Genomic DNA, 56179 nt, shown 5'->3' on the forward strand with positions numbered 1-56179 from the left:
GATCGAGGAGGCGGGCTTCAAGCGCGTCACCTATCGCCAGCTCACGGCAGGCGTCGTCGCCATTCACTCGGGCTGGAAGATCTAAGACGTGATCGGCAGCATCGTCCATCTCGCGCGCAACCTGCGCGCCGGCTTCATCCTCGCCCGAGAAGGCGCGCTCGGTCTTTTCGATCCGAGCGGTCTGCCGCCATCCGCGCGGTTGGGTTTGCGCATGGCGCGCATCATCGAGCGGCGACAGAGCGAGGACGGCGCGGCGCGTCTTTCGAAGGCGTTGACGCGGCTCGGTCCGTCCTATGTGAAGTTCGGACAGTTTCTTGCCACCCGTCCCGATATCGTGGGCGTCGCTGCGGCGCGCGATCTCGAGCGCCTGCAGGACCGCATGCCTCCGTTCCCGCGTGCCCAGGCCGTCGCCACCATCGAGGCGGCGTTGGGCCGTCCCATCGACGACCTCTTCATCGAGTTCAGCGAGCCCTTGGCCGCCGCCTCCATCGCGCAGGTGCACAAGGCACGCATCCGCACACCTGAAGGCGAGGAAATCGTCGCCGTGAAGGTGGTGCGCCCCGGCGTGCGCGAGGGCTTTGCCCGCGACCTGCAGGCGATGCGTGCGGCAGCCCGTCTCTTCGAGCGCATGGTGCCGGACTTGCGTCGCCTGAAGCCGATGGAGGTTGTGGAAACGCTTGCGCGTTCCGTCGCCGTCGAGATGGATCTGCGCTTGGAAGCAGCGGCTGTCTCGGAATTGGCCGAGAACACCAAGGACGATCCCGATTTCCGCGTGCCGAAGCCTGAATGGGATCTCACCGCCCGCGATGTGCTCACCACCACCTGGATCGACGGCATTCGCCTCAACGATGTCGAGGCCATCGAGCACGCGGGCTTCGACCGGGCTGCCTTGGGCCGTACGGTGATCCAGTCCTTCCTGCGCCATGCGATCCGCGACGGCTATTTCCACGCGGACATGCATCCCGGCAATCTGTTTATCGATGCCGAAGGTCGCCTGGTTGCCGTCGATTTCGGCATCATGGGCCGTCTCGGCATGAAGGAGCGCCGCTTCCTCGCCGAAATCCTTCTGGGCTTCATCCGCCGCGATTATCTGCGTGTGGCGCAGGTGCATTTCGAGGCGGGCTACGTGCCGCCGCATCATTCGGTGGAGGATTTTGCGCAGGCCATCCGCGCCATCGGCGAGCCGATCCATGACCGGCGCGCAGACGAAATCTCGATGGCGAAACTGCTTACGCTTCTCTTCGAGATCACATCGCTCTTCGACATGGCGACGCGCACCGAACTGGTGATGCTGCAGAAGACCATGGTCGTTGTGGAGGGCGTAGCTCGTAACCTCGACCCCAAGCTCGACATGTGGACCACCTCCGAGCCCGTGGTGCGCGAATGGATCGAGCGCAATCTCGGGCCTCTCGGCCGCGTCGAGCAGGCGGGCCGAGGGCTTTGGACGCTTGCAGGCGTGATTGGCGACCTGCCGGAGCTGGCGCTGCGCGCCGAGCGCGTGCTCAACCAGATGGAGGAGGTGACGGCGAAAGGTGTCTCCCTCAACCAGGAGAGCGTCGCCGCCATCGGACGCGCCGAGGCTCGCGGCAACCGCTGGGGCGTGGCGGCCTTGTGGATCATCGCCGTCTCGTTGATGATCATGCTGCTGAGAGGTTTTGCATGACGCTTTCGGGAAAACGCATCCTCCTCGTCATCGGCGGCGGGATCGCGGCCTACAAGTCCCTCGACCTGATCCGGCGCCTGCGCGAGCGCGGCGCCTCGGTGCGCTGCATCCTCACCAATGGGGCGCAGCAATTCATTACACCGCTTGCAGCGTCCGCTCTTACCGGACAGCGTACTCATACCGATCTCTTCGACCGCGAGGACGAGGCGGATATCGGCCATATCAAGCTCGCGCGTGATGCTGATCTCGTCGTGGTTGCACCTGCTACCGCCAATCTGATGGCGAAGATGGCGGGCGGTCATGCGGACGATCTCGCATCGACCGTGCTTCTCGCCACCACGCTTCCCATTCTGATCGCACCGGCAATGAATGTGCGCATGTGGCTGCATCCGGCAACCCAGCGCAATCTGAAGATGCTGCAGGATGCCGGCGTCCACACCGTGGGCCCCAACGACGGTGCGATGGCAGAGGCCGAGTTCGGCCCCGGCCGCATGTCCGAGCCGTTGGAGATCGCAGCCGCCGTCGAGCACTTGATCGCGCCGTCCGGCCCGCTCGTGGGCAAGCATGTGATCGTGACCTCGGGGCCGACCCATGAGCCCATCGATCCGGTGCGCTACATCGCCAACCGTTCTTCCGGCAAACAAGGACATGCCATCGCGAAAGCCGCTGCCGCGGCAGGCGCGCGTGTCACGCTGATCTCCGGTCCCGTCGATCTGCCCGATCCTCAGGGCGTCACGACTGTACGTGTCGAGAGCGCGCGAGAGATGCTCGAAGCAACCGAGAAGGCGCTGCCTGCCGATATCGGCATCTTCGCCGCCGCCGTCGCCGATTGGCGCGTGGCCAATGCGGGCGAGCAGAAGATCAAGAAGAAGGATGGCGCATTGCCGAACCTTTCCTTGACCGAGAATCCCGATATCCTCGCCACGATCTCGAAAGCGGCGCAGAACCGTCCCGCGCTCATGGTGGGCTTTGCCGCCGAGACTGAGAACGTGATCGAGCATGCCAAGCAGAAGCTCGTGAAAAAGGGCTGCGATCTCATTGTCGCCAACGATGTGTCGCCCGCAACGGGTGTGATGGGCGGTGAGAGCAACACGGTGCATCTCGTCACTAAGACAGGCGTCGAAACCTGGCCAACGCTCTCCAAGGCGGAAGTCGCGCAAAAGCTGATTGCCCATGTGGGCGCGCTGATCGGAGGCGCAAAGCCATGACGCATGTGTTGCGCGTCCAGCGCCTTCCCCACAATGCGGATCTACCGTTGCCGCGCTACGAGACAGCGGGCGCTGCGGGCATGGATCTTCTTGCCGCCAATCCGGTCGATGCGCCCGTGGTGCTCGCACCCATGGAGCGCAAGCTCGTGCCCACGGGCCTCGTCATTCAGCTGGAACAGGGATACGAGGCGCAGGTGCGGCCCCGTTCGGGCCTTGCCTTCAAGAATGGTGTGACGGTGCTCAACGCACCGGGCACCATCGATGCGGATTATCGCGGCGAGGTGCAGGTGCTGCTGGTCAATTTGGGAACGGAGTCTTTCACGATCACACGCGGCATGCGCATCGCGCAGATGATCGTCGCACCCGTGACCACGGTCTCGCTGGTGGAAGTGAACGTCGTCGATGAGACGGCACGCGCCGCAGGCGGCTTCGGATCGACAGGTTTGGGGTAGAGAAGACGATGAACTTTCTCTCGCGCCGCTCGCTGCTCGCCATCGCCGCCGTCACCGACATCGCGCTCCATGCGCGCCCCATGCCGGTTTCGGCCAAGGCTCTCGCCTCGCGCCACAACCTGCCCCCGCGCTACCTGGAGCCGGTGCTGCAGGCGCTGGTGCGCCAGGGCGTTTTGAAGGGCGTGCGCGGTCCGCGCGGGGGCTATGAACTCGCCCGCGAACGGCGGCGCATCACGGCAGGCGATATCGTGCGCATTGCCATGTCGGCCCAGGACGATGAGAGCGCATCGCCCGTGCCTGAATCGCGCCTTGCGGAAGTGGTGGTGGCGCCGCTTGTCCTGAGAGGAACCGAGGCCTTCCTGTCCGAGCTCGACAAGGTGACGGTGGAGGAGCTGTGCAACAAGGCGCAGGCAGCGGCCGTTATCGAGACAGCCAATCCCGTCGATTTCACGATTTGAATTTGTGAAATAAGGCAATTATCGACAATTCTTGCGAAAAGGATTAAGGTCCTCCCATCTTCACGGAGGATCTTATGGCTGACACCATCAATGCCCAGGGCGCCCAGACAAAGCCCGGCCGCGGCCGCATCTACGGTTCGATCACGGAAACCATCGGCAACACCCCGCTCGTGCGCCTCAACCGGCTGCCGAAGGAGCACGGGGTGGATGCGGAAATCCTCCTCAAGCTCGAATTCTTCAACCCGATTTCCAGCGTAAAGGACCGTATCGGCGTCAACATGGTCGATGCCATGGAAGCGGCTGGCCACATCAAGCCGGGTGCCACGCTGATCGAGCCGACCTCCGGCAATACCGGCATCGCGCTCGCCTTCGTCGCGGCTGCGCGTGGCTACCGGCTGATCCTCGTGATGCCTGAGACCATGTCCGTTGAGCGCCGCAAGATGCTGGCCTTCCTCGGAGCTGAACTCGAACTCACGCCCGGTCCTCAGGGCATGAAGGGCGCGATTGCACGCGCGGAGGAATTGCTCAACGAGATCCCGAATTCGGTGATCCCGCAGCAATTCAAGAATCCGGCGAATCCCGAGATCCACCGCAAGACCACGGCGGAGGAGATCTGGAACGACACCAACGGACAGTTCGATGCCTTCGTGGCTGGCGTCGGCACCGGCGGCACGATCACGGGCGTGGCCCAGGTCATCAAGCCGCGCCTGCCCAACATGAAGGTCTTCGCCGTGGAGCCGGAAGATTCCCCGGTTCTCTCCGGTGGCCAGCCCGGCCCGCACAAGATCCAGGGCATCGGCGCAGGCTTCGTGCCGGATGTGCTCGACCGCTCGCTCATCGACGGTGTCGTGACCATCGGCAACCAGACGGCCTTCGACACGTCGCGCAGGCTTGCCAAGCTCGAGGGCATTCCGGGCGGTATCTCCACCGGCGCGAATGTGGCCGCAGCGCTGGAAATCGCCTCGCGTCCCGAATTCAAGGGCAAGCGCATCATCACCGTCGCGCCGTCCTTCGCCGAGCGCTATCTGTCGACAGCCCTGTTCGAAGGTCTCTGAGACCGCCACCATCAATCATTCAAAGGGCGGCTTTCGAGCCGCCCTTTTTGTTTGCCTCTCGTCCAAGCTTAACCAGAACTTCCCCTCAGCCCTTGGGTTCTCCTTGCAAGCAACGATACCTGTTTCTTGTTTCAAGGAGTTCATCATGGCGGAGCGCAAAGCGCCTCATTCATTGAAAGATCAAGATGCCGCCCAAATCCGCAATGAGCAGCGTGGCGGCATTGATAGCCCCATCGATCCGAACCGCGACGGCGGCCCCGAGGGCAATGCCACCATGCGCAAGGTGTGGGATGAACCCGGCGGTGAGGCTTATGCCTATCGCCAATCGAGAGGCGGCGCCGGCAACCGCGACGAAGACCATTCCGATCTCACCGCCGCCGAAACGCCCGAAGCCACCAAGCACTTAAGCGACGCGACTCTCTCGCCGGACGACAAGGATGCGACGGCGGAAGCCATCGAGCGGGCGACTGCGGTCAACGGTAAAGACAAGCGCTGACAGGAGAGCCTCATGGGTAATGCAGGTTACGGCAATCACACCGAAGACACGAAGCAGCATGTGGACTCCAAGCGGGCGGATCAAAATGCCGGTCGTAAGGATGCGGCGAAGAACAAGTTCGGCGATGCGCCTCCCGCAGCCGGTCCGCACAGCAAGCCGTCACTGACGAATCCTGATGCAACACCCGGCACGGGTGCCTTGCCAGATGTCGGTGATCGTGACGCAACCGATTCCACCAGCTCGTAAAAGGAAACTCATCATGGCGCAGAACCAGAATTCCGGGCCTCGCGCTTCGAACGAGCGGCCCGTTCCGAAAGACGCAGCGCGCAATCCGCGATCCGGATCTCAGGATCGTCCGGGTCCCAGCAGCCCGCTTTCTCAAGGCAATGAAGGCGATACCGGTCCCAAGACCGGTGGTGTCACGGACGGCACCAATGGTCCCGCGTGAATTCAAGCAAGGTGACAACGATGGCTCAATCCGACAAGAAATCGAACCAGGCGACCGAAGCCGATATCGACGCCCCGCGTCTCACGCCTCAGGGCCGTGAAAATCCTGACGCTTCCGGCGAGGATTCCACCAACCCCATGGGTGAGGGTGCGAAGAAAGGCCAGAGCAGCAAGGCTGAAGGCTGACACGTGGTCATCCCGGACGAAGCGTAGCGGAGATCCGGGATCGTGTTCAGGATGAAGCGCTAATCTCGTCTTGCGATCCCGGATCGGCTACGCCGTCCGGGATGACGCTTTGCACATAGAAAAAGCGGCCTTTTTCCATCACACGCCGCCGTCGCGGCCATACACTCGAAAACCTTCGCGCTCGCAGAGGCGTTCGTAATAGCGCTCGACGGATGCAAAACTGCGCCGCTCCAGTGGAATGCTCTTCCAACGATGGATCGACAGGCCGATCACGATATCGGCGCAGGTGAAGGCCGAGCCGGTGATATAGGCGCCGGTGCGCGACAGCTCTTTATCGATCACGCCGACCGCGGCGCAGAATTTGTCCCACGACGCTGCAATCTGTTGCTCGTCCTGAAAGTTCGTATTCTTGCGCACGGTACCCATGAACACATAGCGCCACGTGTTGTTGAAGTCGGAGACCTGCCAGTCCATCCACTTCTCGACATGCGCACGCTCGGCGGGCGTGTTCGGCAACAAATCATGGCGGCCTTCACGCGCCGCGAGATAGCGCACGATGCTGTTCGATTCCCAGAAGATCTGGCCCGCATCCTCCAGCACCGGAATCATGCCGACGGGGGTGAGCTTTTGAAATTCGGGGTCGGTGACAGGACGGGTATCGCCACCCCAATCGATTCTTTCGAAGGGCAGGTCGAGCTCCGCGCAGGTCCAGAGTACCTTCCTCACATTTATGGATTTCGGCTGGCCGTAGATCTTCAGCATCGTGATCCCCATATGAAAGAGGCCGCCCATTGGGCGGCCTTTTGATTGGCTTAAGCGCTCAGCGCTTCCTTCTGCTTCTCGGCGCGCTTGCGATCGTTCGGGTCGAGGATCGCCTTGCGGATGCGGATCGACTTCGGCGTCACTTCCACGAGCTCGTCGTCCTCGATCCAGGCGAGCGAGCGCTCGAGGGTCATGCGGATCGGCGGCGTGAGGCGCACCGCTTCGTCCTTCGAGGTCGTGCGGATGTTGGTGAGCTTCTTGCCCTTCAGCACGTTCACTTCGAGATCGTTCTCGCGGTTATGCTCGCCGATGATCATACCCTGATAGACCTTCCAGCCGGGCTCGATCATCATCGGGCCGCGATCTTCGAGGTTCCACAGCGCGTAAGCGACAGCCTCGCCTGCGTCGTTCGAGATCAGCACGCCGTTGCGGCGACCGGCGATCTCGCCCTTGTAGGGCTCATAGGCGTGGAACAGGCGGTTCATGATCGCCGTGCCGCGCGTGTCGGTCAGAAGCTCGCTCTGGTAGCCGATGAGGCCACGGGTCGGAGCGTAGAACACGAGGCGCTGGCGGTTGCCGCCCGACGGCTTCATCTCGACCATCTCGGCGCGGCGCTCGGACATCTTCTGGACGACGACGCCGGAATGCTCCTCGTCCACGTCGATCACCACTTCCTCGATGGGCTCGAGGAGGTTGCCGGCCTCGTCCTTCTCGAAGACGACGCGCGGACGCGACACGGCGAGTTCGAAGCCCTCGCGGCGCATGGTCTCGATCAGGATCGCGAGCTGCAATTCGCCACGGCCGGACACGAAGAACGAATCCTTGTCGGAGGCTTCCTCGATCTTCAGCGTCACGTTGCCTTCCGCTTCCTTGAACAGGCGGTCGCGGATCATGCGGCTCGTCACCTTGTCGCCTTCGGTGCCCGCGAGCGGGCTGTCGTTGACGATGAAGGACATGGTCACGGTCGGCGGATCGATGGGCTGGGCCTGGATCGGAATGTCGTTCTCGGGCGCGCAGAAGGTATCGGCCACCGAGCCCTTCACGAGGCCTGCGATGGAGACGATGTCGCCGGCCTCACCCACGTCGATGGGCTGGCGCTCAAGGCCACGGAAAGCGAGGATCTTGGACACGCGGCCGGTCTCGACCACGTTGCCCTCACGGTCGAGAACCTTGATCGACTGGTTTGGCTTCACCGAGCCCGAGGCGATGCGGCCCGTGACGATGCGGCCCAGGAAGGGGTTGGACTCGAGGAGCGTGCCGAGCATGCGGAACGGGCCTTCCTCGGTCTTGGCCGGGGGCACGTGCTCGAGCACGAGATCGAACAGGGGCGCAAGACCCTGGTCCTGCGGACCTTCCGGGGACTTCGCCATCCAGCCGTTACGGCCCGAACCGTAGAGGATCGGGAAGTCGAGCTGCTCGTCGGTGGCGTCGAGCGCCGCGAAGAGGTCGAACACCTCGTTGATCACTTCCTGATGGCGGCCATCGGGACGGTCGATTTTGTTGATGGCCACGATGGGGCGCAGGCCGATCTTGAGGGCCTTGGACACCACGAACTTGGTCTGGGGCATCGGGCCCTCGGCGGCGTCCACGAGAACGATGGCACCGTCCACCATGCTCAGGATACGCTCCACCTCGCCGCCGAAATCGGCGTGGCCGGGGGTGTCCACGATGTTGATGCGGGTGTCCTTCCAGACGACCGAGGTCGCCTTGGCCAGGATGGTGATGCCGCGTTCCTTTTCCAGGTCGTTGGAATCCATGGCGCGCTCTTCCACGCGCTGGTTCTCGCGGAAGGCACCGGATTGCTGGAGCAGCTTGTCGACGAGGGTGGTCTTGCCATGGTCGACGTGCGCGATGATGGCGATATTGCGTAGTTTCATTGGGGTCTTTCAAAGCAAAGCAGCCCGGCACGCGGCAAGCGTGGCCGCGCCCCTGGCTCGTACCGGGCGGAAATCTGATGCGCTGCAATATAATGATTACTCTGCGGCGGCAATAGGGCGGGGCAACTCTTCTGCCCGGCTTAGCGCACGAGATGCTCCATTGGGACGGTCATCTGCATGACCAGCCCCTCGCGGAGCCATTGATATTCTATGGTCCCGTAGAACTGGTTCTTGATGCTGCGCTCCACCAGCCGGCTGCCGAACCCACGCCGTGTGGGAGGTTCGGCGATGGTGGGGCCGCCCTTCTCTTCCCATCGGAGATCCAGATTGTCGTTACGGATGGCCCAGCTGATCCGGACCTGGCCGGAGCTGTTCGAAAGGGCTCCGTACTTCATGGCATTGGCAGCGGATTCGTAGAATACCAGGGCGAGGCTCGTGACGGCGCTCTCGCCGATCGGCACGGTTGGGCCTTCGAGAAAGATGGGGGATGCCTCTAGCCTTTCGAGATAAGGTCTGAGCACGGCCTGGAGCAGGTCACTCAAGGTCGTGCCCCTCAGCTCCTGGTTGTTGCCTTGCTCGGTGTCCTCGCCACGGTCCGGAAGGATTAGGTCGTTGGCGCGGGCCATGGCGCTGATCTGCCCTTCGAGCGTGCGGGCGAGTTCCTGCGGATCCTTCGCCGAACGGGCGCTCATAGCCACGAGGCTGCCGGTGACGGAGAACAGGTTTTTGACCCGGTGGTTGAGCTCGTGCAGGAGCAGGCTCTGGAACTGCTCCGCCGCCTTACGATGCGTGATGTCGATCACCGAACCCACATAGCCGAGAAAGGCGCCGTCCTCGCTGAAGCGGGGCGCCGCGGCATCGATGGACCAGCGATAGGTGCCGTCATGCCGGCGCAGGCGGTATTCGAGCTGGAAAGCCTCCCGCTTGGCATTGGCCTTGAGAAACACGTCTCCAGACCATTCGCGATCCTCCGGATGGACGGCATCGAGCCAACCGAAGCCTAAGGCCTTCTCCGGAACCTGACCCGTGAACTCGTACCAGGAGCGAGACAGATAGGTGCAGGTGCCGTCAGGCTCCGTCACCCAGATCATCACCGGTGCATTATCGGCGAGGTTGCGGAAGCGCGCCTCGCTTTCGCGGATCGCCAGATCGGCCTGCTTAGCTTTTGTGATATCGACGGCCGCGCCTGGAAACCGCAGCGGCTTGCCTGTCTCATCATAAAGGCACTGTCCCTGCGCTTCGACCCAGCGGATCGTACCGTCCTTGTGCAGGAGGCGGTATTGCTGGGTGTATTTCTCGCCCGTCGCGATGGCGTGGTCGATGGCTTTCTCGATCCGGCCGACGTCCTCGGGATGAATGCCGGCAAGATAATCGGCGAGGTGCGCGCCTGCTTCCGCCTTATCCGGATCAACCGAGAACATCACCGCGAACCGTGCGTCCGAGTAGAACGTGTCCGTGGGGATATGCCAGTCCCAGGTTCCGATCATGCCGGAGGCGGACAGCGCGTGGGACAGGCGCTCCTGCGTCCGGACCAAGGCGCGCTGAGCCAAAACCTGCTGCGTGGTTTCCGTGCAGGCGCAGAACATACCGGCCACCTGGCCGGATTCGTCCCGCACGGGCGTATAGCTGAAGGCGAAATGGGTTTCTTCCGGGTAGCCGTTGCGATGCATCACGTAGGTGATGTCGTCCATCTGAATGGGCTCGCCCGCATAGGCCCTGTCGAGAATGGGTCCGATCGTATCCAGAATATCGTACCAGACATCCGCGAAGGATTTGCCGAGTGCTGCCGGATGACGCTGTCCGCACATCGGGGCATAGCCGTTGTTGTAGAGCATGACGCGCTCAGGGCCCCATGCAACGAACATGGGCTGCTGCGAGCCGAGCATGAGCGCGACCAGGGTGCGCAGCGGCTGCGGCCATGTTTCCGGACAGCCCAGGGGCGAGGTCGACCAATCATAGGCGCGCATGCGCTCGCCCATCTCGCCGCCGCCTTGGAGGAAGCTCATCGGCTCTGATGTCGGAGGGGCGCTCGGCGAAGATAGGGACGGCAAGACAGCGACCTCCATCAGGCGCGAGGCTTCCGCATCCTCCATGGACGGTGCGGAACCACTTAGCAGGCTTGGCCGCGGAGGTCATGCAAGCCGCTCCCAAAGAGAGGCGCAGGCTCGGTGCTCAACGGTAGGACGAACAATGGATATAGGGCATATCTGTTTTCGTTTCACCCGGCTTGTCGAGCCCGCGCCGCGCATCACCCAAGCTCGAATGTCGTTATGCCGTAGGTTCGCGAGAGAGGCAGATCGGGACGCGGGCCGCGATACATGCGGGCTGTCTCGAAGACCGGCGACAGGCCGTAGCGCGTGGCGAGGCTGACAGCAGCCTTGTTCGGTTCAGGAACGTCCAGAAAGACCGGGACGCCTTTGGTCTTCGCGGCGAGTGCGCGAAACAGGAGATCGGCTACGTTGCCTTCATCGGCGAAGAGCGGCCCGATCTAGAAGCCATTCCTCCAAGTTGCGGTCAAACCGGCGCAAGCCGGCGATGCGGCTCAGTGGGCAGCGTGACGGTGATCGCATCGCCCACGCGAATCTCTCCGCCTGCGAGAACGATTCCCATCACGCCGGATTTACGGACGAGCTCACCTTCGCTGTCACGGCCGAGCACGGCCTTCATGAGGCCTTTCTGAAAGCGGTCGATCTGGACGCAAGGGTTGCGCAGGCCCGTCACTTCCACCACGGCGGATGTGCCGATGTGAAGCTGCGTGCCGACAGGAAGTGACAGCAGATCGATGCCGTGCGTGGTGATGTTCTCGCCCATCTCGCCGGCTGTGACGGTGAAGCCTTTCGCTTCGAGTTCATCGAAGAGTTCGGCATGGATGAGATGAACCTGGCGCAGGTTCGGTTGCGTGGGATCAGCCTTCACGCGGGAGCGGTGCTTCACCGTTTCTCCCGCATGCGCATCGCCCTCGATGCCGAGCCCGGCAAGAAGCCGGATGCTTTCCCTATTCGTTTTCGAAAAGGAATGCGTCGCGCTGCGGCTGACGGCGATGACGGATGCGTTCATATTTGCTTTCTATCGAATGGTTTGCCGGAGTTCGACTGCATTCAGGCCGGATTTCTCATTTTCCATTCCGCGAAATCCTCCTCGAATTCCTTTGCGTCGATGGAATATCCCTCATTGTAATATTTGGTGCCGCAGCGTCCGAACGGCCCCTCGATCACCTCGAACTTTGCCGGATCAGCGCCGCGAACAACCGTACCATAGGCATAGACGCGATCTTTGTCGCGGGCATAGCAGATGCCCAACTGCTCGAAAGTGGCGGCATCCATCTTCTTCACTTCGTTGAACCGATAGATGTGCGCCTTGTCCCGCGCCCATACGCCGGCCTTATCCGCCCCTGTGCTATCACGGTAGCCTTCCAGCACGTGGAAGGTTTCGGGGTCGGCTTTGTTCAGCTTGCGGCCGCAGCAGAAGATGGTGCTGTTGTCTCGTGCGTAAATTTTGCTGAGCACGACGAAGCTCGCCGGATCGGCCTTGATGGGAACATCCGACGTGCGTGTCATGTCGTTGCCTCGCTCACGCCAACACGGCTGACCATCAATGATCACATGTCCCCATGCGATCTCAGGTGCGACTTCAGGACGAGGGTCGGGCTCCTCCGCATGCGGTTTGTTCCACCAGCGCTCGGGATCGGGATCATGCTGGCGAAGCGCGGTGCGATCCGCTTCGCGGCGCGGATCGGTGAGGAACCTCTCACGATCTTTGGCCGAACTCCGCGATGTTCTCCAGTAGAGGCCTGTTGAGTCTGCTGCTACGTAATTGTCGTTCAACACGACGAAGGTTGCTGGATCAGAATCGAACAACTCTGTTGTTTCGAAATAGACCGCGCGCTTGTCGCAGCTGTAGGACACGGGCGTCTCCGGGCCGAGGACAGGAGCGGGGCGCCACGTTGCGGGGTCCGCGCCTTTGATCGGCTGGCCCATGTAATAGATATGATTGGCATCCCTCGCGATGTAGCGTGAACCGCTGACGATCTCGAAGGTGAGAACATCCGCGCCTTGAAGCAGCGTGCCGTTGAAGGCAACGCGCTTGGCGTCGCAAGCATAAGCGCCATCGAGAAGGCGCGTCGTCTTCGGATCGAAGCGCGCGACCTTCACCAGCTCAAGCGTTTTCGAGCGCAGATTGAAGCGCCGCGCCCAGACGGAATTTCTGTCGACAGCATAGCGGGGGCGCAGCCAAGGATCATCGTTTTCCGAATAGCCGATCCACCTGAAACTCGCCGGATCGGCGTCCGCGACCGGCTCGTCATACATGTAGATCGCTTCTTTATCGCGCCCGAGATTCTTGTCGATGGCCTCGAACGCATCGAGATCGCGGAGGGTGAGGGGCCAGAGCTTGTCGCCCGTTCCACGAAGAACAATTCCCTCCGCCGTGCGGAAATAATGGCTGGGCTCTCCGTCGACGGTAAGGATGGGCTGCATAGGTTTCTCTTTGCTGGACGCAACAGGTGCCTACGGTAGCGTGTGGCTTGGCTCTCATGCAACACTATCCTCATCCTGAGGAGCAGACGCAGTCTGCGTCTCGAAGGAGGCTCCAGCGTTCTCTGAAACATCCTTCGAGACGCCGCTACGCGGCTCCTCAGGATGAGGGCAGAGGGTTGTTTTGAGTCGTGTCCTCAAAACAAGAATGGCCGGGACGAGCCCGGCCATTCCGCAATCGCGATTATTCGAGACTTAAAGCCCGAGTTTCTTCTTGCGCTGGGCGAGTGTGCGCAAGCGCAGCGCGTTGAGCTTGATGAAGCCCGCGGCGTCGCGGTGGTCGTAGGCGACGGCGCCTTCCTCGAAGGTCACGAGGTCCTGGTCGTAGAGCGTGTAGGGGCTCTGGCGGCCGATGAGGTGGACGCCGCCCTTGTAGAGCTTCAGCGTCACTTCGCCGGTGACGAATTCCTGGGACTTGTCGATCATGGCCTGCAGCATCTCGCGCTCCGGCGAGAACCAGAAGCCGTTATAGATGAGCTCGGCATATTTCGGCATGAGCTCGTCCTTCAGATGCGCTGCGCCGCGATCGAGCGTGATCGACTCGATGCCGCGATGGGCGAGGTGAAGGATCGTGCCGCCGGGCGTCTCGTACATGCCGCGACTCTTCATGCCCACGAAGCGGTTCTCGACGAGATCGAGACGGCCGATGCCGTTGATCTTGCCGAGCTCGTTGAGCTTCGCGAGCAGGTCGGCGGGGCCCATCTTCTTGCCATCGATGGCGACGGGATCGCCCTTCTGGAACTCGATCTTGATCACGGTCGGCTTGTCGGGCGCAGACTCGGGATCGTTGGTGCGCGAATAGACGTAATCCGGCACGTCGAGCGCGGGATCTTCCAGCACCTTGCCCTCGGAAGAGGCGTGCAGGAGGTTGGCGTCGACGGAGAACGGAGCCTCGCCGCGCTTGTCCTTGGCGATCGGAATCTGGTGCTGTTCGGCAAACGCGATCAGCTGCTCGCGGGAGCGCAGGTCCCATTCGCGCCAGGGGGCGATAACCGTCACGTCGGGCTTCAAGGCATAGTAGCCGAGCTCGAAGCGCACCTGGTCGTTGCCCTTGCCGGTGGCGCCATGCGAGACGGCGTCCGCGCCGACCTTCTCGGCGATCTCGATCTGCTTCTTGGCGATCAGCGGGCGGGCGATGGAGGTGCCGAGCAGGTACAGGCCCTCGTATTGCGCGTTGGCGCGGAACATCGGGAACACGTAATCGCGCACGAATTCGTCGCGCAGGTCCTCGATGAAGATGTTTTCCGGCTTGATGCCGAGAAGTTCGGCCTTCTTGCGGGCGGGCTCCAGCTCCTCGCCCTGGCCGAGATCGGCGGTGAAGGTCACCACCTCGCAGCCATAGGTGGTCTGCAGCCACTTGAGGATGATGGAGGTGTCGAGGCCGCCGGAATAGGCGAGCACGACCTTGTTCACGCGCTTGTCAGCCATGGTCGAAGTTCCAATGAGAAAGGTGCTCGCGACTTAGCCGGGAAGGCTTTTCAGCGCAACGGCAAAAACTTAAGCGCGATATGCTTTGGCGGCATTGCTGCTCGTCCAAAGGGATGCCTGTCCAAGCGGCACGGGGTACCTTAGCTCTTCAACGGAGTGTACAGAGAGAAATGTCCATGCTCCGCCGTCCGATCTTCGAGTTCTGGTACGAATTCGCGTCCACCTATTCCTACCTCGCCGCCATGCGCATCGAGCAGCTGGCGGAGGAGGCAGGCGTGGAGGTTGTGTGGCGGCCGTTCCTGCTCGGGCCCATCTTCCAGGCGCAGGGCTTGGAAAACTCACCCTTCAACGTCTATCCCGACAAGGGCCGCTACATGTGGCGCGACATGGAGCGGGAGGCGGTGCGTATCGGGCTGCCGTTCTACCGGCCCAAGAGCTTTCCCCAGAACAGCCTGCTGGCCGCCCGCATCGCCGCCCTCGGCACGGAGACCGGCTGGACGCCGATTTTCACCAAGGCCGTCTACATGGCCGAATTCGGGGAGGGGCGGGATATCTCCGACCGGGAGGTGCTTGTCGGCATCCTCGACGGCCTCGGGCTCGATCCGGAAGACATCATCGCCGAGGCTCAATCCGACGCCAACAAGACCCGTCTGCGCCGCTTGAGCGAGGAGGCGCAATCCCGCGGCATCTTCGGCGCGCCCACCTTCTTCGCCGAGGACGGCGAGATGTTCTGGGGCAACGACCGCCTGGAGCAGGCCCTCGACTGGGCCGTCACCCAGGCGAAGCGCTCGGAGATTCCCCTTTAAGGGGCTTCGTTGATCCGCTCCACATCGGCCTTCGACAGGCCGAGATCGGCGAGAGCCGCGTCGTCCAGGCGATAGAGCGCCCGGCGGCTTGCCCGGTCGTCGAACAGGGCCTCGACCTTCATCAGAAGCTGCAGCCAGGGGATCGTCTTCGGGGTCCGGTGCGTCGCCGGCAAAAGATTTTCTACGGAAAGGGTGGCGGCCATGGAAATCTCCTCCAAAGCGTGATTTGCTAGGGGGAGAAATGCTCCTCTCCGGGGCCGTTTTCAAACGAGAAGTCCTTGCGCTTTGCCCAAGCAGAACTTGGGCATTAACCTTTGAGAAACCATGTCCCGCCGCCGCCTTCCGCCGCTCAACGCCTTGCGCGCCTTCGAGGCCGCCGCCCGCCACCTGAGCTTCGAAAAGGCGGGCGACGAGATCGCCGTGACCGCGAGCGCCGTGGGTCAGCAGGTGAAGCAGCTCGAGGCCTGGCTCGGAAAACCGCTTTTCACGCGCCTGCCCAGCAAGGGCGTTGTCCTCACGGCCTTGGGCGCTCGCTATGCGGCCTCGCTCACCGAGGCCCTCGACATCCTGCACGAGGCCACCGGCCGGGCCCTCAAGCCCGAAACGTCCCGGTCGATTACGGTGAGCACGATCCCGAGCTTCGCCACCGCCTGGCTGATCCCGCGCCTCGGCTCCTTGAGGGAACGCCATCCGGAGCTGGAAATCCGGGTGTCCATCTCCATGGAGCGCACCGATTTCGCCCATGACGACGTGGATATCGTGATCCGTCTCGGCAAAGGGCATTATCCGGGCCTGCGCACGGATCTCCTGGTGGAGGAGATGTTCTTTCCGGTCTGCAGCGCGAGCCTCGTGAACGATGCGAAACATCCTCTGCGCGAGCCGGCGGATCTCCTGCATCAGACCTTGCTGCATGAAAGCGCCGAGCTGCCCGATTACGTGACCTGGGAGCGCTGGCTCGCCGCCATCGGCGTCAAAGGGGTGGATACCAGCCACGGTCCGCGCTTCTCGCACACCTTCCTGGCCCTTCAGGCGGCCGCGTCCGGCCAGGGCGTAGCGCTCGCCACCAACGTGCTGATCGGCGATTATCTGCAGGCCGGGCGGCTCGTGCGGCCTTTCCCGCAGGAGGTGAGGGGCAGCAATCAGTATTACGTCGTCTGCCCCGAGACGACGGCCGACCGGCCCGACCTCGCGGCCTTCCGCACCTGGCTTCTCGACGAGGCGGCGGAGCAGAACCGGGTGCAGGCGAGATAGGGGGAAAGTCTTGAGAATGAACTGGATTTATTCGCTCGCAGCGGCATTCGGGTTAATGATGATCACCTCCGCTCAGGCCCAAAGAACCCCCGAGGCAACCCATTGCCGATCCGACGAGGTCACCGTTTTCACATGCCCCGTGGGTAAGAAAACCGTGTCGCTCTGCGCCTCGCCCGACCGCTCGTTTTCCTCCGGCTCTCTGCAGTACAGATTCGGAAGAATAGGGGCGGTCGAGTTGAGCTATCCCGAGAAGCCCTTGCCACCACGGGAAGCCTTTACCGGCGGCCTTTTCGGAGGGCACAGCTACGTCCGCTTCACAAATGCCGGAGCAACCTACACGGTTTATCGGTACAGCTGGGTCGGCTCCCAAGCAGACGGTCTTGCCGTCAGCAGAGGGGGCAAGAAGCTTTTCGACGTGGAATGCCCGAACTTTGCCGATGTCGACACCAAATGGTGGGTTGCCATCGACAAGGACGCCCTGCCCAACGATCCGGACGAAACCACCATTCCCTGAGCAAATCCTTGAAAGCCTTTTTGATCGCAGGCCGTTTCGACGGGGCGACCGATAGTAACGATGCGATGGATGACATTGAAGGAGCGCTCGATCATGGAACGAATTGAGGTGTCCGATCTGTTGACGAAGGTCGCATGGGCTTCTCTGCCCCAGCCGGGCAGTAACGCTCCCGATGAGGCTCCAAAGGCGCTCCTGGCTGTTGCCAATGCCGCCGATAAACAGAGCGCAGAGCGCGCATATCACAAGCTGCTCTATGCAGCGGGGAATAATCACGATGGAAGCTATTATCCTATCGTGCTTTTCATGCTTCCCGTTCTAGAGAGGATCATACGAGACCAAGCCAATTGGCCTGCCTTTGCGGCTCTCAATGCCCTGATTGATCTCTATTGCAGCTTTAGCCCACACTCCGGATACGAGGCTTTCGTCGATTCAAGCGGAGCAGTCAAAGAAGTTGAGCCTGCCTTGAGAAGCGCAGTTCTCCGGCTCAGACCACTTCTCGAAGAGATTGTCGCCGATACCGAGACAGGGGTTGAAAGGCGCGCCGCCGCTCAGGAATTGCTTGAAACCATTTCCGGCCCATGACCGAAATCCCAATATCCTTGAAAGCCTTGTGATCCAAGGCCATTTGGGCTAAAGGAACGCCTATCCGACAGACATTGACGGTCAGCGTTCATGTGAGGGTGCGTGATCCGCACCCTTGAGGCGTTCCGCTAAAGTCTTGACGATAAAAGCGTTTCCATCCGCCGGCACTACGCCGGCCCGCTGATAAAGCGGTATGCCTTGGACATGGCCCTAAAGGGGCGTCCCGGGCAGCGGCGGAGGGGAGCGATCCATTAACACCAGCCGCCGGCGTTGCCCCTTGAACGAGGGCCATTCAGGAGAACCTATGTCTGCAGCTTTCCAGCAGCCGAGCCGTGAAGATTTCGCCGCTCTGCTCGAAGAATCCTTCCGCACGTCCGAGATCAGCGAAGGCTCGGTTGTGAAGGGTAAGGTGGTCGCCATCGAGAAGGATGTCGCGGTCATCGATATCGGCGCCAAGACCGAAGGTCGCGTCGCTCTGAAAGAATTCACCGGCCCCAATCGCGAGCGTGAACTGAACGTCGGCGATGAGGTCGAAGTCTATGTCGAGCGCATCGAGAATGCGCTGGGCGAAGCCGTCATCTCGCGCGACAAGGCTCGCCGCGAAGAGTCGTGGGTGAAGCTCGAGAAGGCCTTCGAGGCCCAGGAGCGCGTCAACGGCACCATCTTCAACCAGGTCAAGGGCGGCTACACGGTCGACCTCGACGGCGCCGTGGCGTTCCTGCCCCGCTCGCAGGTCGATATCCGCCCGGTTCGCGACGTCACCCCGCTCATGGGCGTGGCTCAGCCGTTCCAGATCCTCAAGATGGACCGCCGCCGCGGCAACATCGTCGTGTCGCGCCGTACGGTTCTCGAAGAGAGCCGCGCCGAGCAGCGCTCCGAGCTCGTGGCCAACCTCGAAGAGGGTCAGGTCATCGACGGCGTGGTCAAGAACATCACCGAGTACGGTGCGTTCGTTGATCTCGGCGGCATCGACGGCCTCCTGCACGTCACCGACATGGCATGGCGCCGCGTGAACCATCCGTCCGAGGTCGTAACCATCGGCCAGACGGTGAAGGTGAAGATCATCAAGATCAACCACGACACGCACCGCATCTCGCTCGGCATCAAGCAGCTGCTCGCCGATCCGTGGGAGGGCATCGCCGCCCGCTACCCGGTTCAGGCCAAGCTGAAGGGCCGCGTCACGAACATCACCGATTACGGTGCGTTCGTTGAGCTGGAGCCGGGCATCGAAGGCCTGATCCACGTCTCCGAGATGTCCTGGACGAAGAAGAACGTTCACCCCGGCAAGATCATCTCCACCTCGCAAGAGGTTGAGGTCGTGATCCTCGAAGTCGATCAGGTGAAGCGCCGCATCTCGCTGGGTCTGAAGCAGACGCTGCAGAACCCGTGGGAAGCCTTCGCCGAGAAGCACCCTGTCGGCTCCGAAGTCGAAGGCGAGGTGAAGAACAAGACCGAGTTCGGTCTCTTCATCGGCCTCGAGAACGACGTCGACGGCATGGTCCACCTCTCCGATCTCGACTGGAACCGTCCGGGCGAGCAGGTCATCGACGAGTTCAAGAAGGGCGACATGGTTCGCGCTCAGGTTCTCGACGTTGACGTGGAGAAGGAGCGCATCTCGCTCGGCATCAAGCAGCTGGCCGGCGATCCCTTCGCCGAAGCCGGTGAGTTCAAGAAGAACCAGGTCGTCACCTGCGAGATTCTCGAGGTGAAGGACGGCGGTCTCGAAGTGAAGATCGTCGATACCGACCTGACCACGTTCATCAAGCGCTCCGAGCTTGCTCGCGATCGCGGCGATCAGCGTCCGGAGCGTTTCGCTGCCGGTGAGAAGATCGACGCCCGCGTCACGCAGTTCGACCGCAAGGCTCGCCGCGTCACCCTCTCCATCAAGGCCCTCGAGGTCGCTGAGGAGAAGGAAGCCATGGCTCAGTACGGCTCGGCCGATTCGGGTGCGTCGCTCGGCGACATCCTCGGCGCCGCCCTGAACAAGGCTGGCAAGAAGTAATCTCGCTCCGACATTCGGAGTGTGATGGATCCCCGGGCTGAAAAGCCCGGGGATTTTTTGTTTTGGGGGTCATGAAGCGCCGCTTCCTCCCTCTCCCCTTTGCGGGAGAGGGTGCCCTGCGAAGCAGGGTGGGAGAGGGGGCGTCTTTCCGAGCACGGCCCCTCTCCCGGCTCGCGCTGCTCGCCACCCTCTCCCGCAGAGGGGAGAGGGTGCGCGCACATCGCGTAGGTTTTTTATTGGTCGCATGTCTTGCCGCCCTATCTGCCTTCGCAATAGGGTGCTGCCTCCGCACATCAGTGAACCGAGTGAGTGACGAACCGATGTCCATCGATGCCGAAGCCATTGCCGATCGTCGCCGGCTGCGCCGCAAGCTCTCCTTCTGGCGCATCGCCGGGTTCTCCGGCCTGATCGCCGCCGTTGCCGCCTTGGGTTATGCCGCGGCCGACCGGATGGGCTACGGGGCCGTGCAGCAGCAGATCGCCCGCATCTCCATCGACGGGGTGATCACGGGCAATCAGCGTCTGGCCGATCTCATGCAGCGGGTGGGGGATTCGAGCCTCGTGTCAGGCGTCGTGATCTCCATCAACAGCCCCGGCGGCACCACGACGGGCTCCGAAGAGCTGTTCCGCAACATCCGCCGCCTGGCCGAGAAGAAGCCCGTGGTGACCTTCGTCGACGGCACGGCGGCCTCCGGCGGCTACATCACGGCGATTGCCTCCGACTACATCGTCGCCCGCGAAACCTCGCTCGTCGGCTCCATCGGCGTCCTGTTCCAGTACCCGGACGTGTCCGGCCTGCTCGGCAATGTGGGCGTGAAGGTGGAGACGATCAAATCCGCTCCCCTTAAAGCGGAGCCGAACCCGTTCACGCCGACGAGCCCTGAGGCCCGCGCGGCCATGCAATCCGTCGTCGGCGATACCTATGACTGGTTCAAGACGCTCGTGCGCGAGCGCCGCCGCATGAACGAGGCCGAGCTGACCTCAGCCTCCACGGGCCAGGTGTTCAGCGGTCGCCAGGGCGTGCCGATGAAGCTCGTCGACAAGCTCGGCAACGAGCGCGATGCGGTCGCCTGGCTCGAGCAGGAAAAGAAGGTTCCCAAGGACCTGCCGATTCGCGATTGGAAGCCCCGTTCCGACCGGGAGTTCTCCGTTCTCGCCATGACGGCGACGGCGGTGGATCTCTTAGGCTTCGAAGGTGCTGCAGAGGTCCTCCGAAGGAGTGAGGCTCATGCGGAAATCGCCCGGCTTGACGGTCTGCTGGCTGTCTGGCAACCTTCCGAAAAATAAAGCTCCATCAAAGATATAGCTGTCCATGATCAAGTCAGAACTCGTGCTCAAGATCGCCGAGCAGAACCCGCATTTGTATCAACGCGACGTGGAGAAGATCGTGAATGCGATCCTCGACACCATCGCCGATGCGCTCGCCCGAGGCGACCGGGTAGAGCTGCGCGGCTTCGGAGCCTTCTCCGTGAAGAAGCGCGATGCGCGCACGGGCCGCAACCCGCGCACGGGTGCATCCGTTTCCATCTCCGAGAAGGTCGTTCCCGTGTTCAAGACGGGCAAGGAAATGCGCCAGCGCCTCAATGCTCCGGCTTCCAAGGTGCTGAAGGCAGCCGCTGCCCAATAACCATTGAAGAGGTGCTCGTGATTCGCTTCCTGAAGGCGCTCATTCTCCTGCCGATCGCGATCGTGGTGGTTCTGCTGGCGGTCGCAAACCGCGCGCCGGTGACCCTGTCGCTGGATCCGTTCTCGCAGGACGCGCCGGAATTCGCGATGCAGGTGCCGCTCTTCGCCGTGATCTTCGCGGCTGTCGCTTTGGGCATCGTCATCGGCGGCACCGCAAGCTGGCTTGCTCAGGGCAAGACGCGGAAGGCCCGCCGCCGTTATCGCCGCGAGGCGGATCAACTGCGCCACGAGACCGAACGTCTGCGCAGCCAGAATTCGGCTGCAGGCCTGCCCGCGACGCTGCCGTCCCCGCAATCGTCGGGCTTCTAGTTCCTCAAAGTTTTTCCTTAAGCCATGCGCGTCATTTCCTCCGCCGAGATCGATCGGGCTCTCACCTTTCCTGCTCTGGTCGATGCGCTGGCGGAAGCCTTTCGCAGCGACATGGTCACGCCGGTTCGGCACCACCACGAGATCGAGCGCGCGGGTGCGCACGGCACGCTGCTGCTCATGCCCGCATGGACAGGGCCTGCCACGCAGGACAGCTTCGTCGGCGTGAAGGTGGTCTCCGTGTTTCCCGAGAACGGGGCCAGGAATCTTCCGAGCGTCATGGGTTCGTATCTGCTCATGAACGGCGAAACGGGCGCGCCCGTCGCCGTGCTCGACGGCACACGCCTCACCGTCTGGCGCACCGCCGCCGCATCGGCGCTGGCGGCGCGTCATCTCGCTCGCGCGGATGCAAGCCGCATGGTGATGGTGGGTTCGGGCGCACTCGCGCCTTTCCTCATCCGCGCCCATATGAGCCAGCGTCCCATCCGCGAAGTGTCGCTGTGGAATCATCGCTCTGAGAAGGCCGAGGAACTGGCGGCTCAGCTTCGCGCCGAGGGCTTGCCCGTCACGGCGGTGGCGGATCTCGAAGCGGCGGTGCGCGAGGCCGATCTCGTCTCCTGCGCCACGCTTTCCACCGCGCCCATCGTGAAGGGCGCTTGGCTGAAGGAAGGCGCGCATCTCGATCTCGTAGGCGCGTTCAACCTGAAAATGCGCGAGGCCGACGACGAGGCGCTGCGTCGCGGCCAAGTTTATGTCGATACCGACGCGGCCAAATCCGAGGGCGGAGACGTGGCCGTATCGATTCAGAAGGGCGCGATCTCGGAAGGCCATGTGCGCGGCACGCTTTTCGACCTCTGCCGCAACCCGCCGGTGCGGAACGACAAGGTGATCACCGTGTTCAAGTCGGTAGGCACCGCTTTGGAGGATCTGGCTGCGGCAATGCTGGTATGGCGCTCGACAGCCGATCCGTCGTAAAATGCAACAATGGACAACCTGATCAAGATCTGCGGGCTCTCGACGCCTGAAACCCTGGAGGCTGCGCTGGAGGCCGGTGCGGACATGGTGGGCTTCGTGCGTTTTCCGAAGAGCCCGCGCCACGTCACCCTCGATCTCGGCCATCGCCTGTCGCTGCAGGCGAAGGGCCGCGCGCAGCGCGTCGTGCTCTTCGTCGATCCGAGCGACGAGGACATCGCGCAGGCGGTCGAGGCCATCAACCCTGACCTGATCCAGCTGCATGGGAGCGAAAGCCCGGAGCGCGTCGCCGAGATCCGCTCCATGGCGGGCCGCCCGGTCATGAAGGCTTTCGGCATCGCCGAGAAGAGCGATCTGCAGGCGCTTACGCCCTATGCGGAGACCTCCGAGCATCTGCTGCTCGACGCCAAGCCGCCCCGCACGGCGCAAGGCTTACCCGGCGGCAACGGCGTCTCGTTCGACTGGAAGCTCCTGAACGGGCTTGACCCGGCTCTCCCCATCATGTTGTCAGGAGGGCTCAATCCCGACAACGTGGCGGAGGCGATCAGGCTCACGAAGCCGAAAGCCGTCGATGTGTCGTCGGGAGTGGAAAGCTCACCGGGCTTGAAGGACGCAGCCAAGATCAAGGCCTTCGTTCAGGCGGCCCGGACGGCATTCGCCGCGCAGCATTAAATTTTTAGGACAGCCCGTGTCAGCTCAAGCCCAGCCCAATTCCTTCCGCAACGGTCCCGACGAGCGCGGGCATTTCGGTCAGTTCGGCGGACGCTTCGTCGCCGAAACCCTGATGCCGAATATCCTGGAGCTGCAAAAGGCGTATGAGGAGGCCAAGAACGATCCGGCTTTCCATGCGGACATGGCGTATTTCTCCACGCATTACATTGGCCGTCCGAGCCCGCTTTATTTCGCGGAGCGCATGACCGAGCATCTGGGTGGCGCGAAGATTTACTTCAAGCGCGAAGAGCTGAACCACACCGGCGCGCACAAGGTGAACAACGTGCTGGGTCAGATCCTTCTCGCCCGCCGCATGGGCAAGAAGCGCATCATCGCGGAGACCGGCGCGGGCCAACACGGCGTTGCCACCGCCACGCTCTGCGCGCGCTTTGGCCTTGAGTGCATCGTCTATATGGGCGCGGTGGACGTGGAGCGTCAGAAGCCCAACGTGTTCCGCATGAACATGCTGGGCGCGAAGGTGGTGCCGGTCGAATCCGGCACGAAGACGCTCAAAGACGCCATGAACGAGGCACTGCGCGATTGGGTCACGAACGTGGCCGATACCTTCTACTGCATCGGCACGGTGGCGGGCCCGCATCCCTATCCCGCCATGGTACGCGACTTCCAATGCGTCATCGGCGATGAGACCCGCAAGCAGATGATGGAAGCGGAAGGCCGCCTGCCGGATTCGCTCGTCGCCTGCATCGGCGGCGGCTCAAATGCGATCGGCCTGTTCCATCCGTTCCTCGACGACAAGGGCGTGGAGATCTACGGCGTGGAAGCCGCGGGCCACGGCCTCGACAAGTTGCATGCGGCATCCCTCACGGGCGGACGCCCCGGCGTGCTGCACGGCAACCGCACTTATCTTCTCATGAACGAGGATGGGCAGATCGCCGACGCGCATTCGATCTCGGCGGGCCTCGATTATCCCGGCATCGGTCCGGAGCATGCGTGGCTGCACGAGATGGGCCGCGTGAATTACATCTCCGCCACCGACGATGAGGCGCTGGAAGCCTTCCAGCTCTGCTCGCGTCTCGAGGGCATCCTGCCCGCGCTCGAGCCCAGCCACGCGCTCGCTAAGGTCATCGAACTCGCGCCCAAGAAGCCGAAGGATCACCTGATGGTGGTCAACATCTCAGGCCGCGGCGACAAGGATCTGTTCCAGATCGCGGAGCATCTGGGGAATAAGCTGTGAATCCCAAGTACCGAGTTCTCCAGTCAGCCATCGGTGCTGTAATCGGGTTCGGAGTTACAGCTTCGCTAGAAATATTGCTTGTTGCTATAATCAGCGGGCTATTTGACGCGAGAATTACAGTTCGCGGCTTAGGGTGGCTTGTGCTTCCTATAGCTGGCGCTTGTTTCGGGTGGAAGGTTGGCAGGGATGTGGGTGTAGAAAGTCTCTTGCTTGCTTTGAGAAAGGCACTGGATGGCCTTAGCTATCATTCAAGGATTTGGGTTTCTGCATCCATTTTGTGGCTAATAAGCTCTTCTACTTTTATGTTGCTCGTTAACCCATTCGGGCGCTACTGGAACTCAAAAGATTGGCAGACATTCTGGCTAGTTCTCATCCTTCCATTAGCAGTTGGTGCATTGGCTTTGAAACTGCTGCACTGGGTGAACAAAGCCAATCGTAATCAGGCTATGGACGATAAATGATCTCCCGCATCGAAGCCCGTTTTGAACAATGCCGTGCGGAAGGCCGCGCCGCTCTCGTCACCTACATCATGGCGGGCGACCCGGACCCGGAGACCTCGCTCGCGATCCTGAAAAGCCTGCCCAAGGCCGGCGCGGATATCGTCGAGTTCGGCCTGCCCTTCACCGATCCTATGGCCGACGGCCCGGCGATCCAAGCAGCGGGCCTGCGGGCCCTCAAAGTGGGGCAGGATACGGTCAAGACCCTCGACCTCATCCGCCGCTTCCGTGCCGAGGACCAGACCACGCCCGTGATCCTCATGGGCTATTTCAACCCGATCTTCGTCTACGGCGTCGACCGCTTCCTCGTTGACGCTAAGGAAGCTGGGGTCGACGGCCTGATCGTGGTGGACCTGCCGCCGGAAGAGGACGATGAGCTCTGCCTGCCGGCGCTCAAGGCTGGCCTCGCCTTCATCCGTCTGGCCACCCCGACCACGGACGATGCCCGCCTGCCGGCGGTGCTCGCCAACACGGCCGGGTTCGTTTATTACGTTTCCATCACCGGCATCACGGGTGCTGCGACCCCCGATTTCGGCAAGGTCGCCTCGGCGGTGGAGCGCATCAAGCATCACACGCCTCTGCCCGTCGTGGTGGGCTTCGGCGTGAAGAGCGGCGCCCATGCGGCGGCGGTGGCCAAGGGCGCCGACGGTGTGGTGGTGGGCTCGGCCCTCATCGATGCGCTGAAGGGCACGCTCGATGCAGAAGGCCGCGCCACCTCGCGCTCGGTCGAGGCCGTCACCACATTGGTGAAGGAATTGAGCGAAGGCGTGCGCTCGGTATCGAAGCGCGCGGCTGCGTAAGGAATAGAGAAGGACCTCATCCTGAGGAGCCGCGAAGCGGCGTCTCGAAGGAGGGTCCAGAAGGCGCTGGAGACGCCTCGTCCTTCGAGACGGCCTGACGGCCTCCTTAAGGCGAGGCTTTCGAAGGATGCCCCTGAAAAGGAAGTAAAGCGATGAACTGGATTTCCGAAGTCGTCCGTCCGAAGATCAAGACGCTCTTCAAGCGCGAAACGCCGGACAATCTCTGGATCAAGTGCCCGGATACGGGACAGGTGGTGTTCCACAAGGATGTGGAAGCCAACCAGTGGGTGATCCCCGGCTCCAACCATCACATGCGCATCTCGGCGACGCAGCGTCTTCAGCTGATGTTCGACGGCGGCACGTGGCTCGATGTGGCGCTGCCGGAAGTGGCCATCGATCCGCTGAAGTTCCGCGACGAGAAGAAGTATATCGACCGCCTGAAGGATGCCCGTGCTAAGACCGGCCAGCAGGACGCCTTCAAGGTCGGCTACGGCCGCGTCGAAGAACTGCCGATGACGATCGCCGTGCAGGATTTCGGCTTCATGGGCGGCTCGCTCGGCATGGCCGCAGGTGAGGCCTTCGTGAAGGGCGCCGAGACCGCACTCGACAAGAAGACGCCTTACGTGCTCTTCGCCGGTTCCGGCGGCGCGCGCATGCAGGAGGGCATTCTCTCGCTCATGCAGATGCCGCGCACCACGGTCGCCATCCGCCGCCTGCGCGATGCGAAGCTGCCCTATATCGTCGTGCTCACGAACCCCACCACCGGCGGCGTCACCGCGTCCTATGCGATGCTGGGCGATGTGCATCTCGCCGAGCCTGGCGCGCTCATCGGCTTTGCCGGCCCGCGCGTGATCGAGCAGACCATCCGCGAGAAGCTTCCCGATGGCTTCCAGCGCTCCGAATATCTGAAGGAGCACGGCATGGTGGACATGGTGGTGCATCGCCACGACCTGAAATCGACGGTTGCCCGCCTGTCGCGCTTGTTCACCAAGGCCCCTGCGGCCGCTGCTTAATTGAAGGTCAGGGCGAGATGGAATCCTCCGATGCGCTGATCGCGCGCTTTCTCGCCCTGCACCCGAAGACCATCGATCTGTCGCTCGGGCGCATCCAGCGCCTGCTCGCGCAGCTCGGGCACCCCGAGCGCCGCCTGCCGCCCGTGATTCATGTGGCAGGAACTAACGGCAAAGGCTCCACCATCGCCTTCATGCGCGCGATCCTCGAAAGCGCGGGGCTTGCCGTTCACGTCTATACTTCGCCCCATCTCGTGCGCTTCCATGAGCGCATTCGCCTCGGCCGCTTGAATGGCGGGCAATACGTGACGGAGGATCGTCTCGTCGAAGCCTTCCGCCGCTGCGAGGCGGTGAATGCGGGCGAGCCGATCACCGTGTTCGAGATCACAACCGCAGCCGCGATCCTTCTCTTCGCGGAAGAGCCCGCCGACGTGCTGCTGCTCGAAGTGGGGTTGGGCGGACGCTTCGACGCAACGAACGTCATCGACAAGCCAGCCGCTGCCGTGGTTACGCCCATCGGGCACGATCACGCGGAATATCTCGGCACGACCCTGCAGGCGATTGCGAAGGAGAAGGCGGGCATCTTCAAGCGCGGCTGCCCGGCGATCATCGCGCCGCAGGATTACGTGGAAGCGGATCAGACGCTCGTCGCCGAGGCGGAGCGCATCGGCGCATCGCCGCTTCTCGTCGGCCAGCAGGATTTCTCCGTGCATGAGGAGGGCGGCCGTCTCGTCTATCAGGACGAGAAAGGTTTGCTCGACCTGCCGCGCCCAAAGCTCATTGGGCGGCATCAATTCATCAATGCGGGCACGGCGATTGCGGCCTTGCGCGCCGCGGGTTTCGAGAAATTTGAAACCTCGGCTTTCGAGGCGGGTCTTACCCGCGCCGAATGGCCGGGACGTTTGCAGCGTCTGTCGAAAGGTCGCCTGCCGGCGATCGCACCGCAGGATTGCGAGCTGTGGCTCGATGGCGGCCATAACGCCGATGGCGGGCGCGTGCTCGCCGCCGCCATGGCCGACCAGGGCGAGCGTAACGATGCACCGCTCGTGCTGATCGCGGGCATGCTCGGTACCAAGGATGCGCAGGCCTTCTTCAAGAATTTCTCCGGCCTCGCGCGGGAGGTGATCGCGGTGCCCATCGCAGGCCAGATCGCCGCTCGTCCGGCGGAGGAAGTCGCGGCCATTGCGGGAAGCGTGGGGCTCACCACTACCATCGCAACGAGTGTCGAATCCGCACTCGCCTCGCTCCACAATTACGTCTGGGATCGCCCGCCCCGTGTCCTGATCTGCGGATCGCTCTATCTGGCAGGTGAGGTGCTGGCAGCCAACGGGACGCTGCCTGAATAGGATAAGCGGCCATGGCCACCAAAATCTTCGTCAACCTGCCGGTGAAGGACCTTCAGCGGTCGGTGCGCTTCTTCAAAGGCTTGGGCTTTTCCTACGATCCGCAGCTCAGCGACGACAGCACCGCCTGCATCGCGATCTCGGACAGCATCTTCGCCATGCTGCTCACGGAGACGAAGTTCCGCGAGATCGTCCGCAGGCCCATCGCCGACACGAGCCGCACAACCGAGATCCTCACCTGCCTCTCGGTGGAGAGCAGGGCGAGCGTGAACTGGCTGGTCGACAAGGCCCTGGCGCAGGGCGGCCAGGAGGTGCGCGAGCCGGAGGATCACGGCGTCATGTTCGGCCGCAGCTTCAGCGATCTCGACGGGCATATCTGGGAGATCATCACCATGTCTTCCGATGCCGTCGCTTGAGACATTGCTGCATTCGATCCCTTAACCCATTTGCGCATTTGCGAATCCTGACGGCGAGGCAGAACCTTCGTGCGCCTGGAATCGATCCGGTCTTTAAAGGAGGCGCCGGCATGTCCGGCGACAAGCGCATGCCTCAATTCGTGATCGAGCGAAACATGCCCGGTGTCGGCAACTCATCCGCAGCGGATCTGAAGGGAGCATCTCAGACTTCGTGCAACGTTCTGCGGGAGCTTGGGCCCGAGATCCAATGGGTCCACAGCTACGTGACGGACGACAAGATCTACTGCGTCTACCGTGCGCCAAGCGAGGGCATCATCCGCGACCACGCCCAGCGTGCAGGTTTTCCCGCAGACCGAATTTCGCAGGTTCGTACCATCATCGATCCGACGACGTCCGAGTGAGGCGCGCCGGTTCTAGTCGGTGTCGAATGCGGGATCGGGAAGATTGTATCTCTCCCAATCTCGTTTCGGGATTGCATTGCCGACAGTGAACTCGAACGCTTGCACGTTCCGCCGGTTCGCGCCGAACTCGCATGTGAATTTCACCTCATGCCACTCCCGGCCGCTGCGGAACGCAGCGCCGTCGGCGATGAGGATGTTTCTGGCAAGCCGCACATCCGCTTTCGCATAGGCGACGATTCGATCCGGCTTGAAAGCCTGGAGATGGGCCGCGATCTGCGCCATCGCCTCGATGCCGCAGAGTTGCTCCAAGCGCGTTTCCTCGTCCATCCGTTCGAGAGCGGTCCGCATGGCGCGGCTCTGCGGATGCGCTAAGGCTGCAGAGGAAAGCATCGTCGTAGCGCGGATCGGATCTGGGCTTTGAGGCATGGGCGCCCCAGGCTGCGCCAAGGCTGGCGTGGCCTCACGCATCTCGGAGGGAACACTTTCGGACGAAGGCGTGCCGACGATGGCCCAATCCTCGGGCGACCAGATTTCGACAGGGATGCTCTCGATGAGCGCGGGCAAGATTCTGGGGGCGAGGAGACTGCCCAGAGCAAGCAGCAACAAGGCGTGCAAAAGCAGGGATGCCGGGAAAATCCAAGGATCATCCCCGAACAGAATCGAGACGGCTCTGGTCGCCTTGGAGCCCACCATACTCTCTTTCATCACACGGCCTCTTCAGGGCCTTTGAAGTGTGATGAGATTTCATTCCGGCAAGAGCGTGGCAGATACGAAAAAGGGGCCTTCGAGGCCCCTTCGTGTTCTTTCGCACCTGAAAAGGATCAGGCTGAGGCCTGGATCCAGCGGGCGAGGTCGCCCTTGGGGGCAGCGCCGATCTTCTGGGAGACGACCTGGCCACCCTTGAACAGCATGAGGGCCGGGATAGAGCGGATGCCGAATTGCGAGGCGACCTGCGGATTCTCGTCCACGTTGATCTTCACGATCTTCACCTTGCCCTCCATCTCGTTGGAGATTTCTTCCAGGGCCGGGCCGATCATGCGGCAGGGACCGCACCATTCGGCCCAGAAATCGACCACGACGGGCTCGGAGGATTGCAGGACGTCCTGCGCGAAGCTTGCGTCGGTTACCTTCACGGTCGCCATCACATCACCTTTGAACTTTTGAAACAGCGACTCACTTCGAGCCGCACAACGATAGAGCCAAGGTAAGAACGGCGGTTTGGGGAATCAAGCAAGGGCTATTTCCATCACGCCGCTTTGATGAGGGTCAGTGCCTCCTCCAACTCCGGTTCCATGAGTTCATGGATGACCGGTCCCGCCGTCCAGACCAGGAAGGTGCGGATGCGCTTGTCCGGATAGATTTCGGAAAGCAGCATCCGGTAGAGCGCGAGCTGGGCCACATAGGATCGCGGTGGCGTCTGGCCTGGTTTGGGGGCACGGGCGGTGGTCTTGAAATCGGCCACCAGCACCTCGTTCTCCAGCACGGCCAGACGGTCGATCTGACCGGAGACCATGAGTTCTCCCTGATCCGTCAGCACCTTGCCGGCAATCGGAGCCTCAGGCCTTGAGCCGGGGCCGAACAGGGCCTTGAGGCCTTCGTGCTCCAGCACGTCGCGGGCATTGGCGATCACCGCCTCGCGAACCTCTTGGGCCAAGCGCGGCGCGCGGGCCTGCACATAGGCGCGGGCCATGGTCTCGCGATGCTCAGGTGCCAAGGCAGGCAGGCGCTCCAGCAGAGCATGGACCAGGGTGCCACGCAGCCGCGCATCCGGCGCATAGGGGCCATCGCCCGGACGCGTCATGCGCTCCGCCGCGCCGAGCGCGCTTGACGGGCGGATCGGGGGCAGGGGTTCAGGCTCGGGCCGGGCGGGCAGGGTGAGCCAGGCCGGGACCTCGAAAGGCTCGAGCGGAGCCACATCCGATTCGGCGGCAAGGGTGCGCGCGAGCGGCGAACCCTCGCGCCAGAGCTCGATGGGGCCGTAAGGTGCCTCGGAGCGCTCCAGGCCGCCCGCCTTCTCCACGAGGCCGTGGCGGATCATCTCGCACCACGCTTCCTGCGGCGAATCCTTGCGGCCCGTCAGATAGGGCGCGATCACGAGACGATCCTTGGCGCGCGTCATCGCCACATAGAGCAGGCGGTTGTGCTCCTCGTAGCCCTTCGCGTGCAGGAGATCGCGCGCCTCTTCCATGGCGCCGCAATCGGAGTTCTTGCCCGGAGACCAGACGGGAATCGTGCCGCCGGTCGTCGTCCTGATCTGCAACAGCGGCGGATCGCGGCCCAGCACCTCGCAGCCGTCGATGAGAATGACGATGGGCGCTTCGAGACCTTTCGCGCCATGCACCGTCATCACGCGCACTTCGTTGTTCACCGAGTCGAGATCGCGCTTGATGGTGTGTGAAGCGGATTCGAAACGATTGAGAAAGACGGTGAGCGATGGCGTCTCCGTCATTTCCGATTGCTGCGCGAAGCACAGGAAAGCGTCGATGGCATCGCCCGCTTCGCTGCCGAGACGCGCGACAAGCTGCGAGCGCCCGCCGCGCGGCCCGAGCAGGGTGGCGAAGAAGCCGAAGGGGCCGTGCGATGCGGCAAGCTCGCGCCATGCCTGCAAGGCCTCGCAGCTGCGTTGTGCCTTTGCATCGCCCGCTTCCGCATGGCGCGTGAGAGCCGCGTGCAGTGACTCGTCATCGGCGCGGTATGCCGCGATGCGAATGAGATCGTCGTCGGTGAGGCCGACGAGCGGCGATTTCAGCGCGGTCGCGAGCGTGAGATCGTCATCCGGCAGAAGCGCCGCGCGGCCCGCTGCCACGAGATCGAGCACGGCGATATGCTCGCCGATATTGAGCCGGTCCGCGCCCGCCACCGGCACGCCTGCCTCCTTCAACGCGCGGATCACCGCCTCGAAGGCGGCGCCGCGCTTGCGCACGAGAACGAGCACGTCGCCTGCCGTCCACACGCGACCCTGCTCGTCCCCCTTGGTGGTCCAGCATTGCACGGCCTTTGCAATGCGGCGTGCGATGACGACCGGAGGCGATTGCTGTTCGGGTTCATCGACGGGCAGAACCCAGGCTTCCGGCTCCTCCTCGGCGGCAGGCGTTTCCGTCGGCCACAATTCCACGAGGCCCGGCGCATGCGGGCGCGCGCTTTCATGCACGGTGCCGATAGCCTTGTCCTCGAAGGAGAGGCCCTTGAAGTTCTTCTCCACCGCGAAGGTGGCATCCACCGCCGAGAGCACCGCTTTCGCGGAGCGGAACGACATGGTGAGCGACACGTCCTCGAACAGAAGCTCGGCCTCGCGCACCTTTCTTGACCAGTCGCGGCGGGTGGATTCGAATTCCTGCGGAGCGGCTCCTTGAAAGCCATAGATCGACTGCTTGGGATCGCCCACGGCGAAGAGCGTGCGGATGCGCATGCCCGCTGAACCTGCACCTGCCGTGAAGTCCTCCGTGATCTTGCGCAGGATTTCCCATTGCTGCGGATTCGTGTCCTGCGCCTCGTCGATCAGCACATGGTCGATGCCGCGATCGAGCTTGTAGAGAACCCAAGCCGTGTCGCCGCGCGAGAGAAGCGCGAGCGTCTTGTCGATCAGGTCCTGGAAGTCGAGCGCACCGAGGCGCATCTTCTGGCTCTCGACCCGGTCGTGAATCTCTGCGGCAATCAGGAAAAGAGCCTGCGTACGCTCGACGGCACGCGCCGCCTTCTGCTTGTCGATGAGGTTCCAGATACGGCTCTGCTCGTCGAGCAGCCTCTCCTTCAACCCTTCGTCGATATCCTTTGTCAGGAAGGCTGACCCCTTGCGGGGCGTTCCGGTATCCGTGAGGAAGACCGAAAGATAATGTTCGAGCCTGGCGGCAGGATCGGTCGCTTCAGCAGCGGCGATCAGCGATGCAGCGCGCTTCTGATCGGTTGCCTTTCCCGCCATCAATTCCTGCGCGATGGCAGGCCAGTTCTCAGGCTTCAGGCCTCCTTCCAGCATCGCCAATTCAATGCTTGCAAGCGTCTCGTCGGGTTTCAGCCCCAGCTCCTGACGCAGGCGCGCGATGCCGGTGACATCACGCAGCGCATCCTTGCACCGCAGAGCGGCGTTCAAGGCATTCATCAGCGCATCGCCCACCGCATCGACGCTGATGATGTCGAGGGCCTCTTTCAGATGCGGGAAGTTGCCGTTCGACGCGTCGGCCAGCACGTTCTTCACGGCCTGCGCCAGCAACTCGTCAGTCTGGCTCTCGTCCAGCACCGCGAAACGCGCGGGCACATTGGCCTCGAAGGGCACGAGATGTAAAAGCCGTTCGCAGAAGGCGTGAATGGTGTCGATCTTCAAACCGCCCGGCGTTTCGACGGCACGTGCGAAGAGCGTGCGCGCCAGCTTCACTTGGGCGCGCGTGGGCTTTTGGCCTTCGAGTTCGGTGAGCTCCGCAACGAGGCTGTCCTCGTCCATTGTCACCCATTTCCCCAAGCGCTCGAAGACGCGGATCGCCATGTTGGCGGCAGCGGCCTTGGTGAAGGTCAGACACAGAATTCGTCCGGGGAGCGAACCTGCGAGCAGCAGGCGCACCACGCGGTCGGTAAGCACCTTTGTCTTGCCCGCGCCTGCATTGGCGGACACCCACGCGGAAGCGCGCGGGTTCGCGGCGCGGCGCTGCGCCTGCTTGGTATAATCGGGAATGACGAGATCGTTGCTCATTCGCCGCCCTCACCACCGCCGGCGCTCGCCAGCGACCATTCCTTCACCCGCGCCAGGTGATCGTATTCGGAGAAGCGCCGCGCATATTTCGGGAAGGGCCGCGACACGTAAGCCGATTCGCCCTTCACGAAACGCGCGATCATGCCCTCGAAGCGGCGGCGGTGCTCTTCCACGATCTCGGCCACCGAGCGCTCCTCGTTGCGCCCCGGCTCGATGAGACGCGGCTTGATCGGCTCGCGTCCGCCGGTGGTGTGAACGTAGAGAAGATGCGGCGTCTCCTTCGCCATGGGGAGGCCCTTGAAGGCGCCTTTCATCAGCATCATCGCTTCCAGTGTCAGCTGCGGCGAGAAGCCGGCATAGACCTCGCGCAATCCGGGCGGTTGGCCGGTCTTGAAATCGACGATGGTGAAGCCGCCATCGCGGCGATGCTCGATGCGGTCGGCACGAGCGCGCAGATTGAAGATCGAACCGTCGGGAAGCGGAATCGAGAGACGGCCCGAGCGCTCGGCATGAACTTCAACGAGGGCAGGGCGGCGCTCGATTTCCCAGTCGAGAAACGCGATGGCGAGACGCTCGAAGCGCGGCCACCATTCCGCATAGAGTTCGGGATAGGCTTCGCGGATTTCGGCGAAGGCTTCCTCGCCGAGACCGAGCAGGATTTCATCCGCATGGGCCGGAATCTCTTTCGGGAAGCGCTCGGCGAATGTTCCAACCACGTCGTGAATGATCGTGCCGCGCTCGGCGGCGCTCGGCGCAACCGCGATAGCCTCCAGCGCATCGAGCTTCAACACATGGCGTGCGAAGATGGAATAGGGATCGCGCACCAGCGTTTCCACTTCCGTCACGCTCAAGGAACGCGGGAAGAGAGCTGGATCGGGCTTCGGACGCGGACGCGGCAGAGCGGGTGCAGGTTCCGGTGTGTCGAGAGTGCGCGCGAGGCGGCGGTAGTGCTCGCCTGCTTTCGTCATGCGCTCCCACACATCCTTGCCGGTAAAAGCCTTGAGGCGTTGCAGGAAGCGCGAGGGCACCATGGGCGAGCCGTCGCGCTTGTGGGCGCGGGTGATCACCACGTCGTGCGTGCCGAGCGCCTGCACGAAATCGTGCGCGGTCTGACCGATACGCCGCTCCGGCGGCATCAGGCCGACGCGGGCGCGCATGGGTCGATTGAGGAATGCATCCGTCACCGTGCGCGGCGGCCATGTGCCCTCATCCAAGCCGCCGAGCACCACGCGATCCACGGAGAGAAGGCGCGCTTCGAGCAAGCCTAAGATCTTCAAGCGACGATGGGTGGAGCGCGGCGACGGGCTCAACGTCTGTTGTTTGGCAAGCGCGGTAAAGAAAGCCGGATAATCGACGAAGCGGCCTTCGAGTGGATGCCCGCCTTCCTTGCGGATATCCGAGTTCGTCAGATCATCGAACAAAGCGGCAAGAGGCTCGAAAGATTGTTCGCTTTCGCTCTCCTCTTCCTCGGGCGTCGCGCAGAGATATTCGAAAGCGCGGCGGTGGTGCTCCACCAGCGCCATCAGATCGATGCGCTCCTCGCCGTGCGCGGCAGGCGTGAAGGTCTGGAAGGCGAGATCGAGCCGCTGCAGCAGCGTGTCGGCAAGATCCCAATCTTCTTCCGTAAGGCGCGCGCGGGGACGCGGCGTGCGATGATCCTTGCCTGCGCGGCGGGCGGCGAGCGCGGCACGCATGCCCTCGATGCCGGGAGAGGGCGCAGGGCCGCGCAGCACGCCGATTTCGAGCACGCTCGCCGCATGTTCCACGGTTGCGCGCGGGAAGCCGAGGCGTACGAGGGGGTGTGCGAGCAGCGAGAGCAGGCGCACGGGGCTCAAATCGTCGGCTGCTGCTTCCGCCGCAAGACGCGCGAGGCGGCCTGCGGGCGTGTCGGCCAGCGGAATGCCCGCCGAGTCCTCCACGCTCAATCCCCAGCGCGCGAGTTCCGCCGTCACGCGCGCGGCAAGCGAGCGATCCGGCGTAACGAGAGCTGCGGTCTTGTCGGGATGCTGAAGCGTTTCGCGCAAGGCAATCGCGATGGAAAGCGCCTCCTCGCGCTCGTCCATCGCCTCGATGATGGTGAGGCCCTCGCAGCCCTTGCTGCTCATCGCAAGACGGTCTTCGGACGTGATCGATGCCCAGCGGTCAGTGGTGTCGGCGGGGCGCAACGCTTCCGAGAGCAGATGGTTGCGTGCCTGCGCCTGGCCCGATAGCTCGCCGAGGATGGTGACGTCGGAACGCGTGATGCGCAGATGTCTGTCGATCAGACGGCGCAGTGACGCCTGCGGATGGCTGTGAACGGGGTCGCTCTCTTCGTCGCCAGCGCCGCCGATGGTGGACCAGCTTTCCTCGTCGAGATCCGTGTCGAGGCCGGGAAGCACGATGGCGCCGCGCGGCAGGCGCGCGATGGTGGCCATCAGGTTCGCGGTGGCGGGCACGGAGCCGGTGGAGCCCGCGACGATGATGGGATTATCCGGTCGCTCGCGGGTGAGGCGGCGTGCTTCCGCTTCGATGAGAGCGGTGCGGCGCTGCGCCGGATCGCTCGCAGCGCGCTCGGCGAGAATCTTCGGCCAGTTCTCGCTCGCGATCTGCACGAAATGGCGCGTGATCTCGAAATATCGCGAATAGTCGGAATCGACCGCCAGTTCGAGGGCATGCCAGTCGATACCTTCCGTGGTTAAGGCATCCATCAGCGTTTCGAGATCGCCCGCAAGGTTCACCGCATCGGCGGGTGATGCAGGCACCATGAACGGCACCTCGGGCCCAAGCTGCAACAGCGCACGGTCCACTTCCGCCGACCAGCGCTGCACGAGGCGGGTGAGGATGAGGCGGCGCTCCAGGGGTGGAATGGGCGGCTTCAGGCTCGCCGCTTCCGCGAAGGGCGTGCCTTCCAATCCCGTCAATTCAAATTCGGCTTCATCCGTCTCGCCGAGCGGCACGATGCGCGGCAGCAATTGCGCGCGGCCCGCGCCGCGTTCCGCCAGAAGCGCGATCAGCGCGCGCGTGGCGCGGCGGGTCGGGACGTAGATGGTGATGTCGGAAAGAGCGGTGGGATCGTCGGAAAGCGGGCCGACGAGGCGTCCGTCAAGCAGCGCCTCCACCAGGGTCGGCAGAAAGGCGCAACCCGGGGGAATTGAGAAAACGCGCGGCGTGCTCGACAAGATAAAACCTCATCGCTTAACGGCGGCAAGGCACTTTTCTGCCTCACCGATGGTGTGAGGCTCTCCAACATGCAGCCATTGGCCTTCCAGAGGCAAGCCATGGAGGCGGCCATTGGCGATGGCGCGATTGTAGAAGGCGTTGGCCGAGAAGGCGCCGTCGGGTGATCCTTCAACCATCTCGGGCTTCACGATCGCGACGCCCGCGTAGACAAAATCCGAACTCGGATCGTCGCCGCGACGGCGCAAGGTGCCATCCGCATCGCGGTGAAAATCGCCTTTTCCTTCATAACCGACACTTGTGGATAACGGCGCGACGAGCATGAGAATGTCCATGCGCTCCGCATCCCAGGCTTCCACGAGGCGCTTGAGATTCGGGTTATCGCCTTCGATCCACATGGAATCGGAATTGAAGGTGATGAAGGGATCTTGTCCTAGAAACGGCAAAGCTTTCTTCACGCCGCCGCCGGTCTCAAGCAATTGATCGCGCTCATCCGACACCACGATCTTCGGGAAAGCGCGCGTGCGCAGATGCGCTTCCAGCATGTCCGCGAAATGGTGAACGTTCACTACCACCGTGCCGATGCCGGCTTCGTGCAGCTTGTCGAGCGCGAAGTCGATCAGGCTCTGCCCTGCCACCTTCACGAGGGGCTTGGGCATGCTCGCCGTGATCGGCAACATGCGCGTGCCGAGACCCGCTGCGAGAACGATGGCGGTGTGAGGCTTGCGCTGAGACAAATGAGACACTGAAAAAACTCAAACAGAAGGCGGCGCTTCATCCTCGAGCGGAATGAGGCGCGGCAGATAGGTTTCGTACCAGACCTTGAGCTTCGCCAAGGCCGGGTGCGCGAGATTGCGGGCGAGATAGGCTTCGATGCGCGGCAGATGCTTCAGGTAATGCGGCTTGCCGTCCCGACGGTCGAGACGTGCGAAGATGCCGAGGATCTTGGTGGCGCGCTGTGCCGCCATGATCGCATAGGCGCGCGCGAAAGCCGACACGTCGAAATCGGGATCGAGGGCTTTGCGGTCGCGGGCGTAGAGCCCGATGAGCTTGAGTTCGAGATCGGCCGGAACGGTCACGCGCGCATCCTGCAGGAGCGAGGCGACGTCGTAGGCGGGCGAGCCGAGAGTTGCGTCCTGGAAATCGATGAGACCCACGCGCTGCAGGCCTTCACGCTCGCCCATCCAGATAAGGTTGGGCGAATGGAAGTCGCGCAACGTCCAGGTGACAGGACCTGCGAGGATTTCACCGAGCGTGTCTGTCCAGGTATTGACGAATTCCGCGCGGGCGGAGCCGGAAAGCTGCGTGCCGATGATGTGCGGCACATACCAATCGGCGAGAAGCTCCACCTCGATCAGCATCGCTTCGAGGTCGTAGGCAGGGATTGCGTGCTCGATGTCGTCCGAGACCGGCAGAACCTGCGGCAGCTCGGTGCTGTGGAGCTTCACGAGAAGGCGCGTGGCCTCCGCGTAGCGCTCCGGAATCGGGCCGTTCTCATCGATCACAGGCTCGGCGCCGAGATCCTCGATGAGAAGAAGGCCCGTATCGAGATCCTCGCCGTAGATGTAAGGCGCGCTGAAGCCGAGCGCGCGCAAGCCCTTGTCCATCGCCACGAATGCGTGAACGGTCTCCGCCAGCTTCGCGATGGTGGTATAGGGCTTGCCGCGCCGCACAGGCGGGCCGACGGGGCGCGGCGGCGAGATCATGAGAAGTGCGGTTTCGCCGTTCGGCTTCACCAGGCGCTCGTAGGAGCGAATGACGGAGGCATCGCTTTGCATCGGCAGGCGCGCGGCATCAGACCAGCCGCAACGATCAACCAGATTGCGGAAGGCCTTGATGCGCTGGAGGCGCGAGGCGAAAGCGCCGGTGCCAGTGAGCATGGCGATACGGCCGCGGCCGCCGGGTGCCATGTCGAGGCGGATATCGAGATGTTCCGGGTTCAGCGCTTCCTCGGCGCGCTCGGGCCACTCGACGAGGGTGATGGCGTTTTCCGTGATCTCCTCCCAGCCCAGCTCCACCAGCTCGTAGCCACCGGAGAGGCGGTAGAAATCCGCATGGACGATGGGGCAGGCGAGGCCGTCATAGACCTGCATCAGGGTGAAGGTGGGGCTTGGAACCTCAAGTTCGGGATCGTTCGCCAGCGTGCGCACGAGGGCGCGGGCGAAGGTGGTCTTGCCGGCACCGAGGCCGCCCGAGAGCGTCACGAGGTCGCCGGCTTTGAGTTCTTCCGCGAGCCTGCGCGCGAAATTCTCCGTGGCCTCGTGATCGGGAAGCGTCACGATCCATGCGGCTTGGGAGACATCCTGCTCGGACATGAGGGCCAATCCATTCACCATGGGCAATCCTACTCGGCAGCCATAGGAGTTAGCGCGGAGGGGCCGGATCGGCCATCGGAGGGTGTTTCCTGCCGTTCGCTCGGAAATATGCAGGTCACGGTCGTGCCTTCGCCCGGCGCGGAGGTGAGATCGATGCGCCCGCCATGCAGCTCCACGAAGGAGCGCACGATGGACAGGCCAAGCCCCACGCCCCGGTGGCGGGTGCCGAGCGTGTGGCTCTCGAAGCGCTCGAAGATGCGCGCCTTGATCTCAGGCGGAATGCCGCGGCCCTGATCCTTCACGTCGAAGATCACCTCGCCGTTACGCTTGCGCGCAGCAACCGTGATGGTCTGCCCCGGCGAGGAGAAGCCGACCGCGTTTGAGAGCAGGTTGAACAGGATCTGCCGCACGCGCTTGCCGTCCGCCACGAAGGTGCCGATGTCGTCCGGCGTGTCGATGACGAGATGAAGCGAGGATTCCGCAAGCCTGTCTTCCAGGCCTCGCATGGCGGCCTCGATGGTGGAGCGGATATCCACGATCTCGGGCGTGAGTTCCAGCGAGCCGGTATCGATGGAGGCGAGATCGAGAATATCGTTGAGCATCGTCAGTAGCGCCTTGGAGGAGCGCTCGATGTGATCGGTATATTCCTTCTGGCGCGGATTGAGCTCGCCAGCGGTGCCATCGTCGAGCAGATGCGCGAAGCCGATGATGTTGGTGAGCGGCGAGCGCAGCTCGTAGGACACGTGATGCACGAACTCGTCGCGCAGACGTGAGGCGCGCTCCAGCGCGTCGTTGCGCTCGGTGAGCGCGCGCTCCACGTTCACGCTCGCGGTCACGTCGGTGAAGCTCAGGAGAGTCGCGCCGTCGGGCAGGGGTTGCGCCGTGCAATCGAGCGCCGAGCCATCAGGGCGCTCGATGCGGCAGGAGAGGCCCATGCGCATGTCGGCAAGGCCGACCACCGCGCCGCGAATGTCGATCCAGGCATCGTCCTGCGGCGCGAGCAGTCGGCAGGCCTTGATGATGGTTTCCACATGCGGATTCTGCGCCATCAGTTCGGGCGAGAGGTTCCACATGTCGGAGAAGGCGCGGTTATGCAGCTTGAGGCGTCCGTCGGAGCCGAACACCGCCACACCTTCCTTCAGCGTATTCAGCGTCTCGCCCTGCACCTGCGTTAGCGAATTGACCTGCGAGGCAAGCTCGAAGCGCTCGCTCACGTCGTCGAAGAGATAGGTCACGCCGCCCTGCGGATTGGGGTTGATGACGACGCGCAAGGTGCGTCGATCCGGCAGGTGCCACCAGGTCTCCTGCTGCTCCACCGATTGATAGCCGTTGAGGAAATCCGCCTTCCAGGCGCGGAAATCCGCCTGCTCCGGCAATTTGCGCGCGGCGCGCAGGCGGTCGAGCACCTCGCTGTCCGTCGGGCGCGAGGAGAGGAAGGCGGCATCGAGATTCCAGAGATTCTGGTAGGCGGCGTTGCTGAAGATCAGGTTCTGCGATCCGTCGAAGATCGCAACCGCCGTGGGCAGCTGATCCAGCGTGCGCACATGCGCATCCATCTGCCGCTGCAGATCGGTGCGCACGGCTTCGAGTTCCGACACGTCGACGGCGATGCCCGCGCTGCCGCCGGCGGTGGGGCGCTCGATCACGTCGAGCACGGCGCGCTGGCCTGCGACGAAAGCCGTCACGCGCGCCGCATAAGTTGCGCCGCTCTTGCGCTGGCGGCGCGCATCCTCGCGGGTGCGCTCGTTGAGCAATTCGACGGAGCGAAGGATCGCCTCATCGAGGTTCGATGCTTCGACGGCGCGCAAATAGGCCTGGTTCGCCCAGAGCAGCTTGTCGTCCGCGTCGCGGATCCAGAGCGGATAGGCGACATCGTCCAGCAATAGGGTCATGGAGCGAAGATCGCTGCGGGCGGTGGCAAGCTCCGCGCGGGTCTTCAACAGATCGGCGCGTTCGCCCGTGACGTCGCGCAGGCGCAGGATCGCGCGGCCGCCGATGGTGCGGCCTTCCACGTCGATGAAGCGCTCGGAGAGCGTGCGCGACACTTGGCGGAAGGCTTCGCCGCGCTGCTTGAGCTGTTCGAGAGAGGCTTCCGCGGAAGCGGCATCGACGGGCTGCATCCAGGTGCCGAAGGCGAGCGCGCGTTGCGCGGGCGCGCCGTCGGCGATGATGGAAGGATCGCCCTGGAAACGAGGCTCGCTGTTCCGGCCCTGCCAGCTCACGAGCAGCTGGCGCTCGGAGCCCATGAGCAGGGTCGCGAGATCGTCCGAACCGCGAAGGGCCGCGAGTTCCTTACGCAGCGCCCGCTCCGTCCTGGCAGCGCGGCGACGCTCGACCATCAACAGCAGGGACGTGATGGTGGTGAGCGAGACCAGCCCCATGAAGACGCCGAAGGCGGCAGCGCTGTGCAGTTGGAAGCCGGAGAGATAGGCGAGGATGTCGGAGGCCTGCTCCATCAGATGAGCAGGCGTGTCGGCGGCAAGCGCCGCCCGGGATGTTCCGGACAGCAGCGCCAGGCTTAAGGAGGCGCGGGCAAAGCCTGCGAGGGCGCCTGTTTCGCCCCGGCTGCCGATCTGTCGCTCTCCATGCCCGGCCATGCCGTGCGGTCCTCCCCGATGCCGATGGCCCTTTAGCAGGCCAAGTGAATTCATGCCTCAGGACCATTCTTGGTGCCCCCAAGGAGATACCGCCTACGCATGAACGGAACTGCCGGCATGGTTTTGCATAAAACCGCGGTATCGCCGGTCGATTCGCGCCCACCTTAGACCACCCCTGACTCCGCCAGGAAGAGGGTTAATACCGGCTTAATCTTCCTTTGGAGAAGCTGTGCGCAATTGGTGGAAAGCTATTGCATTTGCGACACATGCATGACGCTGGGGAACGTGCGCGATTCGACCGCACCACCATGAAAAAAGCCCGGCGCGAGGCCGGGCTTTCTTGCGATCTTCCGTAGGGGAAGATGAATATCAGTAACGGTAGTGATCCGGCTTGAACGGACCCTTCTCCGACACGCCGATATAGGAAGCCTGATCGGGACGCAGCTTGGTGAGCTTCACGCCGATCTTTTCCAGGTGCAGCGAGGCGACCTTCTCGTCGAGGTGCTTCGGCAGCGTGTAGACCTTCTTCTCGTACTTGCCGGCGTTGTTCCAGAGCTCGATCTGGGCGAGGGTCTGGTTCGTGAAGGAAGCCGACATCACGAAGGACGGGTGACCCATGGCGTTGCCGAGGTTCACGAGACGGCCTTCCGAGAGCAGGATGATGCGGTGGCCGTCGGGGAAGGTGATCTCGTCCACCTGCGGCTTCACGTTGTCCCACTTCAGGTTCTTGAGAGCCGCAACCTGGATCTCGTTGTCGAAGTGGCCGATGTTGCAGACGATGGCGCGGTCCTTCATCGCACGCATGTGCTCGATGGTGATCACGTCCTTGTTGCCGGTGGCGGTGACGAAGATGTCGGCGCGCGGAGCGGCGTCTTCCATCGTCGTGACCTCATAGCCTTCCATGGCGGCCTGAAGTGCGCAGATCGGATCGACTTCCGAAACCAGCACGCGGCAGCCGGCCTGGCGGAGCGAAGCGGCCGAGCCCTTGCCCACGTCGCCGAAGCCCGCGACCATGGCGACCTTGCCGGCCATCATCACGTCCGTGCCGCGACGGATGCCGTCGACCAGCGACTCGCGGCAGCCATAGAGGTTGTCGAACTTCGACTTCGTCACCGAGTCGTTCACGTTGATCGCCGGGAAGAGCAGCTTGCCTTCCTTGGCCATGATGTAGAGGCGGTGAACGCCCGTGGTGGTCTCTTCCGAGACGCCCTTGATCGAGGCGGCGACTTCGGCGAACCAGCCCTTCGGCTTTTCCTTCAGTAGGCGCTTGATCAGCGCGAAGAGAACTTCTTCTTCCTCTGCGCCCGGCTTCTCGAGGAAGGCCACGTCGCCCTGCTCGGCGCGCAGGCCGAGGTGAACGAGCATGGTGGCATCGCCGCCGTCGTCGAGGATCATGTTCGGCACGCCGCCGCCATGCCAGTCGAACAGCTTCGCGGTGTAATCCCAGTACTCGACCAGCGTCTCGCCCTTATAGGCGAAGACCGGGATGCCGGCGGCGGCAATCGCAGCGGCGGCGTGGTCCTGGGTGGAATAGATGTTGCAGGACACCCAGCGGATGTCGGCGCCGAGAGCCTTGAGCGTCTCGATCAGCACTGCGGTCTGGATGGTCATGTGGAGCGAGCCGGCGATGCGCGCGCCCTTCAGGGGCTGCTTCGGGCCGTATTCCTCGCGAACGGCCATGAGGCCCGGCATTTCGGTTTCGGCGATCGAAATTTCCTTGCGGCCGAAATCGGCAAGGCCGATGTCCTTAACGATATAGTCCTGAGCCATGCTGGCCTCCTGCACCCGTAAGATTTGAATTTTGGGGTTTCGATTGGCGCTGTCTCTAGCAGAGAGCTGCTCGGGAGGCAATCAAGATATAAAGATGTCTTTATATGCTTTGAAGGGACAGGGTTAAACGACGCTGAGTATTGGAAAAACCTAGCCCTCACCCTGAGGAGCGTAGTGCCTCGAAGGGCGAGGGCGCCTCCAGGGCGCGCTGGATCCTCCTTCGAGACGCAGCCGCCTTGCGGCTGCTCCTCAGGATGAGGGCGGTGATTGTGAGAAGGCAGAAAAGAAGTTTTACTCCTCCTCGCCGAACCTATTGGCGAGAAGGTCGTCGATGGCCTGGAGGCAATCCGTTGCGTCCTGACCCTTGGCGGTGACGGTGATCGTCGTGCCCTGGGCAGCGGCCAGGGTCAGGAGGCCCATGATCGAGCGCCCGCCCACGGTTTCCCCGCAGCGGGTCACGGTGACGTCGGAATTGAAGCGTTCGACGGTCTGCACGAACTTGGCGGAGGCGCGGGCATGGAGGCCGCGCTTGTTGATGATGGGAAGTTCCCGGGCCTCGGCTCCCTCTGGCACAGGAGCCGGGGGACAATCCTGGTCGAGGGGCTGGTCCATTTTTCTTATTTTCCCGACAGAACGCGCGAGGCGATGTTGATGTATTTCCGCCCGGCCTCCTGCGCATGGAAGACCGCATCGCCAAGGCCTTCCTCGTCGCGGACGGAGGCCAGTTTGATCAGCATGGGCAGGTTGATGCCGGCGACCACCTCGACGGAGCCGCCGTTCATGCAGGAAAGCGCCAGATTCGAGGGCGTGCCCCCGAACATGTCGGTCAAAACCACGACGCCTTCGCCCGAATTGACCCGGCACACGGCGGCCATGATGTCCTTGCGCCGTGTTTCCATGTCATCGTCAGGGCCGATCGTGATCGTCTCGAGCTGCTCTTGAGGCCCCACGACATGCTCAAGCGCGGCTTTGAATTCCGTCGCGAGCTGCCCGTGGGTGACGAGCACCATTCCAATCATAATGTTCCAGGTCCAAACGCTCCGAGAGCGGAGCCGCTATTTTGTGCAGCGCGAAGCCGAGCGCAAGAGCATTGAGAGGAAAAGTTCATCACAGTGTCAAGATCGTGTCGCAAACGCCGCTCAGGCGGCCCAGCGCGATGCTTGCAAAACTTGCCCCCGCCCGCATCCGGATGCGAGGGATCATGACGCCGCATAGAACAATGTTACCATCTTCGGCCTCAGGAAAGCGTGGCGGGTCCTCGGAGAGGTCGATCACCAAGCGGATGACAGCGGAAGGCTCGTAAGGTTGGCGGACAATCCCCAAGCCATGGATTTCCAGATGACCAGCAAGCGGCTCCACGGGACCTCCTAGCAGTCGGCCATGCTCGGCGCGCAGGCGGGTCCGGTCGTCGCTCACGAGGCAGCCGAAGCGGCCTGCCTGTAGGGTATGGAGCACCATTTCCCGCGCCAGTGTCGACTTGCCGGAGCCGGAGCGGCCCCGGATCAGGACACCGGCCTCCCCGATGACGACGCAGGAGGCGTGGATGGTTTCCTCAGGGCCGCTCAAGACGCCTTCGCTCCCTGGGCCTTCTTGGCTTGTTCCTTCTTGCCTTGGTCCTTTTTGCCTTTGGGGCTCTCGGGCGTGGGCAGGCGGATGATGAAGCGGGCGCCTAGGCGCGTCGGCTCGCCGGTTTCCTCATCCAGGGGGCCGGGGAGATTCTCGGCGCGGATTGTGCCGCGATGGGCCTCGATGATCTGGCGGGAGATGGAGAGGCCGAGGCCCGAATTCTGGCCGAAGCCCTGCTCGGGACGGTCGGTGTAGAAGCGCTCGAAGATCCGGTCGAGGGCATCGGGCTCGATGCCAGGCCCGCTGTCCTCCACCAGGATCTCGACCTCTACCTTACGCCGCCGCAGGGTCACGCGCACCGATGCATCGGGCGGCGAGAAGGAGCGGGCATTGTCGATGAGGTTGTTGAACACCTGGCCCAAGCGGCTGTCGTGGCCGATCACCAGAAACGCGTCGCGCCCGCGCGGGTGGTTTTCGATGGAGAGCGCGATCAGCGGATCGCGCTCCTGGCGGCGCTCGTTCGCCACCGACACCACCGCTTCGAGCAGGCGCGCCATGTCCACCGGCTCCGCATCGGCGCGTGCCAATTCCGCATCGAGGCGCGAAGCGTCGGAGATGTCGCTGATGAGACGGTCGAGACGCCTCACATCGTGCTGGATGATCGACATGAGACGGCCGCGCGACTCGTCGCTGCGGGCGAGCGGCAGCGTTTCCACGGCGCTGCGCAAGGATGTGAGCGGATTTTTCAATTCGTGCGCCACATCGGCGGCAAAGCTTTCGATGGCATCGATGCGGTTGTAGAGCGCTTTCGTCATGTCGCGCAGCGCGCCGGAGAGGTGGCCGATCTCGTCGGAGCGATTGGTGAAGTCCGGAATTTCCTGGCGCGATTTGGTGCCCCAGCGTACGCGCTCGGCGGCTTCCGCAAGACGTCGCACGGGACCGGCGATGGCGCCTGCGAGAAAGAGCGACAGCACGATCATCACCACTGCTGCCACGAGGAAGACCTGCAGCAATGCGAAACGCTCGGACGCGATGATGGCATCGATGTCGCCTTCCTGCGTCGAGAGCAGCAGCACGCCCTGTACAGTGCGGAAACGCTGAATCGGCACGGCGACCGACACGATGGTCTCGCCGCGCGTATTCACGCGCACCACGCTCGATTGTTGGCCCGAATAGGCTTGCTGCACCTCCGCAAGAGACCTGCCATTCGCAGGGCCCGCCTCTTCCAGAACAGGTCGCCTCGTGCGTCGGAACATCTTGCGGATGGAGTTCCAGGTGCGCTCCATGAAGCTCGTGGTGTCTTCCACATTCGCCACAGGCGGCAGTTCCATGCGCAGGATGTCGCCGCGGGAATAGAAGCTGCGGGAATCGAGCAGCAGAAGGCCGTCCCGGTCGAAGATGCGCGCGCGGGTCTGCGTGGGCGTGACGAGGCGGCGCAGCAGCGGTGCCACGCGCTCCGGATTGATGGAGAATTCGAGAGAGGTCAGGCTCTCGTCGTTGAGCCGTTCGGTCTCGCCCGCCTGCATCTGCAGAAGCTGGTCCGGATCGAGAGTGATGGTGTTGGTTTCAACAGTGGCGGAACTGGCGATGGCGCCGGCGATGATCTCGCCCTGCGTCAGAAGACTCTGCACCCGCGCTTCGATGAGGCCTTCGCGGAACTGATTGAGATAGAGAAAGCCCACGAGCAGGGCGACGAGGCCAGCGAGATTGAGCACGACGATGCGGCGTGTGAGGCTCGACGAGGCGCGCTGCGAGAGCATGCGGCCGAAATTCTTCAGCCGTGCGAGGAGGCCGCGAGGCTCGGGCGGATCGTCGGTCACCGCCTCGGCGTGGATGGGATCAGCCTTCATGCCACTCATTCGGACGCGGCCCGGCATCGCTCGGCCCGCGTCATGTGTCCCGGTTGTCTGTTGCCTCTACAAGGCTAGGCTTCATGCTTCCTTGAAGCGATAGCCGACGCCGTAAAGGGTCTCGATCATTTCGAAACTCTGGTCAACCGCCTTGAACTTCTTGCGCAGGCGCTTGATGTGGCTGTCGATGGTGCGGTCGTCCACATAGACCTGATCGTCATAGGCCGCGTCCATGAGCGCGTTGCGGCTCTTGACCACGCCGGGACGGGTGGCAAGGGCCTGCAGGATCAGGAACTCGGTGACGGTGAGCGTCACGGGCTCGCCCTTCCAAGTGCAGGCGTGGCGCTCCGGGTCCATCTTCAGCTGGCCGCGCTCCAGGGCCTTGGCATCGGCTTCTTTGGTGGGGCCGGCATTCTGGTCCTTGGGGGCGAAGCGGCGCAAAACCGCCTTCACGCGCTCGACCAGAAGGCGCTGCGAGAAAGGTTTGCGGATGAAGTCGTCCGCGCCCATCTTGAGGCCGAACAATTCGTCGATCTCCTCATCCTTCGAGGTCAGGAAGATCACCGGCAGGTCGGATTTCTGCCGCAGACGGCGCAGAAGCTCCATGCCATCCATGCGCGGCATCTTGATGTCGAAGATGGCAAGATCCGGCGGCGCATGCTTCAGGCCGTCGAGGGCCGAAGCCCCGTCGGTATAGGTCTGGATGCGGTAGCCTTCCGCCTCGAGAGCGATCGAGACGGAGGTCAGGATGTTGCGATCGTCATCGACAAGGGCGATCGTGGGCATGAACTCTTCCCTGCTAAAGCTTTGACACGAACGATGGTCGCGAGACGTATCGTTCGATAACGCAGTCGGCCTCAAAGTGTGCCCAACTGCGCCTTACTCGTGGCATAAATATGGTTGCCCACAGCCGCTTACCAGGGCTTGGGCCTTCCGATAGTGGTGCTTAAGGGGCTTCGGTTCAACCGGGGATGAACGGGGCTGAGCAATTTGCTGCCTCCGAAAAATGCCGAGACGGCTATCCATCAGCCCGAGCCTGGAAGCATTGCACGAGGGAAGGCGGTTCCGTCAATTCGCCTAAAGAACCCTGCGGGAAAGGCCGGAAATCCAGGTGGAGCACCCCCGTTGGTCTAGCGCCGGCTAAAATAGAATGCCATGGAATGCGCCGGTTGACGGCAAAGCCTGCTGACCTAAAAAACCTTAATTCAGGCGGGTTTGCGGGGCGGTGCCCGGCTCAGCCTGACGGCAACACCATGACGGCCATCGCGAAGCGGCCTATCCGCCCGAGAGGTCGTCGACCAGGAGAAGTCTTCCGTGGATAACATCGGCGTCTTCAACAGCGCTCAAGGCGCGGAGGCTATCGGCTTCCGCAATCTCAAAAAGGTCTACTGGAATTTTGAGGCTCCTGCCCTCTACGAACAATCCCTGCAACGGGCCGAGACCCAGCTCGTGAAGGGCGGCGCTCTCCTGGCCGAAACAGGCATCCATACGGGCCGTTCGCCCAAGGACAAGTTCGTGGTCCGGGATGAGGCCACGGAAAGCACCGTGTGGTGGGACAATAACGGCTCCATCACCCCCGGCCATTTCGACACCCTGCTGCAGGACTTCCTGGCCCATGCCGAGGGCAAGGAGCTGTTCGCGCAGGATCTCTATGGCGGCGCCGACCCGGCTTACCGGGTCAAGGCGCGCGTGTTCACGGAATTCGCTTGGCATTCGCTCTTCATCCGCAACCTGCTCATCCGCCCCGAGGCAGGCGAGCTGAAGGATTACGTGCCGGGCCTCACCATCATCGACCTGCCGTCCTTCAAGGCCGATCCGGCCCGTCACGGCTGCCGCTCGGAGACGGTGATCGCCTGCGACTTTTCCCGCAAGATCGTGCTCATCGGCGGCACGTCCTATGCCGGCGAGATGAAGAAGTCGGTCTTCACCTATCTCAACTACGTTCTGCCGGCGCAAAAAGTCATGCCCATGCATTGCTCCGCCAATGTGGGCCATGACGGCGATGTGGCCGTGTTCTTCGGTCTCTCCGGCACCGGCAAGACGACGCTTTCCGCCGATCCGAACCGCATCCTGCTCGGCGACGACGAGCATGGCTGGGGCCCGAACGGCGTGTTCAATTTCGAGGGCGGCTGCTACGCCAAGACCATCCGCCTGTCGCGCGAAGCGGAGCCGGAAATCTTCTCCACCACAGAGCGCTTCGGCACGGTGCTGGAAAACGTGATCATCGATCCCGTTACCCGCGTGCCGAATTTCGACGATGCGTCACGCACGGAGAATACGCGCTGCGCTTATCCGCTCGACTTCATCCCGAATGCGAGCGCCACAGGTCGCGCGGGCATTCCGAAGAACATCGTGATGCTCACCTGCGATGCCTTCGGCGTTCTGCCTCCCATCGCCAAGCTCACGCCGGCGGAAGCCATGTATCACTTCCTCTCCGGCTACACCGCGAAGGTGGCGGGTACGGAGAAGGGCGTGAAGGATCCGGAGGCCACGTTCTCCACCTGCTTCGGCGCGCCCTTCATGCCGCGTCATCCGTCGGAATACGGCAACCTGCTGCGCGATCTCATCGCCAAGCACCATGTTGACTGCTGGCTCGTGAACACGGGCTGGACTGGAGGCAAGTATGGTGTCGGCCGCCGCATGCCGATCCGCGTCACGCGCCGCCTGCTGACGGCTGCGCTTGACGGTTCGCTCAACCGCGCCGACTTCCGCCGCGATCCTTATTTCGGCTTCGCGGTGCCGACCTCGGTGCCCGGCGTCGAGCCACATATTCTGTATCCGGTGAAGACCTGGCAGAACAAAGCGGACTTCGCCGAGACGGCCAAGCGCCTGATCGACATGTTCAACCAGAACTTCAAGCGCTTCGAGAACCATGTCGATTCCGACGTGCGCTCGGCCGCGCCGCAGATGTCGATTGCGGCTTAAACCAACGCTTCTGCTCGAATAAAAGAACGGCGGCTCTTGGGCCGCCGTTTTGCTTTTAATCGATGAAAATGGATCGGCCCTTTTTCAAGTGCTCTAGAATGAGCAGACCCGTCGGCATCTCATCCTCCATGACTTCCGGTACCAGTGCTTCTTCCCAGATCGTTTCCTCGAAATCATGATAGGCGCCCTCTATGCCCTTTCGCGCATGAACGTCATGATCAATTGAAAGAGTTGCCTGAGCTTCGATGCGGCCGCCTACTCTGATCACACCGTCATTGTATTCGCCGACAACGATCCCCTGCGCCTGAAGATCGCCAAGCACCAGGATATAGCTGCCGCCTTTGATGAGGTTGTGCGCCTGAAGCGTTCCTGTCACGAACAGCATGGGTCCGTCGTTCAGGTTCAAGTTCAAGAGATTACCATGGATGGTGAGGTCGCCTTCGACCACGATTGCCGTGACATCCCCATTGCTGTTCCATGGCGCGTCGTTATTCAGCACGAGATCGCCTGCTACTTCGGTATTTGCTGGGAGGACGATAACCTTGCCTGGAGAGCGGCTCAGATGTGTTCTCACAAACTCGGAGAAGTAATCTGGATAGGAGGAGGCAGAAGGATCGAGCGGGATCGCTTCAGCGATCTGCTGATGCAGCTGGGTAGAAATCTCCGCGAGATCGGTAACGATACCGGCAGGGAGCATCGAGATCGGATTTGTCATAAGAGCCTGGATGAGGATGGCATAGGAATATAGAGCCTTATCGATGTCTTGTAACGAGTCAATGAACGGACTTGAGTGTAATAAGCATCTCCCACACTTCCTTTTCACTTAGACAAGCAATGAGCATGGACATTCTCGTCATCGGTGCCGGCGTTGTGGGATTGGCGATTGCCCGCGCTCTTGCGTTGCGCGGTCATAGCGTGATCGTGGCTGAGAAGACCGGCGGCATCGGCAATGGCGTGTCCTCGCGCAACAGCGAGGTGATCCATGCGGGCATGTATTACCCGACCGAATCGCTGCGGGCGCGCCACTGCGTCACCGGGCGGCGCATGCTTTACGAATTCTGCGAGAGCCACGGTGTGCCGCACAAAAAGTGCGGCAAGCTCATCGTGGCGACGAACGATCTCGAACAGGCAAAGATCGAGGGCATCTACGAACAGGGCCTCGCCAATAGCGTCGAAGGCTTGTCTTTCCTGAGTGGCGAAGAGGCGAGGGCGCTGGAGCCGAACCTCTTCTGCACCGGCGCAGTGCTCTCGCGCGAAACCGGCATCGTCGATTCCCATGCCCTGATGCTGGCATTGCAAGGCGATCTCGAAGATGCAGGTGGTATGATCGGGTTTCATGCCCCTGTCGAGCGGATCGCGCGGAATGGATCGGGATGGAATGTGCATGTGGGCGGCGCGGAGCCCTCGGAGATCGCTGTCGATGCGGTGGTGAATGCAGCGGGCTTGGGTGCGCAAGTCATTGCGAGGTCAACGGAGGGCTATGCGTACGAGCGTGTGCCGCCGCTCGTGCTCGCCAAGGGCAATTATTTCGGCTGTCTCGGAAAGCCTGCCTTCTCACGCCTCATCTATCCCGCGCCGGTCGATGGTGGCCTTGGTACGCATGTGACGCTCGATCTTGCGGGACGCATGCGCTTCGGCCCCGATGTGGAATGGGTCGAGGCCGAGGTTTACGAAGTCGAGCCATCACGCGCGGAAAGCTTCTACGCCTTCATCCGCCGCTACTGGCCGGGGCTGCCGGATGGTGCATTGATGCCGGATTACTCAGGTATCCGCCCAAAGCTCTCAGGCCCCGGCGAAAAGGCCGCGGATTTCATGATCGACGGGCCGACGGAGCATGGACTTGCCGGCCTCGTGCATCTCTTCGGCATCGAAAGCCCAGGGCTGACATCCTGTCTGTCGATTGCTGAGGATGTGGTGGAGCGGTTGGGTGCTTGAAGAAAGGCGTCATCCCGGACGGTGAAGCCGATCCGGGATCGCGTGACGAGAATAGCGCCTTATTCGGAGGACGATCCCGGATCGCCTTATAGGCGTCCGGGATGATACATTTCAATTACGCCCTGAAGAACAGCAGCGTCGTGATCAGGAAGACCGGTATCAGAATGCCGCCCGACCACAGCAGGTAGCCGAAGAAGCTCGGCATCTTCACGCCGCCTTCGCGGGCAATCGCATAGACCATGAAGTTGGGCGCGTTGCCGATATAGGAGTTCGCGCCCATGAACACGGCGCCGGCCGAAACGGCGGTGAGCGTCAGTGCGCCCGTGGTCATCAGCGCCTGCGGATTGCCGCCGGCGAGCTCGAAGAACACAAGATAGGTCGGCGCATTGTCGAGGAACGAGGACAGGCCGCCCGTGAGCCAGAAATAGGCAGCGTTGTTCGCCGTGCCATCCGGGTTCGTCACAAGGGCGACGAGTGGCGCGAAGGCTCCGTTCGCACCTGCCTTCAGCATGGCGAGAACCGGGATGATGGTGATGAAGATGCCGGCAAACAGCTTCGCCACTTCCTTGATCGGCCCCCAGGAGAAGCCGTTTTCCGCGCGGTTCGCCTTTGGCGTGAGCTTGAGCGAGGTGACCGTCACCGCGATCATGATGAGATCGCGAAGCGCGTTGGCGAGTTCGATCTCCGAGCCCAGCACGGTGAGGCGGCCGAGGTCCACCGTGGCGCTCATGAGAATGGCGGCGATGATGACGAGAATGAGCAGGAAGTTGATGCCGCCCGTCACGCGTACCGGATTGTCGGGCGTCGGGTCCGGTTTCACGTGGCCTTCTCTGCGGTAGATCACTGTATCGACCACGAAGAACAGCGCGAGCAGGATGCCGCTCACGAACAGTGTCTCGGGGAAGAGATGCGTGGTGGTCCAGAAGAAGTCGACACCGCGCAGGAAGCCGAGGAAGAGCGGCGGATCGCCCAGCGGCGTGAGCGAGCCGCCGATATTCGAGACCAGGAAGATGAAGAACACGATCACATGCACATTGTGCCTGCGGTCGTCGTTGGCGCGCAGCACGGGGCGGATCATCACCATGGAGGCGCCGGTAGTGCCGATGAAGCTTGCGAGTACCGTGCCGATGGCCAGCAGCATCGTGTTGGTGCCGGGTGAGCCGTGCAGGTTGCCGCGCACCAGGATGCCGCCCGCGACCGTGAAGAGCGCAAGCAGCAGCAGGATGAAGGGAACGTATTCAAGCAGCGCCGTGTGGGTGAGGGCCTGGACCGCTGTCGATGGTCCAAGGAGCGCCGCCATCGGCAAAAGCACCAGCAGGCCCCATACGGCGGCGATCTTGCCCTGGTGATGCTCCCAGAAATGGGAGGCGAGCAGCGGGAAGAGCGCGATGGAGAGCAGGATGCCCGCGAAAGGCAGCGCCCAGAGGGTGCTCAAGGCCGCGCCGTCGAGTTCGGCGGCGAAGGCTGCCTGGGGCAGAAGGGTCAGGGCGGCGGCGAGCGCCGTGCTCGAGATGCGAAGCATGATCTGGTTTCCCCCCGGCCGGCTCTCCGGCGGCTCTGTGATGTTATGGACACGGTTTAAGGGAAGGTTTTTCTCCTCGCAATGGCTAGAGCGTTAACCGGCTATTCACCTTGAACGAAAGAAGATACAACAAGATTACAAAATCTTGCTTGGCCTGGGGTTGTGAGCCGATGTGCCGCTTTCTCGCCTACCGGGGAGAGCCGATCTTCCTCGATGAACTCGTCTGCGCTCCCGCGCATTCGCTGGTCCACCAGTCGCTCCATGCAACGGAAGCGAAGACGGAGACCAATGGCGACGGCTTCGGGATCGGCTGGTACGGCGAACGGAGCGAGCCCGGCATCTACCGCGAGGTGCGCCCCGCCTGGTCCGACGAAAACCTGAGGAGCCTCTGCGAGCAGGTGCGCTCCGGCCTTTTCTTCGCCCATGTGCGCGCCTCCACCGGCACGTCGACGACACGGGCGAACTGCCACCCCTTCTCCCATGGCCGCTACCTCTTCATGCATAACGGCCAGATCGGCGGCTATCACCGCATCAAGCGCAAGCTCGAAGCCATGATCCCGGACGAGCTCTATGACCGTCGCCAGGGCACCACGGATTCGGAGGCGATCTTCCTCGTGGCTTTGTCCAATGGCCTCGCCAATGAGCCGGTGAGCGCGATGGCGCGCACTCTCAAGCAGATCCGCGGCCTCATGGAAGAGGCCAGCATCGACGAGGCGCTTCGCTTCACGGCGGCCTTTACCGACGGCGAGAACCTTTGGGCCTATCGCTGGGCCTGCGATGCCAAGCCGCCGACGCTCTACTTCCGCGAGGAGAAGGGCAGCCTGCTCGTGGTCTCCGAGCCCATCGACGACAAGACGCGCGGCTGGCGCGAGGTGCCGAAGGGCTGCAGCCTCGTGGCGCGCGCAGGCCAGCCCGTTGCCGTGCATTGCCTCAACGAGGCGATGGCGCAGCTCGCGGCCTGATCGAACTCACCATTCGAAAGTTTTCATCTATCCTGCCGAAGCGCTCGTGAGCTGGTCTTCCAGTTGATCGCGCTTGTCGCGGGCTTGTTCGACCCATTCCATCACCAAGGCATGATCGAGGAAGAAATCGTCGAGCTTTCCTTCCTGATGCGCTTTCAGAAACGCGGTGAGAGACGCAAGCTCGATCTGACGATCTTTCTGCGAATACCAGACGCCAAGCCGCTCTTCCGCATGCTCTTCGGCCAGGAAGTAATGGGCTGGCGCAAAATCGGGATGTTCCTTCACAAGGGCCCTGAGTTTCGCCTCCCGCTCCATCGCATCGAATTGCAGCGCATGCAATAAGGCGGTGGCGCGGGTGGGCGCATCCTCATGCAGTTCGGCATAGACCTGGCGCGCCATGGCCGGGCCTTCATGCTCGCGCACGAGGGCGGCATAGCGCAGGTGAGGATCGATGAATTCCAGGCCCATGCGGGCGAGGTTGTAATAGGCGCGATGAGCCCCGGAGATTTCGCCCTTCGCCTCGAAGAGCAGAGCTTTGTAATAAAGACCCGGCGCGGATTTTGCATCCTCGACCAGACCGCCCTTCTGCGAGACCTTGGAGAAAGTTTCCGCAGGATTGGTCGACAGCACGAGCCCTTGCGCGACCTGTTGAGCGGGAGAAGGATTGGCCATAGAGGCAACCGGGTGCGCGGCGGACAAGGCGAGATGCCTGCCGATCAGGCCCGCTCCGGCCAGCAGGATCAGAGCAAGGCATGCGCCGCCGAGCCAAAGAGCCGTCTTTCGATTCATGAACGGTACCGGGCGCGCCGCTTCCGCCTCGATCTCCGTTCCCGGCCATGCGATGGCGAAGGTGTGTATCGGGGCGGGAATGTTTTTCACCGCCCGCTCGCCGAGATCGACGAAGGGCACCGAAACCTCGCTTGCAACCGCCTCGTGGACAGCTCGCGAAACGCAAACACCGCCGGGCTTCGCGAGCGTTTCGAGGCGAGAGGCAAGATTGACCGCCATGCCGAGAAGGTCGCCGTTGCGCTCAGTGACCTCGCCCATGGAAATGCCGATGCGAAGCTGAAGCCAGCGATGGGGCGGGTGGGACAGGTTGCGTGCTCTGATCGCCTCCTGGATGTCGATGGCGGCGAGGACGGCCTTCAAGGGCGTTTCGAACTCGCACATGATCGAGTCGCCCGCCGTATTGAAGATCCTCCCGCCATGGCGGGCGATAAAGGTTTCGCAAGCCCGGTGATAGGCTGTCAGCCTCCGGAGCGTGCCCTCCTCATCCTCAGCGACCAGCCGTGAGAAGCTCACGACGTCGCTGGCCAGGATTGTCGCCGTTCTGCGTCTCATCCGTGACCCCGCTTCCCGAAAGGACCTTCTGCGAGTCCTTGTCCGAAACCGGCGGCTTCGAACCTATGGAAACTGACCCAGGGTCAATATGTTATACAGTTTCTGATGAAATCAAGATGAAGCTGAAGGTTTTTGGACGCAAAGGAGGTATTTTCTTCTTGTAGGCGCACTCTGCCAGCAAAGCGGCTAAAGCCTTAGTTCACCGAATTGTTGCCCTCCGACAGAAGCGGCAGAAGCGCGTCCTTCAGGGCCTTCATCTGCAGCTGCGTCTCGGCCTGGGCCTGAGGGCCGTCCGAATCCGGGTTGAGGAGCGCGCGCAGTCGGGCATTCTCGGCAATGAGACGGTCATTCTCCGCCATGAGGATAGAGGCCTTCTCCTCCGCGATCCGCAGGCGGGCCTGCGCCTCGTTGCGCTCCTGCTCGCGCAGCTGAACCCGGTCGCGCCAGAGGCGGTTGGCTACGGTGTCCGTTCTATTCAGCATCAATGGCTCCTTGCGCGATATC

54 protein-coding genes and 1 pseudogene (1 of these 55 only partly in view) are annotated in these 56179 nt (G+C 62.7%); 30 read left to right on the top strand and 25 right to left on the bottom strand.

Annotated features, from left to right (window positions below; all coding sequences use genetic code 11):
- The 10 genes from ubiE to MJ639_RS05965 form a co-directional block, all read left to right on the top strand.
- Window positions 1-85 carry the end of a bifunctional demethylmenaquinone methyltransferase/2-methoxy-6-polyprenyl-1,4-benzoquinol methylase UbiE gene (ubiE, locus tag MJ639_RS05920; RefSeq protein WP_243369383.1) on the top strand. The gene continues 665 nt to the left of window position 1, outside the view, so the window shows 85 of its 750 coding nt (coding positions 666-750); the start codon falls outside the window, past its left edge; its stop codon occupies window positions 83-85.
- A 3-nt stretch (window positions 86-88) separates the two neighbouring features.
- On the top strand, window positions 89-1663 hold the full coding sequence (gene ubiB, locus MJ639_RS05925) for a 2-polyprenylphenol 6-hydroxylase (RefSeq protein WP_243369384.1): 1575 nt from the start codon (window positions 89-91) through the stop codon (window positions 1661-1663).
- Window positions 1660-2871 (top strand): bifunctional phosphopantothenoylcysteine decarboxylase/phosphopantothenate--cysteine ligase CoaBC, encoded by a 1212-nt coding sequence (gene coaBC, locus MJ639_RS05930; protein ID WP_243369385.1) that lies wholly within the window; start codon window positions 1660-1662, stop codon window positions 2869-2871. Before ubiB ends, coaBC begins: the two co-directional genes overlap by 4 nt.
- Window positions 2868-3323: a dUTP diphosphatase gene (gene dut, locus MJ639_RS05935; protein ID WP_243369386.1), complete on the top strand. Its 456-nt coding sequence runs from the start codon at window positions 2868-2870 to the stop codon at window positions 3321-3323. Before coaBC ends, dut begins: the two co-directional genes overlap by 4 nt.
- 8 nt (window positions 3324-3331) lie before the next feature.
- On the top strand, window positions 3332-3781 hold the full coding sequence (locus tag MJ639_RS05940) for an RrF2 family transcriptional regulator (RefSeq protein WP_243369387.1): 450 nt from the start codon (window positions 3332-3334) through the stop codon (window positions 3779-3781).
- Between the two features lie 74 nt (window positions 3782-3855).
- Window positions 3856-4836, top strand: coding sequence for a cysteine synthase A (gene cysK / locus MJ639_RS05945; protein ID WP_243369388.1), 981 nt, complete (start codon window positions 3856-3858; stop codon window positions 4834-4836).
- Between the two features lie 145 nt (window positions 4837-4981).
- A complete protein-coding gene (locus MJ639_RS05950; protein ID WP_243369389.1) occupies window positions 4982-5332 on the top strand; it encodes a hypothetical protein in 351 nt (116 codons plus the stop codon).
- A 12-nt stretch (window positions 5333-5344) separates the two neighbouring features.
- Window positions 5345-5578: a hypothetical protein gene (locus MJ639_RS05955; protein ID WP_243369390.1), complete on the top strand. Its 234-nt coding sequence runs from the start codon at window positions 5345-5347 to the stop codon at window positions 5576-5578.
- Between the two features lie 13 nt (window positions 5579-5591).
- Window positions 5592-5780 carry a hypothetical protein gene (locus MJ639_RS05960; RefSeq protein WP_243369391.1) on the top strand — a complete coding sequence of 63 codons (189 nt, stop codon included), beginning with the start codon at window positions 5592-5594 and terminating at the stop codon, window positions 5778-5780.
- A 20-nt stretch (window positions 5781-5800) separates the two neighbouring features.
- A complete protein-coding gene (locus MJ639_RS05965; RefSeq protein WP_243369392.1) occupies window positions 5801-5965 on the top strand; it encodes a hypothetical protein in 165 nt (54 codons plus the stop codon).
- 138 nt (window positions 5966-6103) lie between these two features.
- Here MJ639_RS05965 and MJ639_RS05970 read toward each other — a convergent pair whose 3' ends face one another.
- The 7 genes and pseudogenes from MJ639_RS05970 to MJ639_RS06000 form a co-directional block, all read right to left on the bottom strand.
- Window positions 6104-6727 (bottom strand): glutathione S-transferase family protein, encoded by a 624-nt coding sequence (locus MJ639_RS05970; protein ID WP_243369393.1) that lies wholly within the window; start codon window positions 6725-6727, stop codon window positions 6104-6106.
- A 50-nt stretch (window positions 6728-6777) separates the two neighbouring features.
- Window positions 6778-8604, bottom strand: coding sequence for a translational GTPase TypA (typA, locus tag MJ639_RS05975; protein WP_243369394.1), 1827 nt, complete (start codon window positions 8602-8604; stop codon window positions 6778-6780).
- Between the two features lie 140 nt (window positions 8605-8744).
- Window positions 8745-10610, bottom strand: a complete 1866-nt coding sequence (locus MJ639_RS05980; RefSeq protein WP_243369395.1) for a PAS domain-containing protein — start codon at window positions 10608-10610, stop codon at window positions 8745-8747.
- A 242-nt stretch (window positions 10611-10852) separates the two neighbouring features.
- Window positions 10853-11092 (bottom strand): annotated as a pseudogene (locus tag MJ639_RS05985) (GNAT family N-acetyltransferase); the annotation flags it as partial.
- A gap of 26 nt (window positions 11093-11118) precedes the next feature.
- Entirely contained in the window at window positions 11119-11661 is a 543-nt protein-coding gene (locus MJ639_RS05990; RefSeq protein ID WP_243369396.1) for an MOSC domain-containing protein, read from the bottom strand.
- 41 nt (window positions 11662-11702) lie between these two features.
- On the bottom strand, window positions 11703-13079 hold the full coding sequence (locus MJ639_RS05995) for a DKNYY domain-containing protein (protein WP_243369397.1): 1377 nt from the start codon (window positions 13077-13079) through the stop codon (window positions 11703-11705).
- Between the two features lie 252 nt (window positions 13080-13331).
- Window positions 13332-14564: an argininosuccinate synthase gene (locus MJ639_RS06000; RefSeq protein WP_243369398.1), complete on the bottom strand. Its 1233-nt coding sequence runs from the start codon at window positions 14562-14564 to the stop codon at window positions 13332-13334.
- Window positions 14565-14740: 176 nt separating this feature from the next.
- On the opposite strand from MJ639_RS06000, the gene MJ639_RS06005 reads away from it, so the two are divergent.
- Window positions 14741-15370, top strand: a complete 630-nt coding sequence (locus tag MJ639_RS06005) for a 2-hydroxychromene-2-carboxylate isomerase (RefSeq protein WP_243369399.1) — start codon at window positions 14741-14743, stop codon at window positions 15368-15370.
- On the opposite strand, the gene MJ639_RS06010 is transcribed toward MJ639_RS06005, so the two are convergent.
- On the bottom strand, window positions 15367-15573 hold the full coding sequence (locus MJ639_RS06010) for a DUF1127 domain-containing protein (protein ID WP_243369400.1): 207 nt from the start codon (window positions 15571-15573) through the stop codon (window positions 15367-15369). The two genes, MJ639_RS06005 and MJ639_RS06010, sit on opposite strands and share 4 nt — an antisense overlap.
- A 121-nt stretch (window positions 15574-15694) precedes the next feature.
- On the opposite strand from MJ639_RS06010, the gene gcvA reads away from it, so the two are divergent.
- The 16 genes from gcvA to MJ639_RS06090 all read left to right on the top strand — a co-directional run bounded on the left by gcvA (window position 15695) and on the right by MJ639_RS06090 (window position 29055).
- Entirely contained in the window at window positions 15695-16621 is a 927-nt protein-coding gene (gcvA, locus tag MJ639_RS06015; protein WP_243369401.1) for a transcriptional regulator GcvA, read from the top strand.
- 16 nt (window positions 16622-16637) lie between these two features.
- The gene (locus MJ639_RS06020; protein ID WP_243369402.1) at window positions 16638-17135 is read left to right on the top strand and encodes a hypothetical protein; all 498 of its coding nucleotides are present in this window, start codon (window positions 16638-16640) and stop codon (window positions 17133-17135) included.
- Between the two features lie 69 nt (window positions 17136-17204).
- Window positions 17205-17717, top strand: a complete 513-nt coding sequence (locus MJ639_RS06025; RefSeq protein WP_243369403.1) for a hypothetical protein — start codon at window positions 17205-17207, stop codon at window positions 17715-17717.
- A 304-nt stretch (window positions 17718-18021) separates the two neighbouring features.
- A complete protein-coding gene (rpsA, locus tag MJ639_RS06030) occupies window positions 18022-19719 on the top strand; it encodes a 30S ribosomal protein S1 (RefSeq protein WP_243369404.1) in 1698 nt (565 codons plus the stop codon).
- Between the two features lie 320 nt (window positions 19720-20039).
- Window positions 20040-21005, top strand: coding sequence for a signal peptide peptidase SppA (gene sppA, locus MJ639_RS06035; protein ID WP_243369739.1), 966 nt, complete (start codon window positions 20040-20042; stop codon window positions 21003-21005).
- A gap of 25 nt (window positions 21006-21030) precedes the next feature.
- Complete coding sequence (ihfB, locus tag MJ639_RS06040; RefSeq protein WP_243369405.1) at window positions 21031-21345, top strand: integration host factor subunit beta; 315 nt, start codon at window positions 21031-21033, stop codon at window positions 21343-21345.
- A 17-nt stretch (window positions 21346-21362) separates the two neighbouring features.
- On the top strand, window positions 21363-21713 hold the full coding sequence (locus MJ639_RS06045) for a lipopolysaccharide assembly protein LapA domain-containing protein (protein WP_243369406.1): 351 nt from the start codon (window positions 21363-21365) through the stop codon (window positions 21711-21713).
- Window positions 21714-21737: 24 nt separating this feature from the next.
- Entirely contained in the window at window positions 21738-22685 is a 948-nt protein-coding gene (lhpI, locus tag MJ639_RS06050; protein ID WP_243369407.1) for a bifunctional Delta(1)-pyrroline-2-carboxylate/Delta(1)-piperideine-2-carboxylate reductase, read from the top strand.
- 9 nt (window positions 22686-22694) lie between these two features.
- The gene (locus MJ639_RS06055; protein ID WP_243369408.1) at window positions 22695-23354 is read left to right on the top strand and encodes a phosphoribosylanthranilate isomerase; all 660 of its coding nucleotides are present in this window, start codon (window positions 22695-22697) and stop codon (window positions 23352-23354) included.
- A gap of 16 nt (window positions 23355-23370) precedes the next feature.
- A complete protein-coding gene (gene trpB / locus MJ639_RS06060; protein WP_243369409.1) occupies window positions 23371-24588 on the top strand; it encodes a tryptophan synthase subunit beta in 1218 nt (405 codons plus the stop codon).
- On the top strand, window positions 24585-25049 hold the full coding sequence (locus MJ639_RS06065; protein ID WP_243369410.1) for a hypothetical protein: 465 nt from the start codon (window positions 24585-24587) through the stop codon (window positions 25047-25049). Before trpB ends, MJ639_RS06065 begins: the two co-directional genes overlap by 4 nt.
- The gene (gene trpA, locus MJ639_RS06070; protein ID WP_243369411.1) at window positions 25046-25885 is read left to right on the top strand and encodes a tryptophan synthase subunit alpha; all 840 of its coding nucleotides are present in this window, start codon (window positions 25046-25048) and stop codon (window positions 25883-25885) included. The genes MJ639_RS06065 and trpA overlap by 4 nt, the downstream gene beginning before the upstream one ends.
- A 152-nt stretch (window positions 25886-26037) precedes the next feature.
- Entirely contained in the window at window positions 26038-26898 is an 861-nt protein-coding gene (gene accD, locus MJ639_RS06075) for an acetyl-CoA carboxylase, carboxyltransferase subunit beta (protein WP_243369412.1), read from the top strand.
- A 17-nt stretch (window positions 26899-26915) separates the two neighbouring features.
- Window positions 26916-28241 (top strand): bifunctional folylpolyglutamate synthase/dihydrofolate synthase, encoded by a 1326-nt coding sequence (locus tag MJ639_RS06080; protein WP_243369413.1) that lies wholly within the window; start codon window positions 26916-26918, stop codon window positions 28239-28241.
- 11 nt (window positions 28242-28252) lie between these two features.
- Window positions 28253-28654, top strand: a complete 402-nt coding sequence (locus MJ639_RS06085; protein ID WP_243369414.1) for a VOC family protein — start codon at window positions 28253-28255, stop codon at window positions 28652-28654.
- Window positions 28655-28764: 110 nt separating this feature from the next.
- Window positions 28765-29055, top strand: a complete 291-nt coding sequence (locus MJ639_RS06090) for a DUF4242 domain-containing protein (RefSeq protein WP_243369415.1) — start codon at window positions 28765-28767, stop codon at window positions 29053-29055.
- A 12-nt stretch (window positions 29056-29067) separates the two neighbouring features.
- Here MJ639_RS06090 and MJ639_RS06095 read toward each other — a convergent pair whose 3' ends face one another.
- The 13 genes from MJ639_RS06095 to MJ639_RS06155 all read right to left on the bottom strand — a co-directional run bounded on the left by MJ639_RS06095 (window position 29068) and on the right by MJ639_RS06155 (window position 47776).
- Window positions 29068-29760: a DUF930 domain-containing protein gene (locus tag MJ639_RS06095; RefSeq protein ID WP_243369416.1), complete on the bottom strand. Its 693-nt coding sequence runs from the start codon at window positions 29758-29760 to the stop codon at window positions 29068-29070.
- 116 nt (window positions 29761-29876) lie between these two features.
- Window positions 29877-30197, bottom strand: coding sequence for a thioredoxin (gene trxA / locus MJ639_RS06100; RefSeq protein ID WP_243369417.1), 321 nt, complete (start codon window positions 30195-30197; stop codon window positions 29877-29879).
- Window positions 30198-30301: 104 nt separating this feature from the next.
- Window positions 30302-33736, bottom strand: a complete 3435-nt coding sequence (addA, locus tag MJ639_RS06105; RefSeq protein ID WP_243369418.1) for a double-strand break repair helicase AddA — start codon at window positions 33734-33736, stop codon at window positions 30302-30304.
- Window positions 33733-36894 (bottom strand): double-strand break repair protein AddB, encoded by a 3162-nt coding sequence (addB, locus tag MJ639_RS06110; protein ID WP_243369419.1) that lies wholly within the window; start codon window positions 36892-36894, stop codon window positions 33733-33735. Before addB ends, addA begins: the two co-directional genes overlap by 4 nt.
- A 9-nt stretch (window positions 36895-36903) precedes the next feature.
- Entirely contained in the window at window positions 36904-37638 is a 735-nt protein-coding gene (locus tag MJ639_RS06115; RefSeq protein ID WP_341482625.1) for a nucleotidyltransferase family protein, read from the bottom strand.
- A 9-nt stretch (window positions 37639-37647) separates the two neighbouring features.
- Window positions 37648-39228 carry a tRNA (adenosine(37)-N6)-threonylcarbamoyltransferase complex ATPase subunit type 1 TsaE gene (gene tsaE, locus MJ639_RS06120; protein WP_243369420.1) on the bottom strand — a complete coding sequence of 527 codons (1581 nt, stop codon included), beginning with the start codon at window positions 39226-39228 and terminating at the stop codon, window positions 37648-37650.
- A gap of 8 nt (window positions 39229-39236) precedes the next feature.
- Window positions 39237-41804 (bottom strand): PAS domain-containing sensor histidine kinase, encoded by a 2568-nt coding sequence (locus MJ639_RS06125; RefSeq protein WP_243369421.1) that lies wholly within the window; start codon window positions 41802-41804, stop codon window positions 39237-39239.
- A gap of 369 nt (window positions 41805-42173) precedes the next feature.
- Entirely contained in the window at window positions 42174-43574 is a 1401-nt protein-coding gene (gene ahcY, locus MJ639_RS06130) for an adenosylhomocysteinase (RefSeq protein ID WP_243369422.1), read from the bottom strand.
- A gap of 291 nt (window positions 43575-43865) precedes the next feature.
- Window positions 43866-44186: an HPr family phosphocarrier protein gene (locus MJ639_RS06135; protein ID WP_243369423.1), complete on the bottom strand. Its 321-nt coding sequence runs from the start codon at window positions 44184-44186 to the stop codon at window positions 43866-43868.
- A 5-nt stretch (window positions 44187-44191) separates the two neighbouring features.
- Window positions 44192-44593 (bottom strand): PTS sugar transporter subunit IIA, encoded by a 402-nt coding sequence (locus MJ639_RS06140; protein ID WP_243369424.1) that lies wholly within the window; start codon window positions 44591-44593, stop codon window positions 44192-44194.
- 88 nt (window positions 44594-44681) lie between these two features.
- Window positions 44682-45140 (bottom strand): HPr kinase/phosphorylase, encoded by a 459-nt coding sequence (locus MJ639_RS06145; RefSeq protein ID WP_243369425.1) that lies wholly within the window; start codon window positions 45138-45140, stop codon window positions 44682-44684.
- Window positions 45137-46990 carry a sensor histidine kinase gene (locus tag MJ639_RS06150; protein WP_279306526.1) on the bottom strand — a complete coding sequence of 618 codons (1854 nt, stop codon included), beginning with the start codon at window positions 46988-46990 and terminating at the stop codon, window positions 45137-45139. The genes MJ639_RS06145 and MJ639_RS06150 overlap by 4 nt, the downstream gene beginning before the upstream one ends.
- 81 nt (window positions 46991-47071) lie before the next feature.
- Window positions 47072-47776, bottom strand: a complete 705-nt coding sequence (locus tag MJ639_RS06155) for a response regulator transcription factor (RefSeq protein ID WP_243369426.1) — start codon at window positions 47774-47776, stop codon at window positions 47072-47074.
- A 528-nt stretch (window positions 47777-48304) separates the two neighbouring features.
- Between MJ639_RS06155 and MJ639_RS06160 the strand changes: the two genes are divergently transcribed.
- Window positions 48305-49915, top strand: coding sequence for a phosphoenolpyruvate carboxykinase (locus MJ639_RS06160; RefSeq protein ID WP_243369427.1), 1611 nt, complete (start codon window positions 48305-48307; stop codon window positions 49913-49915).
- Between the two features lie 55 nt (window positions 49916-49970).
- On the opposite strand, the gene MJ639_RS06165 is transcribed toward MJ639_RS06160, so the two are convergent.
- Window positions 49971-50630 (bottom strand): hypothetical protein, encoded by a 660-nt coding sequence (locus MJ639_RS06165; RefSeq protein WP_243369428.1) that lies wholly within the window; start codon window positions 50628-50630, stop codon window positions 49971-49973.
- A 125-nt stretch (window positions 50631-50755) separates the two neighbouring features.
- Here MJ639_RS06165 and MJ639_RS06170 point away from each other — a divergent pair, with 125 nt between their 5' ends.
- A complete protein-coding gene (locus MJ639_RS06170; protein ID WP_243369429.1) occupies window positions 50756-51850 on the top strand; it encodes an NAD(P)/FAD-dependent oxidoreductase in 1095 nt (364 codons plus the stop codon).
- A 115-nt stretch (window positions 51851-51965) separates the two neighbouring features.
- Here the strand turns inward: MJ639_RS06170 and MJ639_RS06175 are convergent, their stop codons facing one another.
- Window positions 51966-53372 carry a sodium:proton antiporter gene (locus tag MJ639_RS06175; protein ID WP_243369430.1) on the bottom strand — a complete coding sequence of 469 codons (1407 nt, stop codon included), beginning with the start codon at window positions 53370-53372 and terminating at the stop codon, window positions 51966-51968.
- A gap of 170 nt (window positions 53373-53542) precedes the next feature.
- On the opposite strand from MJ639_RS06175, the gene MJ639_RS06180 reads away from it, so the two are divergent.
- Window positions 53543-54334, top strand: a complete 792-nt coding sequence (locus MJ639_RS06180) for a class II glutamine amidotransferase (protein WP_243369431.1) — start codon at window positions 53543-53545, stop codon at window positions 54332-54334.
- 27 nt (window positions 54335-54361) lie between these two features.
- Here the strand turns inward: MJ639_RS06180 and MJ639_RS06185 are convergent, their stop codons facing one another.
- Window positions 54362-55675, bottom strand: coding sequence for an adenylate/guanylate cyclase domain-containing protein (locus MJ639_RS06185; RefSeq protein WP_243369432.1), 1314 nt, complete (start codon window positions 55673-55675; stop codon window positions 54362-54364).
- A gap of 194 nt (window positions 55676-55869) precedes the next feature.
- Entirely contained in the window at window positions 55870-56157 is a 288-nt protein-coding gene (locus MJ639_RS06190; RefSeq protein WP_243369433.1) for a hypothetical protein, read from the bottom strand.
- Window positions 56158-56179 lie beyond the last annotated feature (22 nt).

Origin of the sequence: Microvirga solisilvae (genome assembly GCF_022808595.1) — a bacterium.
Taxonomy (GTDB): domain Bacteria; phylum Pseudomonadota; class Alphaproteobacteria; order Rhizobiales; family Beijerinckiaceae; genus Microvirga; species Microvirga solisilvae.

Excerpts from the sequence above, each read along its gene's own strand:
- MJ639_RS06055 (WP_243369408.1), top strand. The coding sequence starts at position 22,695 with ATGGACAACCTGATCAAGATCTGCGGGCTCTCGACGCCTGAAACCCTG.
- MJ639_RS06090 (WP_243369415.1), top strand. The coding sequence starts at position 28,765 with ATGTCCGGCGACAAGCGCATGCCTCAATTCGTGATCGAGCGAAACATG.
- addA (WP_243369418.1), bottom strand. The coding sequence starts at position 33,736 with ATGAGCAACGATCTCGTCATTCCCGATTATACCAAGCAGGCGCAGCGC.
- trxA (WP_243369417.1), bottom strand. The coding sequence starts at position 30,197 with ATGGCGACCGTGAAGGTAACCGACGCAAGCTTCGCGCAGGACGTCCTG.
- MJ639_RS06175 (WP_243369430.1), bottom strand. The coding sequence starts at position 53,372 with ATGCTTCGCATCTCGAGCACGGCGCTCGCCGCCGCCCTGACCCTTCTG.
- MJ639_RS06170 (WP_243369429.1), top strand. The coding sequence starts at position 50,756 with ATGGACATTCTCGTCATCGGTGCCGGCGTTGTGGGATTGGCGATTGCC.
- MJ639_RS06080 (WP_243369413.1), top strand. The coding sequence starts at position 26,916 with ATGGAATCCTCCGATGCGCTGATCGCGCGCTTTCTCGCCCTGCACCCG.
- dut (WP_243369386.1), top strand. The coding sequence starts at position 2,868 with ATGACGCATGTGTTGCGCGTCCAGCGCCTTCCCCACAATGCGGATCTA.
- cysK (WP_243369388.1), top strand. The coding sequence starts at position 3,856 with ATGGCTGACACCATCAATGCCCAGGGCGCCCAGACAAAGCCCGGCCGC.
- MJ639_RS06155 (WP_243369426.1), bottom strand. The coding sequence starts at position 47,776 with ATGCCCACGATCGCCCTTGTCGATGACGATCGCAACATCCTGACCTCC.
- sppA (WP_243369739.1), top strand. The coding sequence starts at position 20,040 with ATGTCCATCGATGCCGAAGCCATTGCCGATCGTCGCCGGCTGCGCCGC.
- MJ639_RS05955 (WP_243369390.1), top strand. The coding sequence starts at position 5,345 with ATGGGTAATGCAGGTTACGGCAATCACACCGAAGACACGAAGCAGCAT.
- MJ639_RS05990 (WP_243369396.1), bottom strand. The coding sequence starts at position 11,661 with ATGAACGCATCCGTCATCGCCGTCAGCCGCAGCGCGACGCATTCCTTT.
- accD (WP_243369412.1), top strand. The coding sequence starts at position 26,038 with ATGAACTGGATTTCCGAAGTCGTCCGTCCGAAGATCAAGACGCTCTTC.
- MJ639_RS06005 (WP_243369399.1), top strand. The coding sequence starts at position 14,741 with ATGCTCCGCCGTCCGATCTTCGAGTTCTGGTACGAATTCGCGTCCACC.
- lhpI (WP_243369407.1), top strand. The coding sequence starts at position 21,738 with ATGCGCGTCATTTCCTCCGCCGAGATCGATCGGGCTCTCACCTTTCCT.
- MJ639_RS06190 (WP_243369433.1), bottom strand. The coding sequence starts at position 56,157 with ATGCTGAATAGAACGGACACCGTAGCCAACCGCCTCTGGCGCGACCGG.
- MJ639_RS06020 (WP_243369402.1), top strand. The coding sequence starts at position 16,638 with ATGAACTGGATTTATTCGCTCGCAGCGGCATTCGGGTTAATGATGATC.
- MJ639_RS05950 (WP_243369389.1), top strand. The coding sequence starts at position 4,982 with ATGGCGGAGCGCAAAGCGCCTCATTCATTGAAAGATCAAGATGCCGCC.
- gcvA (WP_243369401.1), top strand. The coding sequence starts at position 15,695 with ATGTCCCGCCGCCGCCTTCCGCCGCTCAACGCCTTGCGCGCCTTCGAG.
- MJ639_RS05995 (WP_243369397.1), bottom strand. The coding sequence starts at position 13,079 with ATGCAGCCCATCCTTACCGTCGACGGAGAGCCCAGCCATTATTTCCGC.
- MJ639_RS06000 (WP_243369398.1), bottom strand. The coding sequence starts at position 14,564 with ATGGCTGACAAGCGCGTGAACAAGGTCGTGCTCGCCTATTCCGGCGGC.
- trpA (WP_243369411.1), top strand. The coding sequence starts at position 25,046 with ATGATCTCCCGCATCGAAGCCCGTTTTGAACAATGCCGTGCGGAAGGC.
- MJ639_RS06150 (WP_279306526.1), bottom strand. The coding sequence starts at position 46,990 with ATGAAGGCTGATCCCATCCACGCCGAGGCGGTGACCGACGATCCGCCC.
- MJ639_RS05965 (WP_243369392.1), top strand. The coding sequence starts at position 5,801 with ATGGCTCAATCCGACAAGAAATCGAACCAGGCGACCGAAGCCGATATC.
- MJ639_RS06180 (WP_243369431.1), top strand. The coding sequence starts at position 53,543 with ATGTGCCGCTTTCTCGCCTACCGGGGAGAGCCGATCTTCCTCGATGAA.
- MJ639_RS06010 (WP_243369400.1), bottom strand. The coding sequence starts at position 15,573 with ATGGCCGCCACCCTTTCCGTAGAAAATCTTTTGCCGGCGACGCACCGG.
- MJ639_RS06025 (WP_243369403.1), top strand. The coding sequence starts at position 17,205 with ATGACATTGAAGGAGCGCTCGATCATGGAACGAATTGAGGTGTCCGAT.
- MJ639_RS05980 (WP_243369395.1), bottom strand. The coding sequence starts at position 10,610 with ATGAGCTTCCTCCAAGGCGGCGGCGAGATGGGCGAGCGCATGCGCGCC.
- MJ639_RS06085 (WP_243369414.1), top strand. The coding sequence starts at position 28,253 with ATGGCCACCAAAATCTTCGTCAACCTGCCGGTGAAGGACCTTCAGCGG.
- MJ639_RS06185 (WP_243369432.1), bottom strand. The coding sequence starts at position 55,675 with ATGAGACGCAGAACGGCGACAATCCTGGCCAGCGACGTCGTGAGCTTC.
- MJ639_RS06095 (WP_243369416.1), bottom strand. The coding sequence starts at position 29,760 with ATGAAAGAGAGTATGGTGGGCTCCAAGGCGACCAGAGCCGTCTCGATT.
- tsaE (WP_243369420.1), bottom strand. The coding sequence starts at position 39,228 with ATGGTGAATGGATTGGCCCTCATGTCCGAGCAGGATGTCTCCCAAGCC.
- MJ639_RS05970 (WP_243369393.1), bottom strand. The coding sequence starts at position 6,727 with ATGCTGAAGATCTACGGCCAGCCGAAATCCATAAATGTGAGGAAGGTA.
- rpsA (WP_243369404.1), top strand. The coding sequence starts at position 18,022 with ATGTCTGCAGCTTTCCAGCAGCCGAGCCGTGAAGATTTCGCCGCTCTG.
- MJ639_RS06140 (WP_243369424.1), bottom strand. The coding sequence starts at position 44,593 with ATGATTGGAATGGTGCTCGTCACCCACGGGCAGCTCGCGACGGAATTC.
- MJ639_RS05940 (WP_243369387.1), top strand. The coding sequence starts at position 3,332 with ATGAACTTTCTCTCGCGCCGCTCGCTGCTCGCCATCGCCGCCGTCACC.
- ahcY (WP_243369422.1), bottom strand. The coding sequence starts at position 43,574 with ATGGCTCAGGACTATATCGTTAAGGACATCGGCCTTGCCGATTTCGGC.
- coaBC (WP_243369385.1), top strand. The coding sequence starts at position 1,660 with ATGACGCTTTCGGGAAAACGCATCCTCCTCGTCATCGGCGGCGGGATC.
- MJ639_RS06165 (WP_243369428.1), bottom strand. The coding sequence starts at position 50,630 with ATGACAAATCCGATCTCGATGCTCCCTGCCGGTATCGTTACCGATCTC.
- MJ639_RS06135 (WP_243369423.1), bottom strand. The coding sequence starts at position 44,186 with ATGGACCAGCCCCTCGACCAGGATTGTCCCCCGGCTCCTGTGCCAGAG.
- typA (WP_243369394.1), bottom strand. The coding sequence starts at position 8,604 with ATGAAACTACGCAATATCGCCATCATCGCGCACGTCGACCATGGCAAG.
- ihfB (WP_243369405.1), top strand. The coding sequence starts at position 21,031 with ATGATCAAGTCAGAACTCGTGCTCAAGATCGCCGAGCAGAACCCGCAT.
- MJ639_RS06125 (WP_243369421.1), bottom strand. The coding sequence starts at position 41,804 with ATGGCCGGGCATGGAGAGCGACAGATCGGCAGCCGGGGCGAAACAGGC.
- MJ639_RS05960 (WP_243369391.1), top strand. The coding sequence starts at position 5,592 with ATGGCGCAGAACCAGAATTCCGGGCCTCGCGCTTCGAACGAGCGGCCC.